Origin of the sequence: Sedimentibacter saalensis (genome assembly GCF_007830175.1) — a bacterium.
Classification (GTDB): Bacteria; Bacillota; Clostridia; order Tissierellales; family Sedimentibacteraceae; genus Sedimentibacter; species Sedimentibacter saalensis.
The window spans coordinates 115,344-173,014 of sequence record NZ_VLKH01000002.1 but is presented as its reverse complement, the minus strand read 5'-3'; the positions used below and the strand labels follow the sequence as shown (position 1 = coordinate 173,014).

Sequence of the window (57,671 nt, the reverse complement as noted above, 5' to 3'; positions counted from 1 at the left end):
AAAGCAAGATAAAGAGGTGAAAGTATGCCTTTAAAAGAGAAACTCATGGACGACCTTAAGGAAGCCATGAAATCTAAAGAAAAAGTCAGAAAAAATGTTGTTACAATGGTAAGAGCAGCTGTTAAACAAAAAGAAGTTGACAACCGAGTAGATTTAAGCGATGACGATGTTCTGGATATAATAGCTAAACAAATCAAACAAAAAAAAGATTCAATTGCTGACTTTGAAAAAGGCAACAGACAAGATCTTATTGATCTTACCAATGAAGAAATCAAAATACTATTAGAATATTTACCGCCTCAACTGTCAGATGAAGAGCTTGAATCGATTGTTAAAGAAGCAATCGAAACAACCGGCGCTCAGACCAAAAAAGATCTGGGTAAGGTCATGGCTCTCATAATGCCTAAAACAAAAGGCAAAGCTGACGGCAAACATATAAATGAAATTGTGGCTAAATATATAAAGTAGGTAAAGACCCCAAATGATTGGGGTTTTTTTATTTGTACCAAAACGCGTATCATAGTATTCCATAAACAAGCATAATTTATTGTAAGGATATATGGAGGGAGGACAGTATGGGAAAATTTAATAATTTCAGAAGTTATCTGGCAGACAATCTGGAAATTCCAAACGATGCGTTTTCGGACAATTTTGATCTCAGGATGCATGGAAATAAAAAAGTAATAATTGAAAACCACACAGGAATTATAGTATACGAAGACAACGAAGTAGGAATAAAAACCAATGAGCAGAACATTTTGATAAAGGGTTCAAAATTTAAAATAGAAGAAATTAACAGCTTTAAAGTTATAGTAAAAGGAGAAATAAAAGAAATTATATTTAGCAAGGAGTAAATATGCTGATATTTAAGTTGATGTATTTATTAAGGGGCTATGTACTGGTTCGCCTAAAGGATGCAAACTTCGAAAAAATCATGAATTTACTCAGAAAAAAAGGAATTGTTATGTGGGATATTGAAAAGAAAAATGACGAAATCAAGTTTAAAATATCCTACGATGATTACCGAAAATACCAGGACATCATAAAAGAAACTAAGATGGAAACAATAAAAAAGAAGGGTTTTGCACTTAATTTAAGAAAAATTAAGGTGCGTAAGGGATTTGTTGCAGGCATTTTCATACTTTCCATATGCCTTTATCTTTTGTCTTCTCTTGTGTGGAATGTTGAAGTAATTGGAACAAACAATTTAACTGCAAAAAAAATTAAATTGGTTCTAGAAGAAAATGAAATAAAGGTTCCTGTATCTCAGGGAAGTCTTGAGACAAAATCTATTGAAACAATGCTTTATAAAAATTTTGACAACTTCAAGTTTGTTGAAGTCTATGTGGAAGGTTCAAACCTGATCATATTTGTAAAGGAAAAAAATATAGAACCTGCAGAATTCAAGAACAACGAGCCCTCAAGCATCGTATCAAAGAAAAATGCAATCATAAGCAAGGTCATAGCTAAAAGCGGTCAGCCTGTAGTAAAAGAAGGAGACGTTGTTTATGAAGGTCAGACGTTGATTATGGGTATTATAAAAAATAAAAATTCCGAAGAATTTGTAATGGTTCCATCGGACGGAATAATTTATGCAAAGACATATTATAATTTTGAAATGAAAGAAGAAAAAATACGGGATGTGAGTATATCAACAGATAGCAGCAAAGTTCGTTTCTTCTTGAAAATTAATGGTAAAAATGTTAAAATAATAGGTGACAAAGCACCATATGAAAATTATACTTATAAAGAGAGAACAATTGCTGTTCCCATACTGTCTAGTTTAACTAATATAAAGATTGTAAAAGGTGTATACTATGAAGAGACTGTAAAAAAAATCGAAATAGATGAAAATACGGCTCAGAATAAAATGAAGGTTGCCATGTACGACGACCTTATAAAAAAATGCAATAATGACTCAAAAATATTGAAATCATCCATAAACTTCACAGAGGATGACCAGTTTTATTATTTAAGAGCACAGATAGAAGTTATGGAAGACATTGGCGAATCGGTAAAAATTTATCCCATGACTGATGCACAAGACGAAATAAATGAAGAAAACCAAGGAGGATAAATGGAGTTATTTGAAGAAAGCATAATATTGTCGGGTGAAGATGATTTAATCAGACTTTTGGGAATACACGACAAAAACATTAAAATAATAAAAAGTTATTTTGATGTTAACATTCTGGTGAGAAACGAAGAAATTAAAGTAACCGGCGAAAAGTCTAAAGTTGAATCCGTGAGCAAAATATTGAAAGATATGATAAACGTAATAGACACTGAAGGAGAAATAAGCGACCAGAAAGTAGTCTATCTCATTGAAGCAAATAAAACAAATTACAACATAGATTATAATGAAATTTTAAAAGATGTCATTGTTACATCAGCATCAGGAAGAGTCATAAAAGCAAAAACCGTGGGTCAAAAAAGATATATCGACATGATAAACAATAAGGACATAACATTCGGCATTGGCCCTGCAGGTACAGGAAAAACATATCTTGCAGTTGCTGCTGCTGTCAATGCGTTCAGGAAGAAAGAGGTCGAAAGAATAATTCTTACAAGGCCTGCTGTTGAAGCAGGAGAAAAGCTCGGGTTCCTGCCTGGAGATTTGCAGGATAAAGTTGACCCGTATTTAAGACCTCTATATGATGCTCTTTTTGACATAATGGGTATTGAAAACTTCATGAAAAATGTTGAAAAACAGCTGATTGAGGTTGCTCCTCTGGCATACATGAGGGGAAGAACATTAGATTCATCATTTATAATTCTTGATGAAGCTCAAAACACAACAAATGAGCAGATGAAAATGTTCCTGACACGTCTTGGATACGGTTCTAAGGCTGTTATAACAGGAGACATAACGCAGATAGACCTTCCGGGAGACAAGAAATCAGGACTTAAATCCGTCATCAATATTTTAAAGGATGTGGAAGATATAGGATTCATGTTTTTCCACACATCAGATGTTGTAAGACACAAGCTTGTGCAGGATATTATAAAAGCATATGAAAGATTTGAGGCCAAATAATGATAAGTGTTTTATTTGATAACAGACAAGACATAATGGAAATTACAGAGGCTAATGAAAAGGCAATAGAAACTGCTGTGGAAACAGTCCTAATGGCAGAAAATCAGTCAGGGAACTATGAAGTCAGCGTTTCTTTTGTCTCAAATGAAGAAATAAGAAGTCTCAACAAAGACTTCAGAAATGTTGACAGCGAAACAGATGTATTGTCATTTCCTATGGATGACGATGATGAATTTGACGGCGTTATAATCCTGGGGGACATTGTCCTTTCAACTCAAAGAATAATTGAACAAGCCAATGAGTTCGGACACAGCCTTGAAAGAGAAATGATTTATCTTACGGTTCACAGTATGCTGCACCTCCTTGGATACGACCACATGACAACATCTGAAAAGGAAGAAATGAGACAAAGAGAAAAAGAAATCATGAAAGAACTTCAGTTGTTTAAATAAATTGCAAAGGATGATCCATGATAAAAAAGACTTTTATTGTTTTAATGATGGCAATGCTTTTATTTGCAGCAGCTTGTTCAACGAAAACTTCTGTTTCTGAAAACCCGGCGGAAGAAACAGTTCCTTCCGAAGAAAATACACCGGGTGAATTGGAAATAATTGATTCTGAAGAAAATGCTGATGACAAAACACATGAAGATAAGGGCAAGGTTGTTTCTCCTCTTGACGGGCTTAAATATTTTCCCGAACAACTCAAAAATCGTCCAGTGGCTGTTTCAATTGACAACCATCCGGATGCCAGATGGCAGGCAGGACTTTCTCAGGCTGAGATAATATATGAGTTTGAAGTTGAGTATCCATACACGAGGTATCTGTGTATTTTTCATGCTCAAGAGCCTGAAATGATAGGTCCCGTGAGGAGTGCAAGGCCTTATATAATTTATTATGCAATGGAAAATGACGGAATTTTTGTCCATGTGGGCGGAAGTGAAGATGCTTTTTCAGAAATTGACCGCCTTGATTGCCCGGATGTTGACGGGCTTTATTCAGGAGCCATGTGGAGATATTACGACACTGGAAAAAAGGCGCCTCACAACATGTACACAACTGTTAAATCTATACGTGATGAGGCAGCTTCATACGGTTACAGAAAAGAAGGAAACTTTGAAGGGTATCTGTTCAATGAAAAGCCTCATAACATTTCAAAAGATTACAAAGACAGCATTTCTGCTCAAAACATAAATATTACATATAATAAAAGCAACACAACCAGCTATGAATATGACAAAGAGCTTCAAGTATATTTAAGGTTCAAAGACGGACAGAAACATGTTGATGAACTAGATAAAAAACAGCTCAGTACAAAAAACATAATAATTATTGAAACAAAAAAAAGCGTGCTTGATAACGCAGGAAGGCTGTATATAGGAACAGTTGGCGAAGGAAGAGGCATGTACATATCAAATGGTGAAGCAGTTGAAATAACCTGGAGCAAAAGCAAAGAAGCCTCAAGAACTAAATTTTACTCAGGAAATGATGAAATAAAATTAAATCCGGGCAATACCTGGATACAGGTTGTGAATTATTTAGACAATGTAGAAATAGAAAAGAATTAAAAAGGCGGGTATTATGGAAGATAAACTATTGATAAAAATTGCCATGGAGGCCAGAGAAAAATCATACAGTCCATATTCTAACTTTAAGGTAGGAGCAGCCGTATACACAAAAAGCGGAAAAATTTTCACAGGATGCAACATAGAATCTGCAGCGTTCACTCCAACCATATGTGCTGAGAGAGTTGCTCTTTCAAAAAGCATATCAGAAGGATACAAAGATATAGAAAAAATTGCAGTTGTGGGAAGTGATAAGAAAATTTCTTTTCCATGCGGTGTGTGCAGGCAGTTTCTTAGGGAATTTGGTAGAGATATAAAGGTTATATGTGCTAAAAATATAGATCAGTACGAAGTACATACATTGGAAGAACTTCTCCCGAACAGTTTCGGGCCGGAAGACTTGGATTAACAAAAGAAAGAGGGAAATAATGTTTAAATCAGGATTTGTAACAATAATAGGCAGACCAAATGTTGGGAAATCAACATTGATGAACACAATGATAGGTGAAAAAATCTCAATAATGTCAGATAAGCCACAGACAACAAGAAATAAAATTAGGACTGTATACACTGACGAAGAAGCACAAATAGTTTTTCTGGATACGCCGGGAATTCACAAGCCAAAAAACCAGCTGGGCGAATTTATGAACACTGAAGTTGATGCGGCTCTTGAAGAAATGGACGTATTAATTATGATAACAGATGAGTTCAATAAAATAGGGCCTGGTGACGAGTTCATAATTGAAAAAATCAAAAATGTCAATTCGAAAAAAATACTCATTATAAACAAGGTTGACATGTTTGATCAGGCTGGAGCAATTCGCATGGCACAAGAATTCGGAAAATACAATGTATTTGACGATATTATTCCCATATCAGCACTTAAAAATCTGGGAGTTGATTCGCTTGTAAACATCATAAAAAAATATTTAAAGCCTGGACCAATGTATTTTCCCGGCGATTTTATAACAGACAGACCGGAGCGTTTTGTTGTTGCAGAAATAATAAGAGAAAAGGCACTTATGTATCTGCAGGATGAAGTTCCCCATGGAATTGCCGTTGAAATTGAAGAAATGAAGGAAAGAAAAAACAGGAATCTCGTTGACATAAGAGCCAGTATTTTGTGTGAGAAAAAATCACATAAAAGCATTATTATTGGAAAAGAAGGCAGAAAGATAAAAGGCATAGGTAAAAGCGCCAGGGAAGACATAGAAAAACTCCTTGGAAGTCAGGTGAATCTGCAGCTTTTTGTTAAAATTTCAGAAAACTGGCGCGACAACAATTATCTTTTAAAAAGCCTTGGCTATGATCAGAAATGATAACCGAGGATGTCCTTGTTGTCAGAGATGTAAGCTACAAGGAAAATGACAAAATTCTTCATGTTATTTCAAGAACTAGAGGCAAAATTCAGCTCATGTCAAAAGGCTCCAAAAAGCCTAACTCACATCTTGTCAATGTGTCTCAGATTTTTGCATATTCAAAATGTTCCCTGACATTTTCAAGGGATATGTATATAATAACATCGGCAGAACTCATTGATAATTTTTACGGACTTAAAAACAATATCGATTCATATTACAGAGGAAGCTACATTCTTGAGCTCATAAGCTATGTGGCTCAGGAAAATGAATATGATTACAGAATTTTTGACATGACTGTGGCAGTTCTTGGGTACCTTGCAAACAGCGTGGAAAATCTTGATAAGCTCGTTGCTGCATATGAACTTAAACTTGCATCAATGCTTGGGTACAAGCCGGACTTTGTTCACTGCATTTCATGCGGAAAAGAAATTAAGGAAGATGCGAGGTTTTCAATCAGTGAAGGAGGCTTGTTCTGTAGCGACTGCGTAAAATATGGAAACGGTATAAATGTCACTTATGGTGAAATACTAACTTTGGATAAAATTTTAAAGACAAAATTTGAAAATTTAAGCTCAATTGAAGTAAATATTAAATCTATGAATATAATCAGAAAATTTTTGTTTTATTACATAGGAAGAGATAATTTTACTACATTGAAGCTCATTTAAAAGGAAGGTAAACTATGGAAAATGACAATTTACAAAAAATCGACGAGATTTTAAGACGTACAAACACTGATTACTCAACTGCAAAACAAGCTCTTGATGATGCAGGGGGAGATGTTCTTGAAGCAATAATTCTCATTGAAAACATGAACAAAAGCAAAACAAGTTCTGGTCAAAATAAAGGCGAACAGCTCATGAATCAGCTCAAGGACATTTTATCCAAGGGCAATGCAACAAGGCTCACAATCAAGAAAAACAATGAAGTTATAATCAATGTTCCCATTACTGCAGGCCTTATTGGAGCTTTTATAGCACCTTTTTTGTCTGCGGCAGGAATCACAGCAGCGCTTCTTACTCAGTGTACTGTTGAAATTACTCAGGCAGACGGCAATGTTATTGACCTTGGACAAAAGGTTGATCAGGGAGTTGACGCAGTGAAGGATGCAATGCAGGATATGAAGGAAGGCGCAGAAAACCTAAAGGACGACATAACAAACACTTTCAATAAAAATAATGACGAATTTTAAAAGAAAATCTTGACATAAAAACTTTAATTTGTTACATTATAGTTAATGTTGAGACTGTGATAAAGAGGAGTAATCCATAATGATTTCTAAGAGAGCCGGAGTTGGTGGGAGACGGCAATGAATTATGGATGAAGGGAACTTTGGAGTCCTTTGTTTAAAGAGGATGAAGCAAAAGCTTCATCAAATAGGGTGGAACCGCGGAATTAATCTTTCGTCCCTATACGGGATGAGAGATTTTTTTGTATTTAATCAGTTCATCCTAATATAATATTTATTAAATGGAGGAAATCATGGCAAAAAATGAAAAAAACAAGCTGGAGAAGTTAGTTTCTCTTTCAAAATCAAGAGGTATAATATTTCCTGGCTCAGAAATTTACGGTGGATTGGCAAACACTTGGGATTACGGTCCCTTGGGAGTTGAAATTAAAAACAACGTAAAAAGAGCATGGTGGAAAAAATTCATACAGGAAAGCCCATACAATGTAGGACTTGATGCTGCTATACTCATGAACCCTACAACATGGGTTGCATCAGGACACGTTGGAGGATTCAGTGATCCTCTTATGGACTGCAAGGAATGCAAGTCAAGATTCAGAGCTGACAAATTGATTGAAGATTTCATGCATGAAAAAGGCGAATCTCAGGTTGTTGACGGCTGGTCAAACTCTGAAATGGAAACATACATAACAGAAAATAAAATTGAATGTCCTGAATGCGGCAAATCAAATTTTACTTCAATCAGAAAATTCAACCTGATGTTTAAAACATTCCAGGGGGTTACTGAAGATTCTCAGGCAGAAATATTTTTAAGACCTGAAACTGCACAGGGTATATTTGTAAACTTTAAAAATGTGGCTCGTTCCACACGCAAGAAAATTCCTTTCGGAATAGGACAAATAGGCAAGTCATTCCGTAACGAAATAACTCCTGGCAACTTTACATTCAGAACAAGAGAGTTCGAGCAAATGGAACTAGAATTTTTCTGTAAACCAGGAGAAGACATGGAATGGTTCTACTACTGGAAAGAGTATGCCATGAACTGGCTTTTGAACCTTGGTATGACAAAAGAAAATGTTCGTTTCAGAGATCATGAAAAAGCTGAACTTTCACATTACAGCAATGCAACTTCTGACATAGAGTACCTGTTCCCGTTTGGATGGGGAGAACTCTGGGGAATCGCTGATCGTACAGATTTTGACCTGAAGGCACACATAACAACTTCAGGTGAGGATTTAACATATCAGGATCCTGTTACAAACGAAAAATATGTACCGTACTGCATCGAGCCATCACTTGGAGCTGACCGTGTTATGCTTGCACTTCTTCTTGACGCATTCAACGAAGAAGTACTTGAAGACGGTACAGACAGAGTTGTTCTTAAGCTTCATCCTGCTCTGGCTCCATATAAAGCTGCAATATTCCCGCTTACAAAGAAGCTTAACGATCAGGCAACAGAACTTTACCACAAACTGCAGAAAAACTTCAATGTCGATTATGATGATGCAGGAAGCATTGGAAAAAGATACAGAAGACATGATGAAATCGGAACTCCATACTGCATAACATTTGACTTTGACTCATTAGAAGACAACGCTGTAACAATTAGAGACAGAGACACAATGGAACAGGAAAGAGTTAAAATAGATGATTTAGTTGATTTCATAAATGCAAAAATAAACTTCTAACAATTGATACTTTTAATACAATTGGATAGCATAGCTATCCAATTGTTAAATTCATTTTTATATTAACTCAATTGCTAATGAAAAGAGGAGATTCCTATTAAACTATCGGACAGACAAAATCTTATTATAGAAATAATAGAAAAACATCAGCCCATAACAGGTGAATCCATAGCTGAAAAAGTAGGCCTTACCAGAGCAACATTAAGGCCTGATTTAGCTGTTTTGTCTATGTGCGGTTTAATCGATGCTAAACCAAAGGTTGGATATTATATTTCAAACAAAAAGAACAATAAGGACATATATGAAAAATTGTCCAGCATAAAGGTTTCCGACATAAAGTCACTTCCAATAAATGTTGCAGAATCTACAAGCGTTTACGACGCTATAGTTGCTCTTTTTTTGGAGAATGTCGGGACCCTTTTTGTTGTTGAAGATGATGCCCTGAAAGGTGTAATATCGAGAAAAGACCTTTTGAAAGCAGCCATGGGCGGAAAAGACCTGAATCTTGTTCCTGTGGGTGTCATAATGACAAGAATGCCTAAAATAGTGTACTGCACGGAAGATGACACAATAGTTGAAGCAGCCGAAAAAATAATAGATAATGAAATTGACTGCATACCAATCGTTACAGAGCTTCCTAACGGCAAAATAAAGGCCGTTGGTAGAATTTCAAAGACTAACTTGACTAAAGCTCTGTTGGAAATAACCAAGTAAAGAGGTATCTATGGAAAAAATAAACATATATGCGGTTTCCGACTCAATCGGAGAAACTGCAGAACAAGTTGCAAAGGCTGTTATCAGACAATTTGAAACAGCAGAGTTTGACGTTAAAAGAATATCATATGTAAACGACAAGGAAGCAATAGACAATTTAATTGCAAAAGCATCCAAGGAAAATTCATTTATTGTTTTCACCCTTGTAGTGGAAGAACTGAGAGATTATCTAACACTAAAAGCAGCAGAATACAAAATAGGAGCAGTTGATGTCATGACGCCTATACTGGTTCCTCTTGTTAAGCAGCTTGGATTGTCTCCTAAAAATGAACCGGGGCTCTTGAGGAAGCTTGATGAAAAATATTTCAAAAAAGTTGAAGCAGTTGAATTTGCTGTTAAATATGACGACGGTAAAGACACAAGGGGAATACTTCTTGCGGATGTTGTCCTTGTGGGTGTATCAAGAACTTCAAAAACACCGTTATCCATGTACCTGGCACATAAAAATTTAAAGGTTGCAAACATACCACTTGTGCCGGAAGTGAGTCCACCTGAAGAATTGAAACTTATTTCTCCTAAAAAGATTATAGGTCTTACTTTGAATGTTGATAATCTTAATAAAATAAGAAAAGAAAGACTCAAGGCAATGGGACTTAAAGATACTGCAAATTACGCAAGCATGGAAAGAATTTTTGCTGAACTGGATTATTCGGAAAAAGTTATGAAAATGCTTAAATGCAAAGTTATAGACACAACAGACAAGGCTGTGGAAGAAACGGCTTCTATAATACTTGATTACATAGCAGACAGTAACAAATAAAAATAGAAGGTGATGTAGTGAATATAATAGAGAGATACGAACAATTTGAATTGGATCATTTATCGGAAAATGCTGCTAAAAGCAGATTTTCTAAAGGTAGAGCAGTTGCAGAACCTCAATGTGAAATCAGGACTGATTATCAAAGAGATCGAGACAGAATTCTTCATTCAAAGGCCTTCAGAAGGCTTAAGCACAAAACTCAAGTTTTCTTGTCTCCGGAGGGAGACCACTACAGAACAAGACTTACACACACACTTGAAGTGTCTCAGATATCAAGAACCATAGCAAGAAGTTTAAATCTCAATGAAGATTTGACAGAAGCAATAGCTCTTGGACATGATTTGGGACACACCCCATTCGGTCATACGGGGGAGAGAATATTAAATCAGCTTTGCCTCACTGGTTTCAAGCATAACGAGCAAAGTTTAAGGGTTGTTGATTTTCTTGAAATAAGAAATGATAAACAAGGACTTAACCTAACATATGAAGTCAGGGACGGAATTTTAAATCATCCCATGGGATACAAGGCTGCAACATTGGAAGGTCAGATTGTAAGCATATCAGACAGAATTGCGTACATAAACCACGACATAGACGATGCTTCCAGGGCAAACATCATAAAGCCCGGCCAAATACCGGAAAAGTTTTTAAATGAACTTGGTTCCTCTCATGGTCAAAGAATAAATACCATGATACTTGATGTAATAAACAACAGCATGGACAAAAACAAAATAATAATGAGCAAGGGTGTATATGATCTCACTAAGGAGCTTCGTGATTTTTTGTTTGAAAATGTGTATTACAACAAAATAGCAAAGAGCGAAGAAGACAAAACAACGTTCATTGTTACAAAAATATTTGAGTACTACATCAACAACTTTGACTGTCTTCCGGAATTTTATCTTAAAATATACAAGGACAATGATTTTACAAAAAGTGAAATAATAAAAGATTACATAGCCGGAATGACAGACAGATATGCAATGAAAGTTTTTGAAGATCTTTATATGCCAAAACCTTGGAAACAATAATTAAAATATTAGTTGACAAGCTTATTTTGTTGTGTTATAATTTGTCTTCAATGTAAAGATAATGGTGATATTATGCCCTATAGATTAGATTCGGATGTAATCAGCAGGATTTTGGAACAAAATAATATTGTAGATGTTATTGAAGAATATCTGCCCCTGAAAAAAGCAGGTGCAAACTACAATACAAATTGCCCGTTTCACAAGGAAAAAACACCTTCTTTTATTGTGTCTCCAGACAAGCAGATGTTTCATTGCTTCGGATGCGGTGAAAGCGGAGACAGCATTAGTTTTTTGACTAAATATAAGAATTACACTTTTGTGGAAGCTGCTGAATATCTTGCAAGAAGAGCAGGTATAATACTTGAGGAAACAAGTTCCTCTAAAAATGAAAACAAAGAGCTTTCCGACAAGCTGTATAAAATAAACAGAGAAGCTGCAGCATACTTTTACAGAAACCTGAGAAAGTTTCCCCACGTGGCAGAATACTTAAAAGGCAGAAAAATTGATGGTGATGTAATAAAAAAGTTTGGAATTGGTTATGCTAGCAGTGAATGGGATAATTTGCTAAAATATTTAACCGGCAAGGGATTCAACGAAAAAGACATTTTAAAAGCCGGCCTCATCATAGAAAAGAAAACCAAGAACAATTATTACGACAGATTCAGAAACAGAGTGATATTTCCCATATTTGACATAAAAAACAGAATAATAGGATTTGGAGGAAGAGTTCTTGATGACTCACTTCCAAAATATTTGAATTCACCAGAAAGTACTATTTTCAGCAAAGGCTACAACCTGTACGGCATACACCTGGCAAAGGAAGCTGTAAGGGATAAAAGCTTCATACTGGTTGAAGGATACATGGATGTCATAAAAATGCACGTACATGGTTATGACACAGCCGTTGCTGCACTTGGAACAGCGTTGACCGAAAATCAGGTAAAACTCATGAAAAAATATTCAAAAAGTTTTTATCTGGCTCTTGATTCAGACAACGCAGGGCAGACTGCTGCCCTTAAGGCAATCAACATCTTCAAGAAGAACAACCTTGAAGGAAGAGTTGTCATAATACCTGGTGCAAAGGATCCGGATGAATTTTTGAACAAATTCGGCAAGGTTAATTTCGACAAATTACTGGAAAATTCTTTAGATTATTATAGCTTTTTAGAATTCCATTATAAAGAATTTTATGAAAATTCTAACAAAGTTGAATATATAAATAAATTTTTTGACAACATAGTAAATGTAAGCAGTGAAATAGAAAAAGAGCTCATATTTGAAAAACTATCAAGTAAAGTGGGTGTTTCCAAAGAGTCTATAATAAAAGAATACAATAAGAGAAGTACTAAACAAGGAACTTTTGTTAAAGCTGCTCTGCCTGAAGAAAAAAAACAGGCAGTAAAAATCACTACATCACATGAAGAAGAGCTGGTCAGACTAATACTTATCAATAACGATTTTGCATATCAACTGAAAGAAATAGTCAATGAAGACACCTTTAAGGACTTGAAATACTATCAAACATTCAAAGAGATGTATGAATGCAAATTAAATGATAAGAGTATAGATAAAGACAGCCTGAACGATATGATAATGGATAATATGGATGTGAGTGTTTTTCTGCAGAATGACGATGTTGATTATGATAATTTAGAGGCTTATTTCAAAGATTGTATTAAAAGACTTAAAATTAAATATTATGAACAAAAGAGAACAATATTGACAGAAAGTTTAAAACAATCTGAAAATTCAGCAAACAGCAAGGAAATTATGAATGAAATTTTTAGCCTCGCTAAAAAAATTAAATCAACTAAAGAGGAGGTTAACTAACCCATGAGTGAAAATAAAAATCTGGCAAATATAGATGAAGAATCAGACAGAAATGCAGAAGTACTGCAGAAAATTGATTCTATAAAAAATAAGTTAATTGAAAAAGGCAAGAGAAACGGCTTTATAACATATAAGGAAGTTTTGAGATCTTTTGAAAAACTAGACATTAACCCTGAATTTATAGATGATTTTTACAAACAGGCAGAAGACAATGACTTGGAAATCCTTGGTTTTCAGGATGACATGATACTTGAAAAGGTAGATGACACTGAGGATCTTGAAATAAAAGATGACCCGGACTTTTTTGTAAGCCAGTCCGATGATGACATTTTGAAAGGGGTAAACATAGACGACCCTGTAAGAATGTATTTGAAGGAAATAGGAAAAGTCCCTCTCTTAAGCGCCACAGAAGAAATTGAACTGGCAAAGCGCATGCAGGACGGAGATGAAGAGGCAAAGAAAAGACTGGCAGAAGCAAATTTAAGACTTGTTGTAAGCATTGCAAAGAGATATGTAGGAAGAGGAATGCTGTTTCTTGACTTGATTCAGGAAGGCAACCTTGGACTCATTAAAGCAGTTGAAAAATTTGATTACACAAAAGGATTTAAATTCAGCACATATGCAACATGGTGGATTCGCCAGGCAATAACAAGAGCTATTGCTGACCAAGCAAGAACTATTAGAATACCGGTTCACATGGTTGAAACCATAAACAAACTTATTAGAATCAAAAGACAGCTTTTGCAGGAATTAGGCCGTGATGCTACTCCTGAAGAAATAGCTCTGGAAATGGAAATGGAACCTGACAAGGTTAGGGAAATACTTAAAATTGCTCAGGAGCCTGTGTCCTTGGAAACACCAATAGGAGAAGAGGAAGACAGCCATTTGGGAGACTTCATTCCTGATGATGAAGTTCAGGCTCCTTCTGATGTGGCAACATTCACACTGTTAAGAGAACAGCTTTCAGCTGTGCTGTTTACTTTGACGGACAGAGAACAAAAAGTACTGAGGCTTAGATTTGGTCTTGATGACGGAAGAGCAAGAACTCTTGAAGAAGTTGGGAAAGAATTCGACGTAACAAGAGAAAGAATAAGACAAATTGAAGCAAAAGCTCTGAGAAAATTAAGACATCCAAGCAGAAGCAAGAAACTGAAAGACTATTTGGAATAAAATTGCGAGCAATTTTATTCAGTGAATAATTAAGAATGAAGAATTATGGAGCAAATGGAATGTAGACATTCCATTTGTTTTCTATTTATTTAAAAAGAATTTATTCTTGAAAAAAATTATGTTGATTACAAAGTTACATTCGACATTGTCATTCTGAGGCGCAGCCGAAGAATCTTATGTTTTTAACAAAGATGAGATCCTTCACTATCGTTCAGGATGACAGCGTCAAAGTTTATCAATAGTCTGATTTTTTCTTCGAATAAATTTTTACAATAACTCTTAATTCTCAATTAACAAAGCGGAGGCGTTATGAACCGATTAGAATGTATTAAATCAATGTGTATAAAGTGCGGTACTGCTGCGGACATTGGTACAGACCATGGTTATGTGGCAGAAATGCTGCTCTCTGATGACACATGCCAAAATGTCATTGCAACAGATTTAAATCACGGTCCGTTAAAAAGGGCTACGGAATATCTTACAGCAAAAGGATTATCCCACAGGTGTGATTTCAGACTTGGAAGCGGACTTGAAGTCCTTGGTGAACATGAAGCTGAATTATTGATAATAGCAGGAATGGGAGGAGATTTAATTTCAGGAATTATTGAAACTTCAAAAATAACTGCACTTAATGCTCGTGAACTTGTTCTTCAGCCTATGTCAGCAGTTGAAGTATTAAGAAAATATCTGTATGAAAATGGATTTGTTATTGAAGACGAGAAAATTGTTAAGGAATACCACCACTACTATTTTATCATAAAGGCAATACCGGGTGCAGCTGAAAAACCAGATGAAATTTTTTACGAGTTCAGCAGCCATCTCATTGAAAAGAAAGACCCTCTCATGCATGAATATCTTAAAAAGGTTCTTAAGACAAATGAAAATATAATTGCAAGTATTGAAAAAAACAGCAATGAGGAATATAATGAAAAAATAAATGTACTAAAAGATAAAAACAATAAAATAAGGGAGCTGATGTCTTATTAAATTTCATGAAATTATTAAATTGCTGGAAGACTCTTTAAAGTTGAAAAAACAGGAAGATTGGGACAACAGCGGACTGCAGATAGGCAACATGGATTGTAACATAAAAACAGTTATGTTAACTCTTGACTTGGATTTAAATGCTGTAAAATACGCAAAAGACAAAAATGTTGATTTAATTCTTGCCCACCATCCATTTTTGTTTGATTCCATAAAATCAATTGACTTAAACAGTTATGACGGAAAAATAATCAAATTATTAATTCAAAACAACATAAACGTATACAGCATGCACACGAGCCTCGACATGGCTGATATGGGAGTAACCCGGGCTTTAGCTGATATATTAAACATTAATAACTGCAGTGTTCTGCATGAGATAAATGAAGACGGCAGCGGTTACGGCGGCGTTGGAGACATAGAAGAAACAGGAATCCTAGAATTTACAAAGAAAGTTAAACAATCACTTAACTGCAGCATGATAAAATTATACACACCGGACAAACATTTAAAAGTAAGCACGGCAGCATTTTGCGGGGGAAGCGGCAGCGATTTTATTCCTGATGCAGCAAAAAAAGGTGCCCACGTGTACATAACAGGAGATATTAAATATCACCAGGCTCAAACAGCTCTTAAAAATAATTTATGCATCATAGATGCTGGGCACTATAACACTGAATTTCCTGTGATGGAATTGATAAAAGCGAAAATTGAGAAACATTCTGATCTTAATGTTATAATTTATGAAACAAACACTGTAGAAGAAATAATAATATAGAGGTAATGACATGAAAAGCTTTGAATACATTAGAGTAGCAGCAGCTGTGCCTGCTGTAAAAGTGGCAGATCCGGATTATAATGCTAAAGAAATCGCTGAAATGGCCAGAAGAGCAGCAGTAATAGACAAGGCAAAAGTAATTTTGTTTCCTGAACTCTCTGTTACAGGTTACACTTGTGCAGATTTGTTCAATCAAAAAACACTTATTTCAGGAGCAGAAGAAGCACTTGTTACATTACTTGAACAAACAAAAGACCTTGATGCTGTCATAGCTGTTGGAATGCCTGTGAAGGCAGACAATCAGCTTTTTAACTGTGCCGTAGTTTTCACAAATGGTAAAATTCTTGGAGCAGTTCCCAAGACATACATTCCAAATTACAATGAATTTTATGAAAAAAGATGGTTTGCTTCTTCAATTTCAAGAATAAGCAGCCGTGTCATGTTATGCGGACAAAGTGTTCCTTTCAATGAGAACATTCTTTTCAAGGACAATTTATCAAATTTATGCATTGGAATAGATGTCTGTGAGGATTTATGGGTCAACATTCCACCAAGCTCCTTTCACACTCTTCAAGGCGCAAATCTTATATTGAACATGTCTGCCAGCAATGAAACCATAGCTAAAAATGATTACAGAACAGATATTGTGAAAGTTCAGTCTGCAAAATGCATCACTGCTTACGCATATTGTTCTGCAGGACAAAGTGAAAGTACAACTGACGTTGTATTTTCAGGACACGCAATAATTGCTGAAAACGGAGCTATATTAAAAGAAAACAGATTTTCTGATGAAGATAGTATTGTGATTTGTGATATTGACCTTGAAAAACTCATGAATGATCGTGTGAAATTCAACACATACATGGGTAAGAACAACAAACTTGATTATGAAAATATTTATTTTGATCTTGGATACAGCGAAAATGAAAAAATAGAAAGATATATTGATTCAAGGCCATTTGTTCCTTCAAACAGGGAAGAAAGAGACAAACGCTGCAAAGAAATACTAAACATTCAATCAACCGGACTATATCAGCGAATGAAAAAAATCGGTTCGCAAAAATCTGTTGTTGGAATATCCGGTGGACTTGACAGCACTCTTGCTCTTATTGTTACTGTTGAAGCCTTTAAAAAGCTCCACCTGCCATTAAAGAACATCATTGCAGTAACCATGCCGGGTTTTGGAACAACAAGCAGGACATACAACAATGCTGTTACCCTCATGAAAGAACTTGGGGTGACACTGAAGGAAATTTCTATAAAGGATGCATGCATTCAACATTTCAAGGATATAGAACACAGTATGGATGTTCACGATATAACATATGAAAATTCCCAGGCAAGGGAAAGAACACAGATTTTGATGGATATTGCAAACAAGGAAGACGGAATAGTTGTAGGAACAGGAGACTTGTCAGAGCTTGCACTTGGATGGTGCACATACAACGGAGACCACATGTCCATGTACGGAGTAAACTCAAGCATTCCTAAGACTCTGGTAAGATACCTTGTTAAATGGTATGCTGATGAAGAAACAGAAGGGGACATAAAGACTGCGCTTCTTGATGTGTGTGATACACCTGTAAGCCCGGAACTTCTGCCTCCTGACAAAGAAGGAAATATTCAGCAGTTCACTGAAAAAGCAGTTGGTTCATACGACCTTAATGACTTTTTCCTATACAACATGATGCGTAATGGCTATGAGCCTGAAAAAATATATTTTCTTGCAAGAAAAGCATTCAAGGGTGAATTTTCTGATGAAGTAATTCTTGAAACTCTGAAGAAATTCTACAAAAGATTTTTTACTCAACAGTTTAAACGTTCATGTATGCCTGATGGTGTAAAAGTTGGTTCAGTATCTCTTTCCCCGAGGGGTGACTGGAGAATGCCAAGCGATGCTTCATACAATCTGTGGCTTAAAAAACTTGATAACTTAAAATAATAAATGACAGTAATGGTTAATAATTCATTTGACAACAAATGAAAAATACTGTATTATAACATAGAGTAAATTATACAGTCGCATGCAGCAATGCATGAGGAAAGTCCGAGCTCCACAGAGCAGGGTGCTGGGTAATACCCAGTGAGGGTGACCTTAAGGATAGTGCAACAGAAAGAGACCGCCGCGCAAGCGGTAAGGATGGAAAGGCGAGGTAAGAGCTCACCAGCAATTAGGCGACTAATTGGCTATGTAAACCCCACCTGGAGCAAGACCAAGAACGGACCGTAGAGTGGCTGCTCGTCACAGTCCAAATGGTAGGTTGCTGGAGTCTGCCGGTAACGGCAGGCGTAGATAGATGACTGTTTAATACAGAACTCGGCTTATGTATTTACTCACCAAAACGAACTTAAACACTCGATTGTTATCGGGTGTTTTTTAATATATCCGATAATTTTTGTAGTAGAAATGTCGAGCATTAATAAAGTAGCTTTGGTATTATGTAGACATGAAAAGGAGGGAAACAATGCTAAAAGAATTAAATCAGGTGATGGACTATATTGATGAGCATTTAACAGATGATTTATCTCTTGAAATAATTTCCGAATATGCCGGTGTTTCTGATTATCACTTCAGAAAGATATTTTTTTATCTTTCAGGTATGACTCTTAACGAATATATCAAAAACAGAAAATTGTCAGAAGCAAATAAGGATTTGTTAAAGGGAGAAAAGGTGACAGATGTTGCATATAAATTTGGATATCAGTCATTGGACGGCTTCACAAGAGCATTTAAAAAATGGAGTGGATTTTTACCATCCGATGTAACAAAAACAGGCGTTAGCAAGTCATTTCCTAAGCTTTCATTCATAATAACCGTTAAGGGAGGAATATCTATGGAATTTAGAATTGAAGAAAAACCAGCATTTAATCTAGTGGGAGTGAGCAAGCGCGTACCCATGCAATTTGAAGGTGTCAACAATGAAATTTTAAAACTTGCAATGAGCATAACAAAAGAACAAAAAGAAGAAATGCATTCTCTGCAAAACATGGAGCCTTGTGAAATTGTCAATGCTTCTTATGATGCAGATGCTGACTTTTTAAAAGAAGAGGGGGAATTAACACACCTCATAGGTGTTTTAACAACTGAAAATAATATAAGTGAACATTTAGATATAGTGCATGTAGAACCATGTACCTGGGCCGTATTCCCAAATGAAGGACCGTTTCCTTCCACATTACAGGAAACTATGGCAAAAGTATATTCTGAATGGCTTCCTTCTTCAAATTACGAGGTTATTAATGTCCCAACATTTTCTTTTACTAAAATGGATGAGAAATTAAAAGATTATGCTTACAGCGAAGTCTGGATTCCTGTGAAGAAGAAATAAATTACTATGATTCTATGTAACAAGAAAAACCACCACTCATATAATAAGTTAAAATAATTTATTTGGGAGGTTTAAACATGGGATGCAACAGAGATAATATAGGCGGAATAGGCGGATTTTTAGGAGATGGATCAACATTGTTGTTTTTCTTCTTGCTATTGGTTGTTCTATTTTGCATGTGTGACAACGGAATTTGTGATTAGTTAAATAAAAGTCCGAGATTTCTCGGACTTTTTTATTTTATCATTTAAAATTTTCTAGATAACCTTAACAACATCATACATTTCATTTAACAATTTTGTGGCAGCAGGAAACGGGTTCATTACTGTCCAGAAGCTTACTCCTGCCAGACCGTATTCATTTACAAGTTCAAGCTTTGCTCTTAAGCTTCTTTCATCTTCAAACCATACTACATGCTGTCGTCCCTGACTATCCGTATATTCATAAAATGGTGTTTGAGCAGTTTCATCAAATTGGATTTGTGCTCCGACGCTTGCCGCTCTTGCTACTGCTTCCGGATTTGAAAGATTTTCAGCAACAGATTGCCCCTGTACAAATGGCAGTGTCCAATCATAACCATAGTTTGGAATTCCCATTAATATTTTATTGGGTGGTATCTGAGTTATGCCGTACTCCAGTACCTGTCGCACATTGTTTATGGGAGCAACAGCCATAGGAGGACCGTAGGTGTAGCCCCATTCATAAGTCATCAGAAGCGATAAATCTGCTGCTTCTCCAAGACCTCTGTAGTCATGACCTTCATATAACAACCCCGGTTGTTCAGTGTAAGTCTTTGGTGCCAGAGCAACCAATGTCACAGCTCCTATGGGATTAAGCCTTTGCTGCATCTGCCTTACTAACTCTACATATTCGTCAGCATCATCAGCAAACAAAAACTCGAAGTCAAAATCCACACCATAATAATCCTTTCTTATGACAGTGTTGAAAATATTATTTATCAATCTATTTCTTGAAACTTCATTATTTAATACATAGCTGGCCAGTTCATTGCTGAAATTTCCAGCTTCATCTAACGGAGTCAATGTCATGATAGGCGCTACGCGGTTTCTGTATGCTGTCTGTATTAAACTCTCGTCAAATAATGGAATCAAATCTCCATTTCTGTTAAATCCATAACTGAAAGAAGATACATATGTCATGTTATTTGTCCATTGCTGAAAAACCGATTGATTGATAAATGGGTATGCATAACCGTTCACTATTATTGGTCCGTATTGTGAAGCTCGTATATTATACATTTATTTACTTCACCTCCTCTTATAAGATATGTTGCAGGTAGTTAAATTGACAATATTTTAATGGCTGTGATTTTCTTCAGCAGCCATTGCATCTTCTTTAGTTCTATGGACTGTGCCGTAAGGATGCTGAGGGGGAGCATAAATAGAATATAACTTAAGCGCCTTTGTGCCTGTATTTAAAATATTGTGCCATTTGCCTGCAGGTATTATAAATGCAAAATCCTCGAACACATCCTCCTGGTAATCCAAGTTATTCTCATTATCACCCATTTTAACAATTCCCTGACCGTCTTCTATTCGAAGGAATTGATCAAGCTCAGGATGAATTTCAAGTCCTATGTCTTCACCTGGATTTATGCTCATGAGAGTAAGCTGCAAGTGTTCACCTGTCCACAATACAGTGCGGAAATTTTTGTTTTGCGTTGTAATTTCTTCAATGTTCACTGTGAATGGTTCAGGTCCATAGTCCTTCATTTCTTTTTCTGTTTTTGCATAATGTGCATTTTTCTTTAAATCATATTTTTCGTAAACACTGGGAATATACTGATTGTAATAATTTGAATTTATTGGAGTTGTATCTCTGACATAATCATTAGTATATGAATTGTAAGATGTAAACATTGTGTTTCTATTTAAAGATGGTGCATTAAAATTTGGATTTCTATTAAAAGTGTTGTTCATATAGTTCTTCCTTTCATACAATAATAATATATCATATGACCAAATTGACAGAATGTGTCGTATTAATGCTAAAAGACAGTGAGATGTGACTATTAATTTCAATAAAAAAGCTGTTATAATAAACAGCTTTTTTTATTTTGCAGTTATAGTTTCAGGAACATGGGATAAAAATTTCTTTGCAGTTATTAGAACAGTTACAAGTATTATACATGCTGCAATAGTCCAGATTATTGGTATTGAAACATAGTTTATTATAATGCTGTAAATAAGAGACCCTGAGAGTCCTCCGATTTGAAATATGAAAGAATAAACCGAAAGCACACTGGCTCTTATTTCATTTGGAACTTCACCGTTTAATATTGCTCCTTCCGGTACACTGGCCATTCCAAACATCATATAAATAATCGAATAAAATCCAATGAAGGGATATATTTTTGTCTGCAAAGATGTAGCCACAAGAAACAATGACATCATAAGCCTCATGAACAAGTACAATTTTTTTGAATTTAATTTGTGTTTCTTAATTAATTTGTTAGAAGCAATGCTTCCTACAGTTGCAGCAGCCAGGTACAAAAATGCCATAACACCCAAAAGTCCCATCATGTTATCATTAGGGAGAAGTGAAATAAAATGCGGCTGCCAATAAGTTTCAAGGGAACTCAGAAAAATTCCTGTTGCAAAAACAGATATGAAAATACATATGACTGTTGTGTTTTTCATCACAAGATTAGAGCTGTTAATTACGTGCTGTTTGATTGAAATTCTCTCTGTTTTTTCCGGTTTTTTTGTTTCAACAATATATATCATAGACATAAAAGAGACAAGAAGTGATAAAACAATTCTTACAATAAGGTTTAAATCATACACGCCTAAAGAAGGGAAGTATAGAGCAGCAATTTTAGGGAAAAAACCTCCTGAAACAGCACCTGCTGAAAGGCCCAGTGCTTCAAGAACTGAAAGTCTTGTTGTTATGTTGTGAAGGTGATCTTTTCCGTTGTGTTCTATGTAATAATCAATAAATAAAGCGTCAAAGGAACCGGAGGCCAGGGCTTTGCTGATACCATAAAACATAATTCCAAGGCACATAAACAAAAAACCTTTTCCAAACAATATTATTATAAAACCTATGGTTGAAATAATAAGTGAAAGACTGAAAGTTTTTTTTCTCCCAAACAAATCTGCCATGATTCCTGTTGGAAGTTCCAGCAAGACAACAGTAAAAGCGTAAAATCCTAAAATAATAGACAGGTTGCTAAGCGTTGCGCCTTTTTCAATCAACAGAAGACTGAGTACAGGAATCAAAAGTCCTGACAGATAAAAATTAAGGAAGTATAAAACCGAATAAATTTTTATTTTCATAAGAATTCCTCTCTATTTATAAATCATATTCATGATAACGTTAACCAACAATTAATTATAATATTAAATGTGCTTTGCAGTCAAGAAAAATAAAGCAACAAAAAAAGCCGCATTTTTTAATAAACGCGGCTTTAAATCATATATTTATTTGTGCAGTATCGGTGATATTCTTTTGTAAATGAGTAGTACAGCTGCAGACACTACAATTCCTTTGAATACATTGAAAGGAACGACTGCATAAAGTACAAAAGTTTTTAAATCTGTAATTGCAGGGTTAATCGCTTTTCCCATTTCTATGAAAGCCTGAACCGGAGCTCCGTACACTTTTGAATAAACAGGGAGAAGCAAGTAATAGTTCATGAATGCTCCAGCAATTGCCATTGCCAGTGTTCCTGCTATAAAGCCTATGATTGCAGTTTTATAAGATTTATTATGTTTGTAGATAAAACCTGCAGGAATAACCAATGAGCATCCTATAATAAAGTTTGCAAGTTCGCCTACACCGCCTGTATCAGTTCCGTTTAAAACAAAGTTAATTAAAATTTTTACCAGTTCAATTGCAGCTCCGGCAGCAGGTCCTAAAGCAAATGCTCCTAAAAGAACAGGAACCTCACTGAAATCCAATTGATAAAAATTAGGGGCGAACCACAGCGGGAAGTCAAACAACATTAAAACTGTTGCCACTGCTGATAATACACCTACTTTTGCTATTACTTTAGCACTTCCTCTTTGATTTACTGAAATTTCACTTTTCATTATTTTCCTCCTTGTGCCATGCACCATATAAAGATTGTCAGAGAATATAAAAAACCTCTGAAATCTTCAGAGGCCTAAATGTCGATAGTAATTTGCTCACAAAATGCAAGTAATCTCTCCTACCATCCAGACTATACTGTCGGTCCTGGAATTTCACCAAGTCAACCTTTCGGCTCGCGGACTTTACCGCCGGTCGGGAATTTAACCCTGCCCTGAAGATATTTACAAAGTCATTATACCATTAATTTTTCATTTGTAAACACATTTTACAAAAATAATTTGATTTTTTAATTTAAAACTATCTCTTGTTATATAAATTTATATATACATTTTATCATAAAATCAATTAAGCATAATATTATAGATTAAGAGGACAAGGATGGAGATGAAAATGAACAGCATTTTAAAATTATTGGGAAACAACATAAGAAACATAGTGTCCAAGCAGTCTGAGCTAATTGAAAGGGAAGCCGTTGAAATAAGGCTTCGGGTCAACAGCCCTGTGTTTATAAAATTTATCAGAAATGAAATTTTTATGGATAATGGCTTGAGGCTCAGCAAAAAAGACATTGATGAAACAATTTCTATCGTAACAAAAAACTCGATTCATGCTTATGAAAAGGAAATAAGAAACGGATACATTACAGTGGAAGGGGGACACAGAATTGGTCTTGGAGGTGATTGCATCTATGAAGGTGATTTATTCAAGGGTTTTAAAAACATAACAAGTCTTAACATTAGAATTGCAAGGGAATTTCCCGGATGTTCTAAGAATTTTCTAAAATTTTTCGTCAGTTCAAAGCAAAATATTTTCAACACATTGATTATAGGTCCTCCCATGTCGGGCAAGACAACATTCATAAGAGATGTAGCTGCAAATTTAAGCGATGGATTCTCAAATCCTCATTTTGAAGGCTGCGACATATCGATCATTGATGAAAGGGGAGAAATATCATCTGTGTTCGGAGGTGTTCCACAAATGTATGTGGGAAGAAGATCTGACGTATTGTCCTACTGCATGAAAAGGGAGGGTTTCTTTATGAGCATAAGATCTCTTTCTCCAAAGGCAATAATATCAGACGAGCTAGGGTCCATGGATGACTTTGAAACAGTGCAGTATGCTTTGAAAAGCGGCGTTAACATAATCACAACAGCTCATGGCTTCAGCCTCGATGATGTGAAAAAAAATATTTATATGAAAACAATTTTAGAAAATAATTTTTTTGACAGAGCAGTGATTTTAAAAAGTTCAAATAAACCAACCGCCGTAAAAGAAATCTATGATTTGCAGAGAAATAAGGTGATATACAGTGATGTGGGCTAAAAGCACCATATTTGTTCTCATAATAATATCAGTTAAATTCATTTTCAAATATATAAACGACTCCGGGGACAAAATTATTGCGCGAATGAAGGAACTGACGGAGTTCACTGAATATTTGAGAATTTATTCCTGTCACATGAAAATGTCAATAGGTGAAATATACGATCAATACGACTTCAAAAGCAATGAAGTCAAGAAAGTTTGCGAAAAAATGATTGAATCTCTTGAAGAAAAAACTGGCAGAAGAGATTATTTAACAATGATTGGAAATGTTTTGATGACTCCAGATGATTTCAACAGACATTTTGCCGAAGTAGTTGATTTTTACGGGAGCACCTATTCGGATATTCTTGACAAAAAGCTTTTATACACAGTGAACGAAATGGAGAATTCAATGAAAAAACATGAAATATCAAACAGTGAGAAGAAAAACCTTAACAACAGGATATCATTGCTTGTGGGATGCCTGACTGCTGTAATTTTGATTTAGGAGGGGAGCTATGGATGTAGATTTAATTTTTAAAGTTGGTGCAATAGGTATTGTAGTTGCAGTATTTAATCAGATTTTGGCTAAAACCGGAAGGGATGAACAGGCAATGTTTGTGACGCTTGCAGGCGTCATAGTGGTAATGACTCTCATAGTTGGAATGATGAATGATTTGTTCATGGAGGTTAAATCAGTATTCAACTTGTATTGATAAAAATGATATGTTGCTTGCTAAAATAATATTCATTGCAGTTATAACAGTAATATTGAGCATTACCATTTCAAAGTTCAATCCTGAGTTCAAAGTCTACATTACTGCAATATTCGGAATACTTGTGGTTTACATACTGTTTCGGGAGCTCAGAACCTATGTCCTGGAAATTGTAAATCTGTTTAACAGGTATAACCTGAAGACCGAATATTTCAGCACCATATTAAAAATTGTGGGAATAGCGTATATATGTGATTTCATATCACTCCTTTGTAAGGATTTAAGTTATGAATCCGTAGGCAAGAAGGTTGAAATTGCAGGAAAAATAATAATACTAATCTATTCCATGGATGTTATAAAGATTTTCCTAGATCAAATACTTCTGCTTGTTAACGGGTGATGAAATGAAAAAAAAAATAATGGTTTTAATTCTGGTTTTGATCTTGTGCTTAACAAAGACAACATACGCAAATACTCTGGATGAAGCATTGGATAAAGTTCCTGTTCATGAAATTGAGGAGTATATAAACAGCGGAAGTTCATACTTTAAAGACAACAACATAGAAATAAAGGACATCATAAAAAAAGCTTTCAAAGGAGAACTTGAAATAAGCCTGAAGGATTACATCAGGTATGAGCTTGAAAACAAAAGGAATTTTTACAGGGATTTGTTAAAAACCGGAATGAACGTAGTAGCAATTTGCATGCTTTTAACCATAATAAAGTATTTTGCAGATGAAATAAACAATCAAAGTGTCTCAGATATTGTGGTTTTATTTTCCGTAATAATAATATTCACAATAATATTGAAGGATGTGCTGTCCATAAAGGACATGCTTAGAAATGATTTTTCAAGCTTCAAGATCATTACAGAAGAAATGAATGCCGTGTTTATGGCCGCAATGCTCACATTCGGTAAACTAAGCATGCTGCAGTTCTTCCAGACATCACTTAATTATGTCATAGGAATAACAACACAGTTTGTATACAGCTTCACGGACATAGTTACTGTAATAATGATTGCTGTAATTCTTGTAAACAACATGAGTAAACTCATAAACATGAAGCTTTTTTATGGGGCATTAAAAAAGGTTACGCTCTTAATTTTGTCCGGTTATATGATTATTGTTGTCATAAATTTTTCTGTACAAGGATATATATTATATAAAACGGATAATATTTTTATAAGTTCCATAAAAGCACTTAGCCCCTCGGCTGTGCCTGTTATAGGAAGTGCAGTGACAAATTTCTTCGGAGTGTTTTTAAAAAGCATATTGATGATAAAGGATGTACTTGGTGTTGTAGTGATTGTTTTCCTCCTGACGGCATTTGGAGGTTCTCTTGTAAAAATTGCGCTTGCACTTGTTTTGTACAAGGCAGTGGGAGTTCTTACAGAGCCGTTCAATGAAAATATATCCAAGCTTATTTATGAGATGGCAGACTTGTTTTACATATACCTCATATGTCTTTTAACTCCCATAATCATTGTGACTGTTTATTATTCCATTTTACTAAACTATATGAATAACATATTCGGGTAATCTATGAAAAGTACAATTGTAAACATACTGGTATTAATATTGATGTTCAACCTTATCATGATAATTTTTCCTGAAGGCAAGACACAAAAATTTTGCAGAATTTCTTTAAAACTTTTTATCATGATTTATATATTGGACAATATATTTCTTAATGGAAGCATTAATTTAAACTTATTGGATATGCCTGATATTTCACCGGATTATCAGAGGGAAATGAGCATACAAAACATTGACCCTGAATTCATAGAGAAATTAAATCAGGATTTTTATGAAGGAGAAGAAGTGATTAAAAACATTGAGCTGAATTTTACAGGAAACATGGATATTGATGTCTTGGTAACAACAAAAGGGCTTATGAGTACCGACACAACAAAAAAAATAAAAAAAGACATAGCTGAAGTATTTAAAATCAGTTCAGATAATATAAGAGTTACATCAGGAGGAACATATGAATAATTTTATTAAAATGTTTAAAGACAACAAAAATCTTAAATATGCGGTAAACATATTTATATTGCTTGTTATCATTTCTTTGATACTTAATTTTGACACCACGAAAATAACAGGTAATTTCTCCGATGCAAAGACAGTTTATGTGAACACTCAGGAAATTATAACAGACAGCTATGTACAATCATTGGAAAAGAGGTTAGAAGAAATACTGGGGAAAATAGAAAATATGAAAAGCGTCGATGTCATGATTTACACAAAGAAAACTCCGGAAATGGAGCCTGTTTATGATGAAAACATAAGCAATGAAACAAATATTGAAGTGAACAGCGACGGTACAAGAAGAGAGGTGAAAAGTGAGACCAGACAAAGTCAAGTTGTTCTGGGAGGCGATAACCAAGTAGTGGAAAAAACTTATCAATACCCTGAAATTTCAGGAGTTTTAGTAGTTGCAGATTATAGAGGAAGTAAAGATATTTATGCTGTTCTGGCTAACAGCGTAAAGACTTTATTAGATATCAAATTAAATGATATTGAAATAATTTTATCAGAAATGAACTAAGGGGGTAATTATGATTATGAAAAAAGAAACACTGGTTTTTATAACTTCTTTGGCAATAATATTTATTATTGGCTATGTGAATTTGACCATGTCTCCGAAGGACACCTTTGATGCTGATGACTACGCACAGGTTGTAGCACCAGGGGCAGATACACTGGAGGAAGACATTGCTGAATTTGTAGAAGGCGAAGAAAATACCGCAGGTGAAGAAGTTGCAGAAGATGAAACTCCGGTTGAAACTTCTGAAGGTGAAGCTGTAAAAGAAGACTTTGAAACTGCTGAATCAGAAGATACTGAAGAAGAATCAAACTATGAAATTCTTGGTGATATAACTGACATTACAGACATGAATTCAGCTGCAGCTTCTTCTACAGGCATTTTAGATACACTCAGTGCCAGCTTTTCAAGTTTCAAGCTAAATAAAGAAAAGAAAAACATGGACGTTGTTGATCATCTTGAAGAAAGCATAAGCAATGCTTCAATATCTGAAGATACAAAAAAACAGTTTGAATCACTTCTTTTAAACAAGAATTCTTACATAGAAGCGGAACAAAATATTGAAATAATGCTTCAGTCTAAGGGATACAATGAGACAGTGGTAATAGTAGACTCTGACACTGTAAAAGTTGTTACAAATGAAACTATTGAACAGGCTGACGCAACAAAGATTCTTGATGTAATAGTTTCAGAAACAGAATATACGCCTTCTCAAATAAAAATAGTGAAATTTGATAATATTGATTTGTAAAAATTTTCAACTTCTGATATACTGATTTAAGGAGGTGCTAATATGAATAATGAAACTTTTGAATATGGCCAGGTAAAGATTTCTGACGATGTTGTAATAATCATTGCTGGTATTGCAACCAGCGGAGTTAAAGGCGTAAGTACTGCCCGCACGGGTGTAGCTGAAGGAATTTCAAACTTATTTTCAAAGAACAATTACTCTAAGGGAATAAAAGTAGAAATAAATGAAAATACTGTTGTTTTAGACATTTTCATAAATGTGGAATATGGCTACAAAATCAGCGAGGTAGCAAAAGAAGTTCAGGCAGCTGTTAAAAAGGAAATAGAAACAATGACAGATTTGCAAGTGGCTTCCGTTAATGTACATGTGCAGAATATAATACAGGAAAAAGAAAAAGATAAAGAAAAAGAAATTGTTGAATCTGATTTAACAATTGAATAATATAACAATATAGATTGACAATTAATAATTGTCAATCTATAATTGTTTGTTACATTAGCATTTTGTTACAAGAATTAACGGAGGAAATATGAAACGAAAAGATACAAGAGAAGAAGCAGTTAAAATAGCATATTGCATGGATGTGAACAAGGAATTTGACAAAATCTGTCCGTCCAGATATGTTGAGCATTTTGAACTTGATGATGTGGATATGGAATATCTCAACAAAACAATAAGTGACATGATTGATCACATGGATGAAATTGACAAAAACATTACTGATAATTCAAAAGATTGGAAAATAACAAGGATTGCTAAGGTAGATCTTGCGGTTTTACGAGTTGCTCTTGCTGAACTATTATACAATGACAGCATTCCAGACAGTGTTTCAATTAATGAGGCTGTTGAAATAAGCAAGAAATATTCAAGCGATGATTCACACAAGTTCATCAACGGAATTCTCGGCACAGTTGTAAGGAACAAGAAATGACAGAATATGTGCTTGGCATTGACACAAGTGCATACACCACATCTATTGCATTGGTTGATGCAAATAATAATAAAATTGTTGCAGACAAAAGAAAGGTTCTTCTGGTTCCTTTTGGACAAAAAGGTCTCAGGCAGCAGGACGCAGTTTTTCAGCACCTTAAAAACTTCCATGAGCTATACGGAGAAATAGAAACAGATTTTAAAAACATTAAGACTGTTGCCGTTAGTTCAAGACCAAGAAATATTGACGGATCGTACATGCCCGTGTTCACAGTTGGTCAGAATTATGGAAAAATAATTGCCAAAACCTTAGACTGCAGCTATATTGAGTATTCTCACCAGGAAAACCATATTGCTGCTTCTTTATTTAACGGCTATAAATCTATTAATGATAAAATACTTGCCATCCATATGTCCGGCGGAACAACAGAATTTTTAAGTGTTAAGAAAGCTCACAAGGGATATTCTTCTGAAATTCTCGGAGGAACAAAGGACATAACATTCGGGCAGCTCATAGACAGAATAGGAACCATGATGGAATTCCCGTTTCCTTGCGGCATTCACATGGAAGAATATTTGGAAAACAAAAAAACTGATGTCATAATCAAGACTCCTGCTATAAGAAAAGAGCCATACATCAACTTGTCAGGTATGGAAAATTATTACGGCAATTTGTACACTCAAAAAAATTATTCAAAACAAGACATAATTATTTCCTTGTTCAATTATGTTGCTCAATGCATTTTAAACATCATTGAACAGATAAAACATGAATTTGACTTTGAAAATATCATCATAGCCGGCGGTGTAGCATCAAACAGCACAATCAGGAATTTGATTTTGGAAAATCTTAAACATGAATACAACATAATTCTTCCGGAAAGGCAAAATTCATCTGACAATGCTGTTGGAACAGCATTTCTTCCCATTATAGACAGGTGGTACAATGAAATTAAAACCTATTAAAGTTTCTGTATTAAACCAGTATATCAAAAAGTATCTCATGAGCAACTCAATTTTAAATAACCTCAGAGTAGAGGGGGAAATATCAAACATAAGAATGAGCAAGACAGGCTATACTTACTTTTCCTTGTGTGATGAAACTTCCTGTATTAATTGTGTTGCTTTTTTTACTGATGAAATTTCAAAAAATGGAGATAAAATAATTGCCGAAGGAGAACTTTCGGTTTACGAACCAAAAGGAACATACCAGCTTGTTGTGAGAAACATTGAGAGAGTTGGTTTAGGGAAAATTCTTCTTGATCTGGAAATGCTGAAGGAAAAATTAAAAGCCCAGGGAATGTTTGACCGTAGCCGAGATATACCACTATATCCGGCAAAAATCGGAATCATAACATCAAAGTCCGGTGCTGCAATTAAAGACATTTTAAAAACATTTGAAACTGTAAAGTCAAGCTTCGAAGTTGTTGTTTACAACGTCTTGGTGCAGGGAGAAAAATCAAAAGAAAATATAATAAGCGGAATAAAATACTTTAATGATACAAAAGCAGATGTAATTTTAATTTCAAGAGGCGGAGGAAGCTTCGAGGACCTTAACGTCTTCAATGACCTTAAAGTTGCCGAAGAAGTATATAAATCTGATGTTCCCGTTGTAACAGGTATAGGGCACGAAACGGACCGAACGCTCACTGATTATGTGGCTGATGTGTACTGTCACACACCTACTGCTGCAGCAGAAAGAATTATAACAGGCTACAAGGATATTGAAGATAGACTGAAAAGACTGGCGTCTTCCTTGAAACAAGGTACATACAACATGCTTAAACTAAAGGCAGCAGATTTAAAATCGTCAAAATACATCATGAAAAGTTATCTTCCTGTTGAAAATTTATATAAATTGAAAATGGAGCTTGAATCTTACAACAACATAATGAAAAATTCTGCAGTCAGAAGGCTGAAGGACTTGAACTTTGAACTTAATATTTTACATGAAAAGCTATCAGTGCACAATTACCTGAATAAGCTTGAAAAAGGATTTGCCATGGTTTCTGATGAAAAAGGAAATGTTATAAAAAATATTGATCAGGTTGTAATTAATGGAGTAATTAACTTAAGATTTAAAGATTTCAAAGTACAAGCAGAAACATTACATGTGCAGGAGGTGCAAAATGAAGGATAAATACGATAGCTTTGAGAGCGCTTTAGAAGATTTGAAACGTATAGTACAGAATTTTGAAAGCGGCGAAGACATATCCATAGACGAACTGCTTAAGAATTATGAGCAGGGAATGAGTGCTTATTCTTATTGCAGCAGAAAATTGGAAGACACACAAAAAAAGATTAAGATAATTGATGAATCTTATGAATAAAAATAAAGTACGTCATACAAAATGATGAATAAAATGTAAATATTATTAAAAATATTAATTGATATTTATTAATCACTATGCTATAATTTTATTGAATTGTTCCTATATTTGTTTTTTTTTGCAGAATAATTATGTAAAGTGATGGAAGGGTATTTAATGGAAGAATATAGGCTTGATGTATATCTGCACAACAAAGGTTATGCAAGCAGCCGCGAAAGGGCTAAACAGCTCATTCAAGAAAGTTGTGTGTACGTCAATGACAAGTTGGCAGAAAAGCCTTCAATTAAGGTTACAGACGAAGATTTAATTAAAGTAAAAAATATTTTCAGCTATGTAGGACGAGGGGCAGACAAACTTAAAAAAGCTGCAGAGTTTTTTAAAATTGATTTCGAAGGAATAACAGCAGTTGACATTGGTGCTTCCACCGGAGGTTTTACCGACTATCTGTTAAAACATGGAGCAAAAAAAGTATATGCCGTGGACGTTGGCCACGATCAGCTTCATGAATCATTAAAAAATGACAAAAGAGTTATCAACTTGGAAGATACAAACATCAGATATGCTGATGTATCATTGTTTGCTGAACCAATTGATATTGTTACTGTAGATGTTTCTTTTATATCGTTAAATTTAATTTTACCTAAAATTGTCGAAATCAGTCACGATAATACGAAAATTGTTGTGTTGATAAAACCACAGTTTGAAGCTGGAAGAGAAAACATAGGAAAAAATGGAATTGTCAAGGACAAGAAAGTCCATTTGATGGTTTTAAACAACATAGAAAAGTACTTGAGCAACAATGATTTACATTTAGAAAGCATTACCTATTCTCCCATAAAAGGCGGAGACGGAAATATTGAATACCTTGCTTTAATAAGCAAACGCAAAAGGGATAAAAAAGCAATCAATTTCAAAGACTTAATAAAAGAGGCTTTTGAAATATTATAAAAAATTTATGAGGTGACAAATGAAAAAGTATACCAGACAATCAAAAATTCTTGAGCTTATTTCAAAGAGAGAAGTTGAAACTCAGGAAGAACTTGCCGAAGGTTTGAAAGCCATGGGCATTGACGTAACACAAGCCACTATTTCCAGAGATATTAAGGAATTAAGACTTGTGAAGGTTATGTCAAAAAACGGAAAATACAAATATGCTACAATCGGACAAAGCCAGGAAGGCATCACTGACAGACTGTACAAAATTTTCGAAAACTCTGTTGTTTCAATTGACAATGCCATGAACGTAGTTGTTATTAAGACAATACCCGGAGCTGCACAAATATGCGCATCTGCCATTGATTACATGGGCGTTGATGAAATCGTAGGCACATTGGCAGGAGATGACACAGTATTTGTGGCAATCAGATCCTTGGAAAGTGTTGAATATGTGCTTCAGGAATTTAAAAAGAATATAAGATAATGGTGATAATATGCTGATAAGTTTAAACATCAGCAATTTTGCTGTGTTTGAAAATGAAACTATTAACTTTGAAAACGGATTTAATGTTTTCACTGGAGAAACAGGTTCCGGTAAATCAGTTTTAATTGAAGCTTTGTCTCTTATATTAGGAGAAAGATCTTCTAAAGACTTAATAAGAAAAGGTAAGAAAAGTGCACTGATTGAAGCAATTTTTGACATATCAGGCAATAGATATCTCGAAGAGTTTTTAGAAAGCAACAACATTGAAATAAGCCAGGAAGATTATCTAATAATTTCAAGAGAATTACTTGAAAACGGAAAAAGCATAAACAAGATCAATACAAGAACAGTACCTCTTAATATGTTAAAAGAAGTTGGGAAGTACCTTATAGACATATATGGACAGTTCGGCCATGAAAGTTTATTTAAAAAAGAAAATCACATAATTCTTCTTGATAGTCTTGTTCAAAGAGAATTGAGCCCATTATTTGAGGTATATTCAAGTCTGTATTCAGAGCACAGCAAAAAATGCCGTGAAATTGAAACAATAAAAGATAAGCTTGAAAACAAGGATCTTAAAATTGAACAGCTAAACTATGAAATCAATGAAATTGAAGAGGCCGATTTGAAGCCAGAAGAAGAGGATGAGCTTCTGAAGGAAATTAAAAAGCTTTCAAATGTACAGGAAATAAAAGGGTCTCTTTATGAGGCAAATAAAATTTTAAGTGCCAGTGCCGGCATGAATAACGTTTACAGCCTGCTGAACAAAATCAAAAGCTATGATGAAAAGCTGGAAAATTTTCTTTCAAGGCTTGAAATAATACTTGAAGAGCAACAGTTTTTTGCTCATGATTTAAGGGATTATTCAGAAAAGCTTGATCTTGATGAAAGCAAGCTTAATTTCATTGAAAACAGAATGTCTCTCATAAGCAGGCTCAAAAGGAAGTACGGTTATTCTATTGATAAAATAATTGAATACAAAAGTTCTTCACAGGAAGAATTAAACATACTTACTGAAGCAGAAACAAAACTAAGCATGTTGGTAAAAGAAAAAGACATACTATATAAAGACTTGAAAAAGTGCGCAGAAGAAATTTCAAAATTAAGAAAAAATGCAGCTTCAATGCTTGAAAAACAAATACTGAAGGAACTAGACGACCTGAACATGAAAAACATTAAGTTCAAGGTTGATATACAAGGAAGAAATTCTTTTGCTGCTGACGGCAACGACCAAGTGGAGTTTTTAATATCCACAAATGTTGGAAGCGATTTAAATTCCGTTCAGAAAGTTGTATCAGGCGGAGAAGCCTCACGTATAATGCTTGCTTTCAAAAAAATTACAAGCGATATTGATAGTGATCAAACCATGATTTTTGATGAAATAGATTCAGGCATCAGCGGCAAGACTTCTCAGATGTCAGGAATAAAAATGAATTACATTTCTGCCAAGCATCAGGTTATTTGTGTTACACATTCACCGCAAATTGCATCAATTTCAAAAAATCATTTTTTCATTGAAAAAAAAGTTGTTGGAAATAATACTTACAGCACAGTAAGAAAACTTGATGAAGAAAATAAAATTTATGAAATCGCAAGACTTTTAAGCGGCATGAAGATTACGGACAAATCTCTTAACAATGCCAAAGAACTCATAGAATCCAACAACAATATTCAATAATTTAACGAATTTTTCTCCTGCAGTTAAACCTTTAACTATGATTTCAAAAATATTAACTCTAAACTATAGAATAAATTAATAGCCACATGGAGAAATTAAGGATAAAACTTTAAGGAGAGCAAGATGAAAAATTTCGCTAGAAGAGTTTTATTCTTTATTTTTTTTATTGCTTCGCTTCTGACAGCTGTTTATCTCGGATTTGATCTTAAGACACACCCATATGTATTAACAAAACTCGAGACAGTATCAGAAACAGAAGGTAAGTATGTAATTCCGGGAGGGCAGACAATAGGTGTTGAATTAAAAACAGAAGGAGTATTGGTTGTAGGCCTGGCCGATATAGTAAATACTGAAAATTTATCAACATCACCTGCAAAACTTGCAGGAGTTCAATTAGGTGATAAGATTTTAGAAATTGACTCCCTTCGAATTGGAAATACCGACGACATACTTAATTACACAGCAATTGAAGGAGTAAAAAATTACGACTTCAAAATTGAAAGAGCAGGAAAATTAATGAATGTAGACGTAACTCCTGTTCAAATATACAACAGCGATGAAATAAAGTTTGGTTTTTGGGCAAGAGATGACATTGCCGGAATAGGAACAGTAACATTTATTGATCCCGACACTGGTAAATTCAGCGCCATAGGACATGGAATTTCCGATTCTGACACAGGCACACTCATTGATATTGAAACAGGTACAATTTCCAAGGCAAACATAACAAGCATTAAACTTGGAAAAAAAGGAGAGCCTGGTGAAATTATAGGTTATATATTAAAGAATGAAACCAGCCTTGGTACAGTTGAAAACAACACGGATTTTGGAATATACGGCAAAATAAATGAAAAAAGCATGGGTTATTTCAGCAAAGATCTAATTGAAGTAGGTAAAAAGGAAGAATTGAAACTTGGTCCTGCAAAAATCTATTCATGTGTCAACAATGAAATACAGGTTTATGATATTGAAATTACAAAAATCTTTTACCAGAACAAACCAGATGAAAAAAGCTTTGTGATTAAAATTGTGGATCAGGATTTGCTTGAACTAACAAACGGAATAATACAGGGGATGAGCGGATGCCCCATAATTCAAAACAACAAAATTGTTGGAGCTGTAACCCATGTGTTCATGAACGACCCTACTAAAGGATACGGAATATATATAGAATGGATTTTTGATGAAATTTACAATACACATTAAAAAAATATAATTTTTGGTATATTTTTGTAAAAATGTAATATAATTAGAGTAAAGAGGCTGAAAAACAATGTTTTATAGGATATTAGAAAAATTTATAAATTATTAAAAAATATTTTATAAAAAAAAAGGGTTTTTTAGTTTTCCTGCGTATATTGATATGAGAAATATATTTTAGATCAGGGGGATTTACTAAATGTTAAAAAAAGTTAGAGTTGTAATTGCCGATGACAACAAGGAATTCAGATTGATATTAAAGGATTTCTTAATCAGCAAAAATGTATTTGATGTGGTTGAAATGGCAGATGACGGATTAAAAGCTCTTGAGGCTGTTGAAAAGTATGAGCCTGACATCCTGATTCTTGATATTATAATGCCACATCTTGACGGTCTGGGTGTATTGGAGAAACTTCACAAAAAAGAATTGAAGAAGTTTCCGAAGGTTATCATTTTATCAGCAGTAGGTCATGACAAGGTTACTCAAAGGGCAATTAACATGGGTGTTGAGTATTACATTGTCAAACCATTTAATTTTGAATCTTTTGCAGACAGACTGATTCAGATTTCTGAGCTGGAAACTTCAAAAGTTCAAAATAAGAGCAAAGAAATAGCATATAATGAGAAAGTGAACGAAGAACTGAGTCTTGAGGTGAAGATCACTGAAATTCTCCATGAAGTTGGAGTTCCTGCTCACATTAAGGGGTACCAGTACTTAAGGACATCCATAATTGATGTAGTTAATAATGTCGAACTTCTAGGAGCAATCACAAAAGAACTGTATCCTATGATAGCTCAGAAATACACCACTACTCCAAGCAGAGTTGAACGTGCTATAAGGCATGCAATTGAAGTGGCATGGACAAGAGGAAAAATTGAAACAATAAATAACATTTTTGGCTACACAATTCATAATAACAAGGGTAAACCAACTAATTCAGAATTTATTGCCATGATAGCCGACAAGCTTCGTCTTGAGCAGAAAGTTTCTTAAATTAGCAACAGATTTTGGAATAATATCAATTTTTCTTTGCTCCTTGTCCATGGCAAGGAGTTATGTGTATTTCATAATTGGGCTTGACAAAAACCCTTATAATTATTACAATTAAGCGAACATCAAAAAATTTTGCAAATAAAATTGGAAAATTAGGTAAATTGCAAGAATTTGCAGGAGGCAATTTTGAATACTGAAATTACAGTAAAAAGTGAAAAGATTTTTGAAGGCAGAATGATAAATTTAAGAGTTGATACTGTCGAGCTGGAAAATCAGAAATATGCAAAAAGAGAAATTGTTGAACATAAAAGCGCATCAGCTATTGTTGCAATAAACGATAAAAATGAAATGCTTTTAGTAAGACAATACAGAAAAGCAATAGAAGATTTCATTTATGAAGTTCCGGCAGGAATAATGAATATTGCCGAAGAACCTGATGAATGTGCATTGAGAGAACTAAAAGAAGAAACGGGATATGAAGCAGACATAATAAATTCTATTTTTGAATTTTATACATCACCTGGTTTCACCAATGAAAAAATATACTTGTTCAAGGCTGAAAACTTGACTTTCACATCAACAAAATTTGATGAGGATGAGTTTATTGAAACAATTGCCGTAAGCAAGGACGAAGCTAAAAAAATGGTGGAAACAGGAAGAATAAACGACAGTAAGACATTAATAGCAATGCTTTACTGGATTAATGAAAATTAAACACGCATAAAAATGAGAATTAAACCTTCTGTACAAGCATATATTGTAAAAAGAGCAGGAGGTTTTTTTTATGAACAATACACTGAAGAAACTGGTTAGATCGGAAAACAAAAGACTGTTATATTTAACAATAATTTTAATCATTTCCTTAATATTATCAGCACTTATATACATATTAACAGGATCAAAAGCAGCAATAAGCATAAACTACGAAAGCATAAGCAAAATGTTGTTTATGGAAGTTTTTATCATGACCTTGAAACGAAATTTAATATATTTCATAGCAATAATTCTTCTAACATGCATGGGTCAGGGCAAAATTATAAACTTATTGTTCATTCTTATAAGCATTTATTACGGCTTGTCTATCATCTACCTTATCCGAACTCTCAACATGGACGTGAAATATTTCGTTCTTAACTTCACGGATTACTTTGTGTTTTTTCCCATACTTTTTTATTTCACATTTGTTTCAAGCACCATATCCAAATATACAAAAAAGACAAAAAACATAGAGACTATTTCCCATAAATTTGATATAATTATAAATAGTTATATAAAACTTTCTTTAATATACATATTATTTGTAGTTGCATACAGCTTCATCTATAGTTATTATATATTGATATTAAGCAGATTGTGGTGAGATGATGGAAAACAGCATTGAAAATTATAAACATTACCTTAATTTAAAACGACTGAGCCCAAATACAGTGAGCTCATATATTTATGACATTAACAGTTTCAGGGATTATTTAAACGATAATTACAATCTTGATATTACAAAAACCAGAAAAGCTCAGATATTGACATACTTGGTCAATCTGCAAAAACAGGGCAAAAGTTCTTCTACCATATCAAGGACTATTTCTGCATTGAAAAACTTTTTTGAATTTCTGAAAAAGGAAAAGCTAATAGAGGACAACCCTGCCACAAGCATTCACAGCCCAAAACAAATTAAAAAAATACCGTCTGTGCTGTCTGAGGATGAAGTGAATCAGCTAATGAAAATTGCTGATATAACCACATTCAAAGGAAGCCGTGACAGTGCCATACTTGAACTGTTGTATTCATCTGGAATAAAGGTTACAGAACTCATAAACATAAAAATCAGCCATATAAACATAAATGCGGGCATAATAAACATAGAGGGATCAAAGGAAAGAATTGTTCCATTGAGCCAATATGCGAAAAATGCAATCACTAACTATTTAAACAACTTCAGAAACACACGCTGCAAGGACCATATTGACTTTTTGTTTGTGAACATAGACGGAGAACCAATTTCAAGACAGGGAATATGGAAAATACTTAAATTCTACGAAAAAAAAGCAAATCTTACAAATGAGCTTTCACCGCAGATATTAAGGAATTCTTTTGCTGTCCATCTTTTGTCTCACGGTGCGGATTTGGGAACTGTACAGGAGCTTATGGGTCTGTCTAGTTTTGCAGCTGCACAGAATTATTTGGGAAGTGTAGAATTTAAATCATTGGAAGTGTTTAAAAAGACATTTCCGAGAGTATAATATATGTATAAATGTATAAATGAAACTTTCTTATTTCATAAGGACATTTATAATAGCAATGTGAAGGAGAAGAATATGATAAAAAGAGCAGTATTGATAGTACTAGACAGCGTCGGTATAGGTGAACTGCCTGATGCGGCAGATTACGGCGATGTTGGCAGCAACACAATAAAAAATATTTATATGAATGTTGAAAATTTTTGCCTGCCTAATTTGGAAAAAATGGGGCTTTTAAATATAGTCGGAAACGAAGACATAAATAAGAACCACAAGTTCACTGGCACAGTTGCAAAATGCAACGAAAAGTCAAAGGGCAAGGATACAACTACAGGACACTGGGAAATCAGCGGTTTGGTTCTTGAACATCCATTCCCAACGTATCCTAAGGGTTTTCCGGATGATTTCATAAATGAATTTGAAGAAAAAGTTGGAAGAAAGACTATTGGAAATTATCCTGCTTCAGGAACAGAAATAATAAAAGAACTTGGTAAAGAACATGTGGATACAGGAAATCTCATTGTTTACACATCTGCAGATTCTGTTTTTCAGATTGCAGCTCACGAAGATGTTGTTCCTCTTGATGAACTATACAAAATATGTGAAACAGCAAGAGCGCTTCTTCAGGGTGAACGCGGAGTAGGAAGGGTTATAGCAAGACCATTCACTGGAACTGAAGGAAATTACACAAGAACAGGCAACAGAAAAGATTTTTCTCTGATTCCTCCACACGATACAATGCTTGATTACATTAAAAACAGCGGCAGGGAAGTATATGCAATAGGTAAAATTGAAGACATATTTGTGAACAAAGGAATTACAAGATCAAATCATACCAAGAACAACAAAGAAGGAATAGAGGCTACAATTTCAGCTCTGAAAGAAGATTTTGAAGGACTGATATTCACGAACCTTGTTGACTTTGACATGATTTACGGTCACAGAAATGACGTTGAAGGATATGCCGAGGCTCTTAAATATTTTGATGACAAACTTCCGGAAATAACTGCAAATCTTAAGGACGATGACGTTCTTATTATTACTGCTGACCACGGCTGCGATCCTACAACGGAAAGCACTGACCATTCCAGGGAATATATTCCGCTTCTTGTGTTCGGAAAAAATATTAAGGAAAATAACAACCTTGGAATTGTTGACTCATATGCATCTATTGGAAAGACAATACTTGATATTTTTAAAATAGAAAATCATATTGAAGGAACAAGTTTTTTGGGAAATATATTGAATTAATTTTCCAGGAAATAGACTAAATTACAACATTTTCGACAAAAAAGTATTTTATTGATTATATTTTAATTTAAAAATTTCCATGAAAAATTCATTTATGAATGCAGTACAATTGTATATATGAGCTAAATATGGTTATTATAAATCATAAAAAGGAGGTACTTTTTATGAAGAAATTTATAGCCATATTTTTTTTGATGCTGTTGGCGGCAAATACTGCTGTTGTTCCGGTTTACGGTCTTGAAGCAGGCAGTCTTCAATCTCGTTCAGCGGTGCTTATAAATGCCGATGACGGTCAGGTGTTGTTTGAAAAAAACATGAGTGACAAGATGGCACCGGCAAGCATAACAAAAATAATGCTTTTGCTTTTAATTTCAGAAAAAATGGATAATGGTGAAATAAAATTAGAACAGGAACTTACAATTTCTGAAAACGCAGCAGGCATGGGAGGCAGCCAGATTTATCTTGAAGCCTATGAAACACAGACAGTGGAAAATATGCTTAAAGCTATATCCATGCGTTCGGCAAACGACGCTTCAGTGGCCATGGCTGAATTCATGTACGGTTCTGTTGAAGGATGCGTTAAAGCAATGAATGACAGAGCAAAGGAACTGGGAATGAACAACACACATTTTGTGAATGTAACAGGATTACCTGAGCCTGAACATCTGACAACTGCATATGATATTGCATTAATGACAAAAGAGTTACTTAAATATGATTATGTAAACGAATATATGCTTACATGGATGGATTCAGTGTACGTTGGAAAAGAAAAGGATTCAGAACAGGTTCTTGTAAACACAAACAGGCTTATAAACAACTATGAAGGTCTTTTAGCAGGCAAGACCGGATTCACAAATGAAGCGAAATACTGTCTTTCTGCAGCAGCCAAAAGAAACGACACAACGCTCATTGCAGTTGTTCTCGGCAGTGATACAACAAAAATAAGGTTTGCTGAAATTCAAAAAATTCTTAACGAAGGATTTGCAAACTACAAAAACATCATATTCCATTCAAAGGGTGATGTTATCAGAACTTCACCTGTATACTGCGGCGTAAATGATGATTTTAACGTTGTGAGCAAAGAAAATATCTATTATTTTACAGAAAGTAATTGCAAGGCTGAAGATTTTAATTTAGAATATGTATTAGAAGAAAATTTAAAAGCTCCTTTAAGCAAAGATGTTGCCATAGGAAAAGCAGTATTGTACAAAGATGGTAAAATGTTGGGCGAGTACAAACTGTATCCTGAAAAAGACATTGAAAAGGAAAACTTTTTTAAATTTTATTTAAATAATGTGTTAGAGAATATAATAAGATAACAGAGGTTAAAAATGGAATATTCCGTAAACATCAACGTGTTTCAAGGCCCATTCGATTTATTGTACCACCTTATTGAGAAAAAGGAAATCGACATATACGATATCCCCATAGCTGAAATAACAGATCAATACATCGAATATCTTGAACAAATGATGCAGTTTAACATGAATGTGGCCAGCGAATTTATTTTAATGGCATCAACTCTCATTGAAATAAAATCACAGATGTTGCTGCCTCAAAAGGAAAAGAGTGAGGACCCCAGGCAGGAACTTGTCAACAAGCTTTTGGAATACAAGTTGTTTAAGGATGTTTCAGAAACTCTTAAAAAATATGAAGATGAAAGCAGTTACTATTTTTCAAAGCCAAAGGAAGAACTGGCCCTCACTTCAGATGTGAAGGTAGAACAGCTTTCATTGAATGAAATAAACATTTATGAGCTGTACAATGTATTTTTGTCGCTTATAAAAAATCAAAACATAAAAATAGTTACAGAGGACACTTTCAAGGTCTACAGGGAAAATTACAGCGTGAAAGACTGTGTTGACGAACTGCTGAAAAAGTTAAAATTATCTGGCCGCGTGTCTCTGTTTTCAACATTCAGAGAAAAACAGCAGATTACAAAGGAATATGTCATTACAACTTTCCTGGCAGTGCTGGAAATTTCAAACAAACAAGGAATGAAAATTTATCAAGACAATACATACAGCGACATCATAATAATCGCTGCATAGGAGAAATAATGAATATTAAAAGTGTATTAGAAAGCCTTCTTTTTGCATGGGGCGAACCGTTGAACATCAATGAAATTTCAAGAATACTGGATATGTCCACCGGCAATGTGAACCATATACTGGAAGAAATGATGATTTCATTCAACCAGGATACAGACAGAGGCCTGGTAATACAAAAATTCGGCAATTCGTATCAGATAACAACAAAAAAAGAAAATTATGACTTTATTCAAAGCCTTCTTCAGACAACAGTAAACAAGAGCCTTTCAACAGCAGCTATGGAGACTTTGTCCATAATTGCTTACAAGCAGCCTGTTACAAAAGTAGAAATCGAGCTTATTCGAGGAGTCAAATGCTCAAATGTAATCAAAGGACTTCTTGATAAAAACCTTATAAAAGAAGTTGGCAGGCTTGACAAACCTGGAAGACCTGCAATTTATTCCACAACTGATGAGTTTTTAAGGCATTTTGGATTAAATTCAATTAACGAACTTCCTGCACTGAAAATAGAAACAGAAGAGGAGAAAAAAGCAACGTAGGACGTTGCTTTTATTTTAATATGGGAATATGGATAATTTTGTTAACAGTCGGGGGACTTCTATTTGTGTATTTCAACGTTAAAATATGGTGCAAACTAAATATTGCATCGTCTTTTGTATGCATGAACATATACATGATACTTTTCAAAAAAAAACATTACATTTACAAAAAAGTATTTTATTCGGTATTTGCAGAAAAAATACTATCAAGGTATAAAAGAACAAAATCAGTAAAGAAGGTTAAGGCACATTTTGATTACATTCATTATGTAAGAAAGTATGCAAGAAGAATCATGAAGGCATTCATAATAAAGAACATATCTTTATATCCCGAGATTCGTGATGATTCTTCAACATTTGCACTGGAATTTGTCGTAGTGAACAATATTTTAAAAAAATCTCTGCTTAACGAATAATGTTTATTTCTCCTTTTTTAGGGCATACTGTATTAAAATGAAAACAGAAAGGGGATAAAAATGAGCAACGACATCGAAAGCATCATTAAAACAACTTTAGACAACATCAACAATCTTACTGAGAACGAAAAACTCATAAGCAGCAAGATAAATTATGACAACACAAACTATCTTGCTATTTCAAAACTAAACATGAATTTCGTAATTGGCGGAAGTGACATTGACAAAAAATTCCGTTCAGTGGATTTGAAACCTTTTGCCGGAGCAGCATATGTAAATTTGCAGTTAAATCCGCAAGTCCTCATATATGAATCGCCAAACAAGGATGTAAGGACCATCAACATCAATAATGAAACAACATCTACAGATTTGACATCGTCCATTATGAACATCATGACATTCATTAAAGATGTAAGGGAGAAAAAGGAAAGTGAAATATAGATATAAAGTCTTTGTTTTAATTTTTGCTTTTTCATTGATTGCCTGTAAGACAGCCCAAGCAATTCCTTCTTCGGCAGCCAGGTCCTACATAGTCATTGATGCTGATTCCGGAAGGATTATTGGTTCAAGAAATGCAGACGAGAAACTTCCTATTGCCAGCACCACAAAAATAATGACAACTATTTTATCAATAGAAAACTCAGGCAATCTTGAAAGAAAAATCGAAGTTCCAGCCTCATGCACCGGAATTGAAGGTTCAAGCCTTTATCTTAGGCCAAGGCAGATGGTTTCCATAATGGATTTGCTGTACGGAACAATGCTTCGTTCAGGCAATGATGCAGCTGAAACACTGGCTGCATTTGCAGGAAGAAACAGTACTGAAGGATTTGTCGCCATGATGAATGACAAGGCCGCAGAAATAGGTGCATACAATACAAACTTCGTAAATCCAAGCGGTCTCCATGATGACAACCACTATTCAACGGCTTATGATTTAGCAATTATAAGCCAGTATGCAATGAAAAACAATTTGTTCAAACAAATAGCTTCATCGGTGAAGTATTCGGCAAAAAGCCTGAATACAACTCTGTACAATAAAAATAAAGTTGTTTATCAGTACCAGTACGGAAGCGGCATTAAAATAGGATACACAAAAGCTGCAGGCAGATGCCTTGTAGCTTCGGCAGAAAAAGAAGGCACTGAAATAATTGTTGTAGTTTTAGATGACCAGTACTGGTTCAACGACAGCTATGCCATGTTTGACTGGGCATTTGAAAATTACAAGAGCTATCAAATAGTGGAAAAGGGACAGTATGCAGGAAAAGCTCCTGATGGAAAACCTGTATTCATAAATGACACTTTCAGCTATCTCCTCACAGAAGAAGAAAAAAAAGAAATACGCTTTGAAAGTGATATTACAGTTCCGTTTTTGTTAAGTGGCATGGATATCCCATCATGTGGAACATACAGCATTTACCTGGGAGAAGAAGTAATACACACAGGAAACCTTACTACAATTAATAATTAAGAGTTAAGAATTAAGAATTAAGAATTAAGAATTAAAATAAGATTAAAAATTTAGGCTTGCCTAAATTTTTTTTCCTTTAATTCTTCACTCTCATTCTTAATTCTTTATTCGTTGGCAAAGTCATCAGAATGTGTTATAATGTGAAAAAATATCAAGTGTTAAAAAAAATGAAGGCAGGAATTTATGGAAGAAGAAAGGTTACAAAAATATATAGCACGCTGTGGTATTTCATCAAGAAGGAAGGCTGAAGATCTTATTTTAACTGGCTGTGTAAAAGTAAACGGAATTGTTGTAACTGAGCTTGGAACAAAAATCAATCCTGAAAAAGATGTTGTTCTTGTAGACAACAAAAAAATTTCAGAAACAGAAGGGTTTATTTACATAAAGCTTTATAAGCCGGAAGGATATGTTACAACAGTTAAAGACCAGTTTGGAAGGAAGACTGTTATCGACCTTGTAGACATCACTGAAAGGATATATCCAATAGGAAGGCTTGACTACAACACATCGGGACTTCTTTTGCTCACAAATGACGGAGACCTTGCAAATAAACTCATGCATCCTAAATATCACATATACAAGACTTACATAGCAGAAGTGGAAGGAAGAATGAGCGACGAAGCAGTCATGAGATTAAAAAGCGGAGTCAAAATTGAAGATTATAAAACAGCTCCAGCCATAGTAAATATTGTTAAAATTTCAAGTAACAGTTCTATAGTCCAGGTAAGCATTTATGAAGGAAAAAACAGACAGGTAAGAAAAATGCTTGATGCAGTTGGGCACCCTGTTCGAACACTGAAGAGAATATCATTTGGCAAAATAAATCTTGGTGATTTAAAACCCGGAGCATGGGTACATTTAAATGAAGAAGAAATTAAATTCTTAAAGGGAAGACAGGAGGGATAACATGGATAATTCAAAATATGGAAAGCTTGTAGACTTTGTTCACATGCTAATTAAAACAAGCTACTCAGGCAATGAAAATTTAATGTTTATAGATGCAACCTGCGGCAACGGATTTGATACATTGTTTTTAAGCAATGTTGCAGGTGCAAAGGGAAAAGTAATGTCATTTGACATTCAGGAACAGGCAGTTGAAAGGACAAATGTTTTGCTGGCTCAAAATAAACAGTTCGATAATTTTAAGGTTATTAAGGATTCTCATGAATTTATTGGAAAATATTTAGAAGGTAAAATAGATGCAGCAGTATTTAACCTTGGATATCTTCCTTTTTCAGATAAAACAATAACCACAAACCCTGATACAACGCTTAAGGCAATTGAAAATCTTCTGCCTGTTCTAAAAGATGAAGGAAGAATATACATTACGACATATGTGTCTCACGATGTAGGACAAGAAATACATGAAATAATTCAGTACCTGAACTCACTGAACAAATCCACTTACAATGTTATTCATGTTAAAATAACCAACAAGGAAAATAATCCTCCTGAATTATTCGTAATAGAAAAAAATGCATGATAGGTATAAACGCCTTCATGCATTTTTTTATAAAGTATATATTTATAGAGAGTTCGAAATCGATTTCACGATATAAATTTGCAGTATATGAATTTAATCCTGCATTTTAAATTTTCTTTGAAATCTTTCTTGCAAATAGAAAAAAATGTGCTATGATTTATGTATGACGGTAATAAAGGGAGGGTAATATGGCAACAGAGAAACGTCTTCTGCAGAACAAAGACTGGTGCAAAGGCTGCGGAGTATGTGTAGGTTTTTGTCCTAAACAGGTTTTAAAAATCGTAAATGAAAAATGCGTTATAGCACATCCGGATGCTTGTATATTTTGCGGACAATGCGAACTCAGATGTCCGGACAATGCTATTTACATAGGAGGAAATGAAGATGAGTGAAAAAAAGTATAAATTGCTGCAGGGCAATGAAGCATGCGTTGAAGGAGCTTTAGCTGCCGGCATGAGATTTTTTGCAGGTTATCCCATCACTCCATCTACGGAAATAGCTGAAATATCTGCTCAGAAATTGCCACAGCTTGGGGGTAAATTTATTCAGATGGAAGATGAGCTGGCAAGCATGGCAGCAATAATCGGCGGTTCATTGGCAGGTCTTAAATCCATGACTGCAACCAGCGGTCCGGGATTTTCTCTTATGCAGGAAAACATCGGTTATGCTGCTATTACTGAGATTCCATGCGTTATAGTCAATGTTCAAAGAGGCGGCCCAAGCACTGGACTTCCTACTTCACCTGCACAAGGTGAGATTATGCAGGCTAAATGGGGAACACACGGAGATCATCCGGTTGTGGCACTTACTCCTAACTCAGTTCAGGAAACATACGAATATGCTATTGAAGCATTCAACATTGCTGAAAAATACAGAACTCCTGTAATTTTACTCATGGATGAAACAGTCGGACACATGAGAGAAAAACTTCAGTTCAAAGATCCTTCAGAAATAAAAGTTGTTAACAGAAAGAAACCTACATGTAAGCCTGAAGAGTACGTAGCTTACAAGCCAGATGAAGATATGATACCTCCTATGGCATCATTTGGCGAAGGATATAGATACCATGTTACAGGACTTACTCATGATGAAACAGGATTTCCGACAAACAACAATGAAATATCCGGTAAATTGGTTCAGAGGATTGTTGACAAGGTAGAAAAAAATATAGATGATATAACATTTTACGAAGAATATAAAATGGACGACGCTGAAATTGTCATAGTTGCTTTTGGAGGAGTTTCAAGAGCTGCTAAAAGCGCTGTTGACAATATGCGAAATAATAACATCAAGGTTGGTATGTTCAGACCGATTACCATCTGGCCGTTTCTTGAAAAACAAATAAGCGCGGTTTCAGAAAAGGCAAAAGAAATTTATGTGGCTGAAATGAACCTTGGTCAATACTTCCTTGAAGTTGACAGAGTGGCCGGCAAAAATTGTCCTGTAAAAAAAATCAATAAAATTACTGGGGAACTTATAACACCTAAGGAAATTACAGATGCTGTTATGGGAGGTAGAGAATAATGAACACTAATTGCAGCGATTTAACGGAAAAGTATTTCAGAGTAAACAGACTGCCTCATATTTGGTGCCCCGGTTGTGGCCATGGAACTTTAATGAACACAGTTGTAAGAGCAATAGACAAACTTGGTCTTAACAAGGATGAAGTCGTTCTAGTTTCAGGAATAGGATGTTCTTCAAGAGCACCTGGATACCTTGATTTCAATACTCTTCACACAACACACGGAAGAGCCCTGGCATTTGCAACAGGCATAAAGCATGCAAACCCGAAACTTCATGTAATAGTCATAATGGGAGACGGGGACAGTTCTGCCATAGGCGGTAACCACCTCATTCATGCAGCAAGAAGAAACATAGACATCACAACAATCGTGTTCAACAACAACATATACGGAATGACAGGAGGACAATATTCTCCTACAACTCCATATGGCGACTTTGCTACTACTGCACCTTTTGGAAACATTGACAAGCCTTTTGACCTATGCAACCTTGCACAGGGAGCAGGTGCTACTTATGTGGGAAGAGGTACTGCATATCATGCTCCAATGATGCAGAAGCTTATTGAAAACGGATTGAAAAACAAAGGATTTTCATTTATTGAAGGATTAAGTCTGTGCCCTACTTATTACGGCAGAAAAAATAAAAAAGGAAATGCCGTAAAAATGCACACATTCTTAAAAGACAACTGTGTAGATGTGAAGGTTTTGGAAAAGAATCCTGAAAAGGCAGAAAACAAAATACTTATAGGTGAATTCTACAATAATCCTAAACCTGAGTACACAGAAAGCTATCAGGTTATAATTGACAAATTTCAAAATAAATGAGGAGACTGTTATGTTTGATAAATTAGAATTAAGACTGAGCGGGTCAGGAGGACAGGGAGTAATACTTGCTGCCATCATAATTGCTGATGCTGCCATTGAACAAGGAATTAATGCAATACAAACCCAGTCATATGGACCGGAAGCCAGAGGTGGCTCCAGCAAAGCCGAAGTCATCATAAGCAAGGCTGAAATTAATTTTCCGAAAGTTACTACCCCTAACATTTTGCTGGCACTTACACAGAATTCATATGATAAATATATTGCAACTTTAGACAAAAATGGTATACTAGTTGTTGACGAAAGTGTTGACATTGTGCATGATGCTCCGTATACAATTTACAGTCTTCCCATTCTTGACACTGCTCAAAATAAGTTAGGAACTCACATGGTTTCAAACATTGTTTCTGTGGGTGCATTGTATGCATTGATAGGAGAAGATGTAATTCACAAGGATATAATGCTGAAATCAATTACAAACAGGGTTCCTCCTGTTACAGTTGACAAGAACATCAGCGCTTTCGAAGAAGGAATAAAACTAATTCGAGGATGACATATGAACAATACAAATGATTTAATCGGTCTTATTAACAGTAATTATCATAAATTCAGCAAAGGTCAAAAACAAATTGCGCAATTCATAATAGACCACTATGACAAGGCAGCATTCATGACTGCTGCAAAGATTGGGGAGACCGTTGACGTAAGTGAATCGACTGTTGTGCGTTTTGCAAGCAGCCTTGGTTATTCCGGTTTTCCGGAGCTTCAAAAAGCTTTGCAGGTTCTTATTAAAAACAAGCTTACAACTGTGCAGAGAATCGGTCTTGACGATGATATTGTAAACGACAAGGATAAGCTTCACAAAAAAATAATTAAAAATGAAATGAACAACATGCGCAATATGTTTGAAAACTTTGACATTGAGGCTCTTGACAAGGCGACTGAAATCATAATGAACGCTAAAAAAGTATACATACTTGGTCTTCGTACCTCATCGACGCTGTCAAATTACCTTGGTTTTTATCTTGATGTAATACTTGATAACGTAAAAGTATTGAACAACAGCGGCGTTAATTCTCTTTACGAAGAAATCATACGAATCAAGGAAACAGATGTACTGATTGTAATAAGCTATCCAAGATACTCAAAGATTACAATTGATGCAACAAAATTCATAAAGGAACACAATACAAAAATAGTTGCCATAACAGACACAGAAGCATCTCCCGTATACAACATTGCCGATGTTTCTCTGCTTGCAAAAAGCAACATAGTGTCATTCATAGATTCACTGGTTGGTCCTCTTGCAATGATCAACAATTTGATTATTAACATAGGACTTCAGGAAAAAGATGATATAGTTGAATATTACAACAGGCTTGAACAGCTGTGGGACAACAACAGCATATATCAAAATGATAACAATTAACAATGGTTATAAATAGGGACAATGTTTTTACATTGTCCTTTTTATTGTATTGAATTTCCAAATTTCACTTTAAAAAATTTTGTTGTTATATTTCTAAATTTGTAATATAATAGTAAAGTGTTTAAATATACTTGAAAGGAAAAAAATAATGATAATTGCAATAGACGGACCATCAGGAGCTGGCAAAAGCACTGTTGCAAGACTATTAAGCAGGGAACTTGGTTTTGAATATATTGATACGGGGGCAATGTACCGCGCCCTTGCATATAAGGCATATATCAACAACATAGAAGTTAAAGAAGATACAATAGATGAAATGCTTGAAACAACTGAAGTTGATTATTCTGACAACAAAATATTCCTTGACAAAATGAATGTGGAAAGTTTAATAAGAAGCGAAGAAATATCCAAATATGCTTCTAAAATTTCTGCATTTAAAAATGTGAGAACTAAAATGGTTGAACTGCAAAGAAATATTGCTAAAAACAAAAATGTGATATTAGACGGCAGAGATATTGGTACTAAAGTTTTTCCTGATGCGGACTTCAAATTCTTTATAACAGCATCTGTTGAAACAAGAGCAGAAAGAAGATATGAACAGCTTCTTGCCGGTGGAACAGCAGCAGACAGGGACAATGTTCTTGAGGATATAAAGAAAAGAGACATCAATGATTCCACAAGAGAATTTTCACCTCTGAAAAAAGCTGATGATGCAATATTGATTGACACAACTCATATGGAAATTAATGAAGTTGTCAGGAAAATTAAAGACTTTGTCGGAGGGCAAAATGTTCTATAGAATTGTTGTAAAAATTTTAAAGTTTTTAGTTTTCATTTTTTTTGACCTAAAAGTTCACAACTCAGAAAACATTGACAACACTGAAGGTGGCCTCATTGTTTGCGGAAATCACATATCAATGATTGATCCGGTTATACTGGCTGTTTCTACTAAGCGCCAGATTCACTACATGGGCAAGAAAGAACTTTTTGACCATAAAATTCTTGGTTTTCTGTTCAGAAAGCTGGGAGCATTTCCCGTAGACAGACAGGGTATTTCATTGTCAGCAATTAAAAGCTCCATAGCCGTGCTTAATGAAGGCGGAGTATTAGGCATATATCCTGAAGGAACAAGAATTCAGACCGGATATGATGAAAGCAATGCAAAGCCTGGAATTGCCATGATTGCCAACAAAGCAAAGGCAAAAATACTCCCGGTATACATCGAGGGGCCATACAAGTTCAGAGGGAAACTAGAGCTGTATGTGGGGGAAGAAAAAGATTATTTTGAAAATTACACCGAGAAAATCAAGACAGAAGAATATACACAAATCGGCAAAGAAATTTTAAAAGATATCTATAATTTGAAGTCAGATGGTAAGAATAATGAGAATTGAAGTGTCAAAGTACAATGGATTTTGCGCAGGAGTAAAAGTTGCAGTCAATAAAGCATTTAATGCACTGGAAGAAGAAAAAAAGCTTTACAGTTACGGAGAAATAATACATAATAAGGATGTTATAGACAAACTTAAGGAAATGGGCCTGACTGTGGTTGATGAAGTTCCTGAAAAATCTGACGCCAAGCTTTTAATAAGAGCTCACGGCGTTGGAAAATATGTTTATGATAAAATAAATGAAAATAATGTTGAAGTAATTGACGCAACTTGCGTAAAAGTAAAAAAAATACACAAAATAGTTGAAGAATTTAAAAATAATGATTACAATATAATCATTGCAGGGGACAAAAATCACCCTGAAGTGCTTGGTATAATTGGCTGGTGCATTGACGCAGAAGTTATAGACAGTGTTGATGCATTTAAAAGCTTGGACATTGATGCTTCTAAAAAATATCTGCTGGTGTCCCAGACAACATTTAATTCAAAGACATTTGATGAAATAACTGATTATATTGAAAAAAAACACTTAACTAATGTTGTGGCAGAGAATACAATTTGCGATGCCACGAGAAAAAGACAGGATTCATGCCTTGAGCTTGCTTCCAGGTGTGACGTGATGCTCATAGTAGGAAGCAAAACAAGTTCAAACACAAAAAAACTCTATGAGCTGAGCAAAAAAGTTTGTGAGAACACATTCTTAATTGAAAATTATAAGGAAATCCCTTATAAATATATTGATAAAAAAACTATTGTGGGAGTGTCCGCAGGTGCTTCGGCCCCTGACTGGATCATTGAGGAGGTTATTAAAATGTTGGAAAACCTAAATAACGACATGAATGAAAAGAACGAACAAGCAGAACAAGCCGGTACTATGCATGAATTGCTTGAAAATTATGGCGGAGTATCATATATCAGAACAGGCGAAAGAATCAAGGGTACTGTTATTTACGTAACTCCAGAGGCTGTTTCTGTGAACATCAATTATAAATCAGATGGAATTATCACAAGAGATGAATTTTCAATGGGAGAAGTTCAAGACTTAACAAAGCTGGTGAAAGAAGGAGATGAAATTGAAGCTCAGGTAGTTAAAATTTCAGATCAGGACGGCAACGTTGTATTGACAAGAAAGCCATTGGAAGAGCACAAAGTTTGGGAAGAGCTTGAGGCTATGAAAAACGACGGAACAGTTGTTGAAACCATAATAGTTGAAGCATCTCAATTCGGAATTTACGGAAAAGTAAAAGGCATTAAAGGATTCATTCCAAGAAACCAAATATCAATCAACAGAAATGCTGATCCTTCAGAATATGTTGGCAAGAATCTGAAAGTACAGGTTCTTGAAACAAAGAACAACAAAGGAAGAAGACAGCTGGTTCTTACATCAAGAGCCATTGAAAAGCAGGAAAAAGAAGCTAAAGACAACGAAGTATGGGAAACAATCAAAGAAGGCGAAATTTACGAAGGAACAGTTAAGAATATTCAGGATTACGGCGCTTTCGTAGAAATCAACGGAATTGACGGACTTCTTCATATTAATGAAATTGCCTGGACAAGAATAAAACATCCTTCAGAAGTTTTGAAAACAGGCGATAAAATAAGCGTAAAAGTAAAAAGCATAGATAAAGAAAACAAGAAATTATCATTGAGCTACAAAGCAACAATCAAGAGCCCATGGGCATTGTTCCTTGACAAACATCAAAAAGGTGATGTTGTTACAGGTGTTGTAACAAGAATTGTTGACTTCGGCGCATTTGTAATGGTTGATGACATTGAATGTCTGCTTCACATCAAAGATCTTGATTGGGCAAGAACTGAAAAAGTTACTGACATCCTCCATGAAGGACAGGAAGTTACTGCGAAAATACTGAACATTACAAGAAAAGACAGAAAAGTAAGCCTTGGCATGAAACAGCTTGTTGAACATCCATTTGACAAATACGCAAAAGATCTTAAGAAAGACGACATAATTCAAGTTGAAGTTACTCGTATACTTTTAGACGGAGTACATGTAAGCGTAAATGGAAACATTGACTGCTTCATTCCAATAGCTAAAGTATCAACTGAAAAATTAAGAACTCCTGCTCAGGTTGTTAAAGTTGGAGAAATGAAAGATGCTAAAGTTCTTGGAATTGATTTAAAAGGAAAGAATCTTAACTTGTCATTTATACTTGAAGACAAGGGAGACGAATTTGAAAATACTGAAGCTGCATCATATCAGCCAGAAGAAGCAAACTTTACTATTGGCGAATCCATAGGAAATGCTCTTGGAGATTTGTTGAAGTAAATTTTAGAAATGTTAGGTCATATGATCTAACATTTTTTTTACTCTTTTAGCGATAAATAATATAATTTAGGAGGGGTAACTTGATAAAGGAATTTTTGTTTGATGTGTGTTCAAATCAAATTGTTTCAGGCTTTGAACATTCAAACGGCAGCATACTTAAAAAATATTTTGAATCTTACACGGATTCATTGGAAAGGGACAAACTTGGAAGCTACATATTCAAGTCGGAAGGAACAAACGGCAAAAAAATAATGCTTGCAGCCCACATTGATGAAATAGGTCTCATGGTTACAAAGATTCTGGACGGAGGATTTTTAAGCTTTACATCCGTTGGAGGAATAAATCCTGCTTCACTTGTGGCACAGGAAGTAATAGTCTACGGCAAGGAAAATGTATTTGGAGTAATAGGAATAAAACCTCCTCATGTAACAACTGAGGATGAAAGAAACAAGCCATTAAAGTTAAAAGACTTATACATAGACACAGGATATACAAAAGAAAAGCTTGAAAAAATGGTTAGAGTAGGAGACGTTGCAACAATAAAGAGAAAACCTCTTCAGCTTCAGGGAACTGTTGTTTCGGCAAAGGCATTTGATGACAGGGCATGCGTTGCAGTAATGCTTGAAACTGCAAAGGAGCTTAAAAAACTTTCACACAAAAGTTCAATTTATTATGCAGCAACAGCCCAGGAAGAAACAGGCTACAGAGGTTCAACAACTGCAAGCTACAAGGTAAATCCTGACATAGGAATTATTCTTGATGTGGGATTTGGAATGGCTCCTGATATGCCTTCAGAAACAGCTCACCTGGGCAAGGGACCTGTTGTTGCATATGGAGGAAGACTTAACCATAAGCTTACAAAAAAATTCGTGGAAGTGTGCAAATTATACAACTTTCCAATGCAGTATGAAGCAATTCCATCCAGGACAGGAACAGACACAGAAGCCCTTCAGGTTAACAGGGAAGGAATACCTTGCATTTTGCTTTCAATTCCTCTAAGATACATGCACACTTCTGTTGAAACAATCGACATTGCTGATGTTGAAAACGCAGGCAGAGCAATTGCCCGTTTCATCAACGAGCTTGATAATTCTGATTTGGAGGAAATATTATGTTTTTAAAAGAATTGACTGAACTTTCTGGCGTATCAGGCTGCGAGTATGAAGTAAGAAATTACATAAAGAAAAAACTTGAAGAAATGGGCTGCAGCTACTGCGTTGATAAGCTTGGAAACGTCATTGCCCACAACAAGGGAAAGAAAAGCAAGACAATAATGGTTGCTGCACACATGGATGAAGTAGGATTAATAGTAACACACATTGACGGTGACGGATTCATTCGCTTTCAGGCCGTGGGAGGAATTGACCCAAGAGTTTTAAATTCAAAACAAGTGCTTGTAGGAGACAAAAAAATTCCGGGAGTAATAGGCTCCAAGGCAGTTCATCTCATGAGCGATGATGAGAGAGGAAAAACAATACCTGTTGAAAAACTTTATATTGACATTGGCTCAGGTTCAAAAACAGAAACCGAAAAACTTGTAAGCATTGGAGATTATGTTGTATTTGTAAGCGATTATGTTGAGTTCGGAGATTCTCTCATAAAAGCCAAAGCTCTTGACGACCGTGCAGGCTGCAGCGCCATACTTGAACTTTTAAGCATGAAGCTTGATGCTGATTTTTATGGAGTATTTACAGTAATGGAAGAAGTGGGATGCAGGGGAGCAGTTACAGCAGCTTATGCATTGGAACCTGATCTTGGAATTGTTATTGAAGGAACAGTGTGTGCAGATATGCCCGGCATTGACGAACACTCAAAATCTACAATAATAGGTGCCGGTGCAGCCCTATCCATTATGGACAATTCAACCATATATGATATTGATATTGTAAGAGCTGCTGCTAAAATTGCAGAAGAAAACAACATTTCATATCAGTACAGAAAATCATCTGCAGGAGGAAACGATGCAGGAGCAATCCACAAAACAAAGGACGGCTCCAAGGTAATGGCAATATCAGTTCCTTGCAGATACATTCATTCAGCAGTGAATGTAGCCAGTAAAAATGATTACAACAGCGTTGTAAATCTTACAAAAGCAGTTATAATTGCAAATCAGAAAGGGGAATAAAATGAATTTTAACAGCGAATTAATGAAAAAATTATCAGATTGTTTTTCTCCCTCAGGAAGAGAAAAAAACATCCGTGATATAATAACAGAAGAAATAAAAGATTATGTTGACGAAATAAAAGTTGACCCTCTTGGAAATCTTATTGCAAGAAAAAAAGGAAACGGCAAAAAAATATTGTTTTCAGCACACATGGATCAAATAGGACTTATAATCACTCATGTTGATGAAAAAGGATTCTTGAGATTTTCAAATGTTGGAGGAATACACGCAAAAGAAATAATAGGATTGACCATGGTGTTTGACAACGGACTTCAGGGAGTTGTGTGCTGCGAAGAATTAAAAGACAACGAAAAGCTTACAATGAGCAAACTTTATATTGACGTTGCATCAACTGATCCTGAATTTGTAAAGAAAAACTTCCACATAGGAGACATGTGCGTATTCAAATCTGAATATTACGAAACACCGGACTGCACAATATGCAGAGCTGCTGATGACAGAATAGGCTGTTACATTCAGATAGAGGCCATTAAAGACCATCCTGTCACTGAAAATGATGTTTATTATGTATTTTCCGTTCAGGAGGAGGTCGGCACAAGAGGAGCCAAGACTGCGGGCTACAGCGTAAATCCTGACCTTGCGGTGGCTCTTGATGTTACAGCAACAGGAGATTCTCTTGACGGAATAAAAATGGATGTGAAACTTGGAGGCGGAGCAGCAATCAAGCTCATGGACAAATCTATGATCACACATCCTGATGTAAAGAACCTTCTCACAAATCTGGCAGAAGAAAACAACATCAAGTATCAGTATGAGGTTCTGGAGTTTGGCGGAACAGATGCCGGACCAATTCATATGACAAGAGAAGGAATTCCAAGCGGAGTAATTTCCATACCCACAAGAAACCTTCATTCAGCTGCAGAAATAATAAATAAAAAAGATGTGCTTGAATGTATTAAACTTCTCAAAGCAACTGCAGTATCAAAATAAACAAACTACTTTTATAAGCCGTTTAATGAACGGCTTTTTATTTTACGAACTTTTGTTGTTACAAGTTAAATTATATACGCATATTATATATATAGATATATCCAGAAAGGATGCTGAAAAATGAAATATTTAGGAAGTAAATACATGGATTATGATTGTATTTATTTAAATAATAATGAATATGGCTTTCTGCAGCTTAGCGTATTTCACAATGTAGTAGATACACCTAT

68 protein-coding genes, 1 other RNA gene, 1 riboswitch and 1 other annotated feature (2 of these 71 cut by a window edge) are annotated in these 57,671 nt (G+C 34.9%); of the genes, 65 read left to right on the top strand and 4 right to left on the bottom strand.

Features of this window, described 5'->3' with window-relative positions; translation table 11 throughout:
* From rpsU to LY60_RS18290, 23 genes are all read left to right on the top strand, one after another.
* On the top strand, positions 1-12 hold the final stretch of the coding sequence (gene rpsU, locus LY60_RS03740) for a 30S ribosomal protein S21 (RefSeq protein WP_019227108.1). The gene continues 174 nt to the left of window position 1, outside the view; only the last 12 of its 186 coding nucleotides appear in the window; its start codon lies off the left edge, out of view; it ends in the stop codon at positions 10-12.
* Positions 13-24: 12 nt separating this feature from the next.
* A complete protein-coding gene (locus tag LY60_RS03735; protein WP_145080201.1) occupies positions 25-468 on the top strand; it encodes a GatB/YqeY domain-containing protein in 444 nt (147 codons plus the stop codon).
* Between the two features lie 107 nt (positions 469-575).
* Positions 576-854 (top strand): YabP/YqfC family sporulation protein, encoded by a 279-nt coding sequence (locus LY60_RS03730; protein ID WP_145080198.1) that lies wholly within the window; start codon positions 576-578, stop codon positions 852-854.
* A 20-nt stretch (positions 855-874) separates the two neighbouring features.
* Positions 875-2,077, top strand: coding sequence for a sporulation protein YqfD (locus LY60_RS03725; RefSeq protein WP_246145361.1), 1,203 nt, complete (start codon positions 875-877; stop codon positions 2,075-2,077).
* Positions 2,078-3,037 (top strand): PhoH family protein, encoded by a 960-nt coding sequence (locus tag LY60_RS03720; protein ID WP_145080193.1) that lies wholly within the window; start codon positions 2,078-2,080, stop codon positions 3,035-3,037.
* Positions 3,037-3,489, top strand: a complete 453-nt coding sequence (ybeY, locus tag LY60_RS03715) for an rRNA maturation RNase YbeY (RefSeq protein ID WP_145080190.1) — start codon at positions 3,037-3,039, stop codon at positions 3,487-3,489. The genes LY60_RS03720 and ybeY overlap by 1 nt, the downstream gene beginning before the upstream one ends.
* Before the next feature lie 17 nt (positions 3,490-3,506).
* Positions 3,507-4,604: a DUF3048 domain-containing protein gene (locus LY60_RS03710; RefSeq protein WP_145080187.1), complete on the top strand. Its 1,098-nt coding sequence runs from the start codon at positions 3,507-3,509 to the stop codon at positions 4,602-4,604.
* A 13-nt stretch (positions 4,605-4,617) separates the two neighbouring features.
* Positions 4,618-5,010 (top strand): cytidine deaminase, encoded by a 393-nt coding sequence (gene cdd, locus LY60_RS03705; RefSeq protein ID WP_019227101.1) that lies wholly within the window; start codon positions 4,618-4,620, stop codon positions 5,008-5,010.
* Between the two features lie 19 nt (positions 5,011-5,029).
* Positions 5,030-5,920: a GTPase Era gene (era, locus tag LY60_RS03700; protein ID WP_145080185.1), complete on the top strand. Its 891-nt coding sequence runs from the start codon at positions 5,030-5,032 to the stop codon at positions 5,918-5,920.
* Complete coding sequence (gene recO / locus LY60_RS03695) at positions 5,917-6,630, top strand: DNA repair protein RecO (protein ID WP_145080182.1); 714 nt, start codon at positions 5,917-5,919, stop codon at positions 6,628-6,630. Before era ends, recO begins: the two co-directional genes overlap by 4 nt.
* A gap of 14 nt (positions 6,631-6,644) precedes the next feature.
* Positions 6,645-7,154 carry a DUF4342 domain-containing protein gene (locus tag LY60_RS03690; protein WP_145080180.1) on the top strand — a complete coding sequence of 170 codons (510 nt, stop codon included), beginning with the start codon at positions 6,645-6,647 and terminating at the stop codon, positions 7,152-7,154.
* Between the two features lie 47 nt (positions 7,155-7,201).
* Positions 7,202-7,376 (top strand) — a binding site (T-box leader).
* Positions 7,377-7,444: 68 nt separating this feature from the next.
* Positions 7,445-8,839: a glycine--tRNA ligase gene (locus LY60_RS03685; RefSeq protein ID WP_145080177.1), complete on the top strand. Its 1,395-nt coding sequence runs from the start codon at positions 7,445-7,447 to the stop codon at positions 8,837-8,839.
* Positions 8,840-8,929: 90 nt separating this feature from the next.
* On the top strand, positions 8,930-9,553 hold the full coding sequence (gene ccpN / locus LY60_RS03680; protein ID WP_145080174.1) for a transcriptional regulator CcpN: 624 nt from the start codon (positions 8,930-8,932) through the stop codon (positions 9,551-9,553).
* A gap of 10 nt (positions 9,554-9,563) precedes the next feature.
* Positions 9,564-10,373, top strand: a complete 810-nt coding sequence (locus tag LY60_RS03675) for a pyruvate, water dikinase regulatory protein (RefSeq protein ID WP_019227095.1) — start codon at positions 9,564-9,566, stop codon at positions 10,371-10,373.
* A gap of 17 nt (positions 10,374-10,390) precedes the next feature.
* A complete protein-coding gene (locus LY60_RS03670; RefSeq protein ID WP_145080171.1) occupies positions 10,391-11,404 on the top strand; it encodes a deoxyguanosinetriphosphate triphosphohydrolase in 1,014 nt (337 codons plus the stop codon).
* A 72-nt stretch (positions 11,405-11,476) separates the two neighbouring features.
* Positions 11,477-13,234, top strand: coding sequence for a DNA primase (gene dnaG / locus LY60_RS03665; protein ID WP_145080168.1), 1,758 nt, complete (start codon positions 11,477-11,479; stop codon positions 13,232-13,234).
* 3 nt (positions 13,235-13,237) lie between these two features.
* The gene (gene rpoD, locus LY60_RS03660) at positions 13,238-14,404 is read left to right on the top strand and encodes an RNA polymerase sigma factor RpoD (RefSeq protein ID WP_145080165.1); all 1,167 of its coding nucleotides are present in this window, start codon (positions 13,238-13,240) and stop codon (positions 14,402-14,404) included.
* Between the two features lie 309 nt (positions 14,405-14,713).
* Positions 14,714-15,391 carry a tRNA (adenine(22)-N(1))-methyltransferase gene (locus LY60_RS03655; RefSeq protein WP_145080162.1) on the top strand — a complete coding sequence of 226 codons (678 nt, stop codon included), beginning with the start codon at positions 14,714-14,716 and terminating at the stop codon, positions 15,389-15,391.
* The gene (locus LY60_RS03650; protein WP_145080159.1) at positions 15,387-16,166 is read left to right on the top strand and encodes a Nif3-like dinuclear metal center hexameric protein; all 780 of its coding nucleotides are present in this window, start codon (positions 15,387-15,389) and stop codon (positions 16,164-16,166) included. The genes LY60_RS03655 and LY60_RS03650 overlap by 5 nt, the downstream gene beginning before the upstream one ends.
* Positions 16,167-16,176: 10 nt before the next feature.
* The gene (locus LY60_RS03645; protein ID WP_145080156.1) at positions 16,177-18,108 is read left to right on the top strand and encodes an NAD(+) synthase; all 1,932 of its coding nucleotides are present in this window, start codon (positions 16,177-16,179) and stop codon (positions 18,106-18,108) included.
* Positions 18,109-18,170: 62 nt separating this feature from the next.
* Positions 18,171-18,507: RNase P RNA component class A (gene rnpB, locus LY60_RS03640), an RNA gene on the top strand.
* A gap of 124 nt (positions 18,508-18,631) precedes the next feature.
* Positions 18,632-19,495 carry an AraC family transcriptional regulator gene (locus LY60_RS03635; RefSeq protein WP_145080153.1) on the top strand — a complete coding sequence of 288 codons (864 nt, stop codon included), beginning with the start codon at positions 18,632-18,634 and terminating at the stop codon, positions 19,493-19,495.
* 77 nt (positions 19,496-19,572) lie between these two features.
* Positions 19,573-19,698: a hypothetical protein gene (locus LY60_RS18290; RefSeq protein ID WP_019229329.1), complete on the top strand. Its 126-nt coding sequence runs from the start codon at positions 19,573-19,575 to the stop codon at positions 19,696-19,698.
* Positions 19,699-19,752: 54 nt separating this feature from the next.
* On the opposite strand, the gene LY60_RS03630 is transcribed toward LY60_RS18290, so the two are convergent.
* The 4 genes from LY60_RS03630 to LY60_RS03615 all read right to left on the bottom strand — a co-directional run bounded on the left by LY60_RS03630 (position 19,753) and on the right by LY60_RS03615 (position 23,550).
* Positions 19,753-20,754, bottom strand: a complete 1,002-nt coding sequence (locus LY60_RS03630; RefSeq protein ID WP_145080150.1) for a glycosyl hydrolase family 18 protein — start codon at positions 20,752-20,754, stop codon at positions 19,753-19,755.
* A gap of 57 nt (positions 20,755-20,811) precedes the next feature.
* Positions 20,812-21,435 carry a cupin domain-containing protein gene (locus LY60_RS03625; protein ID WP_145080147.1) on the bottom strand — a complete coding sequence of 208 codons (624 nt, stop codon included), beginning with the start codon at positions 21,433-21,435 and terminating at the stop codon, positions 20,812-20,814.
* 132 nt (positions 21,436-21,567) lie between these two features.
* Complete coding sequence (locus LY60_RS03620) at positions 21,568-22,794, bottom strand: MFS transporter (RefSeq protein ID WP_145080144.1); 1,227 nt, start codon at positions 22,792-22,794, stop codon at positions 21,568-21,570.
* Positions 22,795-22,938: 144 nt separating this feature from the next.
* Complete coding sequence (locus tag LY60_RS03615) at positions 22,939-23,550, bottom strand: ECF transporter S component (RefSeq protein ID WP_145080141.1); 612 nt, start codon at positions 23,548-23,550, stop codon at positions 22,939-22,941.
* A 110-nt stretch (positions 23,551-23,660) separates the two neighbouring features.
* Positions 23,661-23,774: riboswitch (FMN riboswitch) on the bottom strand.
* Between the two features lie 167 nt (positions 23,775-23,941).
* Between LY60_RS03615 and spoIIIAA the strand changes: the two genes are divergently transcribed.
* From spoIIIAA to LY60_RS03405, 42 genes are all read left to right on the top strand, one after another.
* The gene (gene spoIIIAA, locus LY60_RS03610; RefSeq protein ID WP_246145359.1) at positions 23,942-24,874 is read left to right on the top strand and encodes a stage III sporulation protein AA; all 933 of its coding nucleotides are present in this window, start codon (positions 23,942-23,944) and stop codon (positions 24,872-24,874) included.
* Positions 24,864-25,364 (top strand): hypothetical protein, encoded by a 501-nt coding sequence (locus LY60_RS03605; protein WP_019227082.1) that lies wholly within the window; start codon positions 24,864-24,866, stop codon positions 25,362-25,364. Before spoIIIAA ends, LY60_RS03605 begins: the two co-directional genes overlap by 11 nt.
* A gap of 10 nt (positions 25,365-25,374) precedes the next feature.
* Positions 25,375-25,572: a stage III sporulation protein AC gene (gene spoIIIAC, locus LY60_RS03600; protein WP_019227081.1), complete on the top strand. Its 198-nt coding sequence runs from the start codon at positions 25,375-25,377 to the stop codon at positions 25,570-25,572.
* A 10-nt stretch (positions 25,573-25,582) separates the two neighbouring features.
* On the top strand, positions 25,583-25,972 hold the full coding sequence (locus LY60_RS03595) for a SpoIIIAC/SpoIIIAD family protein (protein ID WP_019227080.1): 390 nt from the start codon (positions 25,583-25,585) through the stop codon (positions 25,970-25,972).
* 4 nt (positions 25,973-25,976) lie between these two features.
* Positions 25,977-27,113 carry a stage III sporulation protein AE gene (locus LY60_RS03590; RefSeq protein ID WP_145080135.1) on the top strand — a complete coding sequence of 379 codons (1,137 nt, stop codon included), beginning with the start codon at positions 25,977-25,979 and terminating at the stop codon, positions 27,111-27,113.
* A gap of 3 nt (positions 27,114-27,116) precedes the next feature.
* Complete coding sequence (locus LY60_RS03585; protein WP_145080132.1) at positions 27,117-27,569, top strand: hypothetical protein; 453 nt, start codon at positions 27,117-27,119, stop codon at positions 27,567-27,569.
* Positions 27,562-28,125, top strand: coding sequence for a hypothetical protein (locus LY60_RS03580; RefSeq protein ID WP_145080129.1), 564 nt, complete (start codon positions 27,562-27,564; stop codon positions 28,123-28,125). Before LY60_RS03585 ends, LY60_RS03580 begins: the two co-directional genes overlap by 8 nt.
* Before the next feature lie 10 nt (positions 28,126-28,135).
* Positions 28,136-28,873 carry a SpoIIIAH-like family protein gene (locus LY60_RS03575; RefSeq protein ID WP_145080127.1) on the top strand — a complete coding sequence of 246 codons (738 nt, stop codon included), beginning with the start codon at positions 28,136-28,138 and terminating at the stop codon, positions 28,871-28,873.
* 42 nt (positions 28,874-28,915) lie between these two features.
* Positions 28,916-29,314: an Asp23/Gls24 family envelope stress response protein gene (locus LY60_RS03570; RefSeq protein ID WP_019227075.1), complete on the top strand. Its 399-nt coding sequence runs from the start codon at positions 28,916-28,918 to the stop codon at positions 29,312-29,314.
* Positions 29,315-29,402: 88 nt separating this feature from the next.
* A complete protein-coding gene (gene nusB / locus LY60_RS03565) occupies positions 29,403-29,804 on the top strand; it encodes a transcription antitermination factor NusB (RefSeq protein WP_145080124.1) in 402 nt (133 codons plus the stop codon).
* Positions 29,801-30,769: a Kae1-like domain-containing protein gene (locus LY60_RS03560; RefSeq protein ID WP_145080121.1), complete on the top strand. Its 969-nt coding sequence runs from the start codon at positions 29,801-29,803 to the stop codon at positions 30,767-30,769. Before nusB ends, LY60_RS03560 begins: the two co-directional genes overlap by 4 nt.
* Positions 30,750-31,943 (top strand): exodeoxyribonuclease VII large subunit, encoded by a 1,194-nt coding sequence (gene xseA / locus LY60_RS03555; protein WP_145080118.1) that lies wholly within the window; start codon positions 30,750-30,752, stop codon positions 31,941-31,943. Before LY60_RS03560 ends, xseA begins: the two co-directional genes overlap by 20 nt.
* Complete coding sequence (xseB, locus tag LY60_RS03550; RefSeq protein WP_145080115.1) at positions 31,933-32,133, top strand: exodeoxyribonuclease VII small subunit; 201 nt, start codon at positions 31,933-31,935, stop codon at positions 32,131-32,133. Before xseA ends, xseB begins: the two co-directional genes overlap by 11 nt.
* A gap of 156 nt (positions 32,134-32,289) precedes the next feature.
* Positions 32,290-33,081 (top strand): TlyA family RNA methyltransferase, encoded by a 792-nt coding sequence (locus LY60_RS03545; protein WP_145080112.1) that lies wholly within the window; start codon positions 32,290-32,292, stop codon positions 33,079-33,081.
* A 19-nt stretch (positions 33,082-33,100) separates the two neighbouring features.
* Entirely contained in the window at positions 33,101-33,553 is a 453-nt protein-coding gene (locus LY60_RS03540; protein WP_019227069.1) for an arginine repressor, read from the top strand.
* Positions 33,554-33,563: 10 nt separating this feature from the next.
* Entirely contained in the window at positions 33,564-35,231 is a 1,668-nt protein-coding gene (recN, locus tag LY60_RS03535; RefSeq protein WP_145080110.1) for a DNA repair protein RecN, read from the top strand.
* 123 nt (positions 35,232-35,354) lie between these two features.
* A complete protein-coding gene (gene spoIVB, locus LY60_RS03530) occupies positions 35,355-36,437 on the top strand; it encodes a SpoIVB peptidase (protein ID WP_019227067.1) in 1,083 nt (360 codons plus the stop codon).
* Positions 36,438-36,630: 193 nt separating this feature from the next.
* Positions 36,631-37,425 carry a sporulation transcription factor Spo0A gene (gene spo0A / locus LY60_RS03525; protein ID WP_145080108.1) on the top strand — a complete coding sequence of 265 codons (795 nt, stop codon included), beginning with the start codon at positions 36,631-36,633 and terminating at the stop codon, positions 37,423-37,425.
* 186 nt (positions 37,426-37,611) lie between these two features.
* Positions 37,612-38,139, top strand: a complete 528-nt coding sequence (locus LY60_RS03520; RefSeq protein WP_145080106.1) for an NUDIX hydrolase — start codon at positions 37,612-37,614, stop codon at positions 38,137-38,139.
* A gap of 70 nt (positions 38,140-38,209) precedes the next feature.
* Positions 38,210-38,785: a hypothetical protein gene (locus LY60_RS03515; protein WP_145080103.1), complete on the top strand. Its 576-nt coding sequence runs from the start codon at positions 38,210-38,212 to the stop codon at positions 38,783-38,785.
* Between the two features lie 4 nt (positions 38,786-38,789).
* Entirely contained in the window at positions 38,790-39,665 is an 876-nt protein-coding gene (locus tag LY60_RS03510; protein WP_145080100.1) for a tyrosine-type recombinase/integrase, read from the top strand.
* A gap of 75 nt (positions 39,666-39,740) precedes the next feature.
* A complete protein-coding gene (locus LY60_RS03505) occupies positions 39,741-40,913 on the top strand; it encodes a phosphopentomutase (protein ID WP_145080071.1) in 1,173 nt (390 codons plus the stop codon).
* Positions 40,914-41,077: 164 nt separating this feature from the next.
* Positions 41,078-42,235 (top strand): D-alanyl-D-alanine carboxypeptidase family protein, encoded by a 1,158-nt coding sequence (locus LY60_RS03500; protein WP_145080068.1) that lies wholly within the window; start codon positions 41,078-41,080, stop codon positions 42,233-42,235.
* 12 nt (positions 42,236-42,247) lie between these two features.
* Positions 42,248-42,967 carry a segregation and condensation protein A gene (locus tag LY60_RS03495; RefSeq protein ID WP_019227059.1) on the top strand — a complete coding sequence of 240 codons (720 nt, stop codon included), beginning with the start codon at positions 42,248-42,250 and terminating at the stop codon, positions 42,965-42,967.
* Between the two features lie 8 nt (positions 42,968-42,975).
* Positions 42,976-43,506, top strand: coding sequence for an SMC-Scp complex subunit ScpB (gene scpB, locus LY60_RS03490; protein WP_019227058.1), 531 nt, complete (start codon positions 42,976-42,978; stop codon positions 43,504-43,506).
* Positions 43,507-43,571: 65 nt separating this feature from the next.
* Positions 43,572-43,922 carry a hypothetical protein gene (locus LY60_RS03485; protein WP_170226095.1) on the top strand — a complete coding sequence of 117 codons (351 nt, stop codon included), beginning with the start codon at positions 43,572-43,574 and terminating at the stop codon, positions 43,920-43,922.
* Positions 43,923-43,982: 60 nt separating this feature from the next.
* Complete coding sequence (locus tag LY60_RS03480; RefSeq protein ID WP_019227056.1) at positions 43,983-44,363, top strand: hypothetical protein; 381 nt, start codon at positions 43,983-43,985, stop codon at positions 44,361-44,363.
* Positions 44,353-45,390: a D-alanyl-D-alanine carboxypeptidase family protein gene (locus LY60_RS03475; protein ID WP_145080062.1), complete on the top strand. Its 1,038-nt coding sequence runs from the start codon at positions 44,353-44,355 to the stop codon at positions 45,388-45,390. Before LY60_RS03480 ends, LY60_RS03475 begins: the two co-directional genes overlap by 11 nt.
* Positions 45,391-45,573: 183 nt before the next feature.
* On the top strand, positions 45,574-46,296 hold the full coding sequence (locus LY60_RS03470; protein ID WP_145080059.1) for a pseudouridine synthase: 723 nt from the start codon (positions 45,574-45,576) through the stop codon (positions 46,294-46,296).
* Between the two features lies 1 nt (position 46,297).
* On the top strand, positions 46,298-46,873 hold the full coding sequence (gene mnmM, locus LY60_RS03465; RefSeq protein ID WP_019227053.1) for a tRNA 5-(aminomethyl)-2-thiouridylate-methyltransferase MnmM: 576 nt from the start codon (positions 46,298-46,300) through the stop codon (positions 46,871-46,873).
* Positions 46,874-47,061: 188 nt separating this feature from the next.
* Positions 47,062-47,265, top strand: coding sequence for a 4Fe-4S dicluster domain-containing protein (locus LY60_RS03460; RefSeq protein WP_145080056.1), 204 nt, complete (start codon positions 47,062-47,064; stop codon positions 47,263-47,265).
* Positions 47,258-48,397: a 2-oxoacid:acceptor oxidoreductase subunit alpha gene (locus tag LY60_RS03455; protein WP_145080053.1), complete on the top strand. Its 1,140-nt coding sequence runs from the start codon at positions 47,258-47,260 to the stop codon at positions 48,395-48,397. The genes LY60_RS03460 and LY60_RS03455 overlap by 8 nt, the downstream gene beginning before the upstream one ends.
* Complete coding sequence (locus tag LY60_RS03450; protein ID WP_145080050.1) at positions 48,397-49,221, top strand: 2-oxoacid:ferredoxin oxidoreductase subunit beta; 825 nt, start codon at positions 48,397-48,399, stop codon at positions 49,219-49,221. The genes LY60_RS03455 and LY60_RS03450 overlap by 1 nt, the downstream gene beginning before the upstream one ends.
* A gap of 10 nt (positions 49,222-49,231) precedes the next feature.
* Positions 49,232-49,771: a 2-oxoacid:acceptor oxidoreductase family protein gene (locus tag LY60_RS03445; RefSeq protein WP_145080047.1), complete on the top strand. Its 540-nt coding sequence runs from the start codon at positions 49,232-49,234 to the stop codon at positions 49,769-49,771.
* 3 nt (positions 49,772-49,774) lie between these two features.
* Positions 49,775-50,647, top strand: coding sequence for a MurR/RpiR family transcriptional regulator (locus LY60_RS03440; RefSeq protein WP_019227048.1), 873 nt, complete (start codon positions 49,775-49,777; stop codon positions 50,645-50,647).
* Positions 50,648-50,744: 97 nt separating this feature from the next.
* The gene (gene cmk / locus LY60_RS03435; protein WP_312831559.1) at positions 50,745-51,446 is read left to right on the top strand and encodes a (d)CMP kinase; all 702 of its coding nucleotides are present in this window, start codon (positions 50,745-50,747) and stop codon (positions 51,444-51,446) included.
* A complete protein-coding gene (locus LY60_RS03430; protein ID WP_145080041.1) occupies positions 51,436-52,041 on the top strand; it encodes a lysophospholipid acyltransferase family protein in 606 nt (201 codons plus the stop codon). The genes cmk and LY60_RS03430 overlap by 11 nt, the downstream gene beginning before the upstream one ends.
* Positions 52,019-54,325 carry a 4-hydroxy-3-methylbut-2-enyl diphosphate reductase gene (gene ispH / locus LY60_RS03425; protein ID WP_145080038.1) on the top strand — a complete coding sequence of 769 codons (2,307 nt, stop codon included), beginning with the start codon at positions 52,019-52,021 and terminating at the stop codon, positions 54,323-54,325. Before LY60_RS03430 ends, ispH begins: the two co-directional genes overlap by 23 nt.
* 80 nt (positions 54,326-54,405) lie before the next feature.
* Complete coding sequence (locus tag LY60_RS03420) at positions 54,406-55,446, top strand: M42 family metallopeptidase (RefSeq protein ID WP_145080035.1); 1,041 nt, start codon at positions 54,406-54,408, stop codon at positions 55,444-55,446.
* Complete coding sequence (locus LY60_RS03415; protein WP_145080032.1) at positions 55,437-56,450, top strand: M42 family metallopeptidase; 1,014 nt, start codon at positions 55,437-55,439, stop codon at positions 56,448-56,450. Before LY60_RS03420 ends, LY60_RS03415 begins: the two co-directional genes overlap by 10 nt.
* A 1-nt stretch (position 56,451) precedes the next feature.
* Positions 56,452-57,441 (top strand): M42 family metallopeptidase, encoded by a 990-nt coding sequence (locus LY60_RS03410; RefSeq protein ID WP_145080029.1) that lies wholly within the window; start codon positions 56,452-56,454, stop codon positions 57,439-57,441.
* A gap of 120 nt (positions 57,442-57,561) precedes the next feature.
* Positions 57,562-57,671: the 5' portion of a hypothetical protein gene (locus LY60_RS03405; RefSeq protein WP_145080026.1), read on the top strand. Its footprint extends 370 nt past the window's final position; 110 of the gene's 480 nt are visible here — the first part of the coding sequence; it begins with the start codon at positions 57,562-57,564; its stop codon lies beyond the right edge, outside the window.

Bases quoted from the DNA above. Each gene is read 5' to 3' on its own strand.
- LY60_RS03735 (WP_145080201.1), top strand. From the start codon at position 25: ATGCCTTTAAAAGAGAAACTCATGGACGACCTTAAGGAAGCCATGAAA.
- LY60_RS03730 (WP_145080198.1), top strand. From the start codon at position 576: ATGGGAAAATTTAATAATTTCAGAAGTTATCTGGCAGACAATCTGGAA.
- LY60_RS03725 (WP_246145361.1), top strand. From the start codon at position 875: ATGTATTTATTAAGGGGCTATGTACTGGTTCGCCTAAAGGATGCAAAC.
- LY60_RS03720 (WP_145080193.1), top strand. From the start codon at position 2,078: ATGGAGTTATTTGAAGAAAGCATAATATTGTCGGGTGAAGATGATTTA.
- ybeY (WP_145080190.1), top strand. From the start codon at position 3,037: ATGATAAGTGTTTTATTTGATAACAGACAAGACATAATGGAAATTACA.
- LY60_RS03710 (WP_145080187.1), top strand. From the start codon at position 3,507: ATGATAAAAAAGACTTTTATTGTTTTAATGATGGCAATGCTTTTATTT.
- cdd (WP_019227101.1), top strand. From the start codon at position 4,618: ATGGAAGATAAACTATTGATAAAAATTGCCATGGAGGCCAGAGAAAAA.
- era (WP_145080185.1), top strand. From the start codon at position 5,030: ATGTTTAAATCAGGATTTGTAACAATAATAGGCAGACCAAATGTTGGG.
- recO (WP_145080182.1), top strand. From the start codon at position 5,917: ATGATAACCGAGGATGTCCTTGTTGTCAGAGATGTAAGCTACAAGGAA.
- LY60_RS03690 (WP_145080180.1), top strand. From the start codon at position 6,645: ATGGAAAATGACAATTTACAAAAAATCGACGAGATTTTAAGACGTACA.
- LY60_RS03685 (WP_145080177.1), top strand. From the start codon at position 7,445: ATGGCAAAAAATGAAAAAAACAAGCTGGAGAAGTTAGTTTCTCTTTCA.
- LY60_RS03675 (WP_019227095.1), top strand. From the start codon at position 9,564: ATGGAAAAAATAAACATATATGCGGTTTCCGACTCAATCGGAGAAACT.
- dnaG (WP_145080168.1), top strand. From the start codon at position 11,477: ATGCCCTATAGATTAGATTCGGATGTAATCAGCAGGATTTTGGAACAA.
- rpoD (WP_145080165.1), top strand. From the start codon at position 13,238: ATGAGTGAAAATAAAAATCTGGCAAATATAGATGAAGAATCAGACAGA.
- LY60_RS03655 (WP_145080162.1), top strand. From the start codon at position 14,714: ATGAACCGATTAGAATGTATTAAATCAATGTGTATAAAGTGCGGTACT.
- LY60_RS03645 (WP_145080156.1), top strand. From the start codon at position 16,177: ATGAAAAGCTTTGAATACATTAGAGTAGCAGCAGCTGTGCCTGCTGTA.
- LY60_RS03635 (WP_145080153.1), top strand. From the start codon at position 18,632: ATGCTAAAAGAATTAAATCAGGTGATGGACTATATTGATGAGCATTTA.
- LY60_RS18290 (WP_019229329.1), top strand. From the start codon at position 19,573: ATGGGATGCAACAGAGATAATATAGGCGGAATAGGCGGATTTTTAGGA.
- LY60_RS03630 (WP_145080150.1), bottom strand. From the start codon at position 20,754: ATGTATAATATACGAGCTTCACAATACGGACCAATAATAGTGAACGGT.
- LY60_RS03625 (WP_145080147.1), bottom strand. From the start codon at position 21,435: ATGAACAACACTTTTAATAGAAATCCAAATTTTAATGCACCATCTTTA.
- LY60_RS03620 (WP_145080144.1), bottom strand. From the start codon at position 22,794: ATGAAAATAAAAATTTATTCGGTTTTATACTTCCTTAATTTTTATCTG.
- LY60_RS03615 (WP_145080141.1), bottom strand. From the start codon at position 23,550: ATGAAAAGTGAAATTTCAGTAAATCAAAGAGGAAGTGCTAAAGTAATA.
- spoIIIAA (WP_246145359.1), top strand. From the start codon at position 23,942: ATGAACAGCATTTTAAAATTATTGGGAAACAACATAAGAAACATAGTG.
- LY60_RS03605 (WP_019227082.1), top strand. From the start codon at position 24,864: ATGTGGGCTAAAAGCACCATATTTGTTCTCATAATAATATCAGTTAAA.
- spoIIIAC (WP_019227081.1), top strand. From the start codon at position 25,375: ATGGATGTAGATTTAATTTTTAAAGTTGGTGCAATAGGTATTGTAGTT.
- LY60_RS03595 (WP_019227080.1), top strand. From the start codon at position 25,583: ATGTTGCTTGCTAAAATAATATTCATTGCAGTTATAACAGTAATATTG.
- LY60_RS03590 (WP_145080135.1), top strand. From the start codon at position 25,977: ATGAAAAAAAAAATAATGGTTTTAATTCTGGTTTTGATCTTGTGCTTA.
- LY60_RS03585 (WP_145080132.1), top strand. From the start codon at position 27,117: ATGAAAAGTACAATTGTAAACATACTGGTATTAATATTGATGTTCAAC.
- LY60_RS03580 (WP_145080129.1), top strand. From the start codon at position 27,562: ATGAATAATTTTATTAAAATGTTTAAAGACAACAAAAATCTTAAATAT.
- LY60_RS03575 (WP_145080127.1), top strand. From the start codon at position 28,136: ATGATTATGAAAAAAGAAACACTGGTTTTTATAACTTCTTTGGCAATA.
- LY60_RS03570 (WP_019227075.1), top strand. From the start codon at position 28,916: ATGAATAATGAAACTTTTGAATATGGCCAGGTAAAGATTTCTGACGAT.
- nusB (WP_145080124.1), top strand. From the start codon at position 29,403: ATGAAACGAAAAGATACAAGAGAAGAAGCAGTTAAAATAGCATATTGC.
- LY60_RS03560 (WP_145080121.1), top strand. From the start codon at position 29,801: ATGACAGAATATGTGCTTGGCATTGACACAAGTGCATACACCACATCT.
- xseA (WP_145080118.1), top strand. From the start codon at position 30,750: ATGAAATTAAAACCTATTAAAGTTTCTGTATTAAACCAGTATATCAAA.
- xseB (WP_145080115.1), top strand. From the start codon at position 31,933: ATGAAGGATAAATACGATAGCTTTGAGAGCGCTTTAGAAGATTTGAAA.
- LY60_RS03545 (WP_145080112.1), top strand. From the start codon at position 32,290: ATGGAAGAATATAGGCTTGATGTATATCTGCACAACAAAGGTTATGCA.
- LY60_RS03540 (WP_019227069.1), top strand. From the start codon at position 33,101: ATGAAAAAGTATACCAGACAATCAAAAATTCTTGAGCTTATTTCAAAG.
- recN (WP_145080110.1), top strand. From the start codon at position 33,564: ATGCTGATAAGTTTAAACATCAGCAATTTTGCTGTGTTTGAAAATGAA.
- spoIVB (WP_019227067.1), top strand. From the start codon at position 35,355: ATGAAAAATTTCGCTAGAAGAGTTTTATTCTTTATTTTTTTTATTGCT.
- spo0A (WP_145080108.1), top strand. From the start codon at position 36,631: ATGTTAAAAAAAGTTAGAGTTGTAATTGCCGATGACAACAAGGAATTC.
- LY60_RS03515 (WP_145080103.1), top strand. From the start codon at position 38,210: ATGAACAATACACTGAAGAAACTGGTTAGATCGGAAAACAAAAGACTG.
- LY60_RS03510 (WP_145080100.1), top strand. From the start codon at position 38,790: ATGGAAAACAGCATTGAAAATTATAAACATTACCTTAATTTAAAACGA.
- LY60_RS03505 (WP_145080071.1), top strand. From the start codon at position 39,741: ATGATAAAAAGAGCAGTATTGATAGTACTAGACAGCGTCGGTATAGGT.
- LY60_RS03500 (WP_145080068.1), top strand. From the start codon at position 41,078: ATGAAGAAATTTATAGCCATATTTTTTTTGATGCTGTTGGCGGCAAAT.
- LY60_RS03495 (WP_019227059.1), top strand. From the start codon at position 42,248: ATGGAATATTCCGTAAACATCAACGTGTTTCAAGGCCCATTCGATTTA.
- scpB (WP_019227058.1), top strand. From the start codon at position 42,976: ATGAATATTAAAAGTGTATTAGAAAGCCTTCTTTTTGCATGGGGCGAA.
- LY60_RS03480 (WP_019227056.1), top strand. From the start codon at position 43,983: ATGAGCAACGACATCGAAAGCATCATTAAAACAACTTTAGACAACATC.
- LY60_RS03470 (WP_145080059.1), top strand. From the start codon at position 45,574: ATGGAAGAAGAAAGGTTACAAAAATATATAGCACGCTGTGGTATTTCA.
- mnmM (WP_019227053.1), top strand. From the start codon at position 46,298: ATGGATAATTCAAAATATGGAAAGCTTGTAGACTTTGTTCACATGCTA.
- LY60_RS03460 (WP_145080056.1), top strand. From the start codon at position 47,062: ATGGCAACAGAGAAACGTCTTCTGCAGAACAAAGACTGGTGCAAAGGC.
- LY60_RS03455 (WP_145080053.1), top strand. From the start codon at position 47,258: ATGAGTGAAAAAAAGTATAAATTGCTGCAGGGCAATGAAGCATGCGTT.
- LY60_RS03450 (WP_145080050.1), top strand. From the start codon at position 48,397: ATGAACACTAATTGCAGCGATTTAACGGAAAAGTATTTCAGAGTAAAC.
- LY60_RS03445 (WP_145080047.1), top strand. From the start codon at position 49,232: ATGTTTGATAAATTAGAATTAAGACTGAGCGGGTCAGGAGGACAGGGA.
- LY60_RS03440 (WP_019227048.1), top strand. From the start codon at position 49,775: ATGAACAATACAAATGATTTAATCGGTCTTATTAACAGTAATTATCAT.
- LY60_RS03430 (WP_145080041.1), top strand. From the start codon at position 51,436: ATGTTCTATAGAATTGTTGTAAAAATTTTAAAGTTTTTAGTTTTCATT.
- ispH (WP_145080038.1), top strand. From the start codon at position 52,019: ATGGTAAGAATAATGAGAATTGAAGTGTCAAAGTACAATGGATTTTGC.
- LY60_RS03415 (WP_145080032.1), top strand. From the start codon at position 55,437: ATGTTTTTAAAAGAATTGACTGAACTTTCTGGCGTATCAGGCTGCGAG.
- LY60_RS03410 (WP_145080029.1), top strand. From the start codon at position 56,452: ATGAATTTTAACAGCGAATTAATGAAAAAATTATCAGATTGTTTTTCT.